Source organism: Thalassoglobus sp. (genome assembly GCF_048270125.1).
Taxonomy (GTDB): domain Bacteria; phylum Planctomycetota; class Planctomycetia; order Planctomycetales; family Planctomycetaceae; genus Thalassoglobus.
On the sequence record NZ_JBLWTN010000004.1, the window covers coordinates 230,687 to 288,357 of the forward strand.

Genomic DNA, 57,671 nt, shown 5'->3' on the forward strand with positions numbered 1-57,671 from the left:
GGGATCGTGCCTGAAATTGTGATGGATGTTCCGCAATTGAAGGAGCGGGACAAATTCGCACTGAAATTCACCGGGATGATTGTCGCACCAAAGTCTGGAAAATATACCTTCGCAATTGCCTCGGATGATGGTTCGCGTGTTTATGTCGCAAACAAGTTAGTGATCAATCACGATGGTCTGCACGGCATGAGCGAAAAGCGAGGAGCCATCGACCTGCCTGCGGGAATTCATCCGTTGACTGTGACGTACTTCGACAACGGTGGCGGAGATGGATTGCGGGTTCGCTGGTCGGGGCCAGGTTTCAAGTTGCAGAAAATCGCACCGGAGAGCCTGCTCATTCAGGGAAGCGAGACCCTTCACGATGTAGCGATCCGTGCTCTCGATTCTATCCCCGGTCACGAAATCGCTAAGGTTAATTCACTTGCGAAACTTGTGAAACAGGGGCGGAATCGACCTTCAGCCATCCGCGCTCTACGCAACATTCCGATTGAGAATTGGCCAGACATTCAAATTCGTCCGATGCTCGACAACCTTGTCGGATACCTCTCGAACATGCCGGCTCAAAGTCGAACTGGCGGACCAGCGATGGATGCCATCGCCCTGGCGAAGTCGCTGAGCAGTCAACTTCCTGACGAAGAAGCCAAAGCGGTATTGAGTCGGCTGGAGAATCTCAATGTCCCCGTCATCGCAATTGGAACCGTGACGCATCGGATGATTTACGACAAAGAGCTAATCGCCGTCCAAGCTGGAAAGCCGGTGGAATTCCGGTTTTCGAATACCGATGCCATGCCGCATAACTTTGCGATCACAAATCCAGGCGCGCTGCAAACCGTCGGGGAACTCGCAGAGGCAACTGGACGTGATGCCGATGCGATGCAGCGAAATTATATCCCTGAAAGTGATGAGATTCTCCTTGCCAGCCGGTTGTTGCAACCGGGAGAAAATCAGGCATTGAGTTTCAATGTCCCGAAAACTCCGGGTGTTTATCCGTACGTCTGTACCTATCCCGGCCACTGGCGACGGATGTATGGGGCACTGTATGTGGTCGAGAATTTGCAGGAGTACAATGCCGATCCTGAAAAGTATCTGGCCAAGCATACTCTTGAGATTAAGGATGAGTTGCTCACGCTCAACACTCGAAGTCATGAATGGAAATACGAAGAACTGATCGACGAAGTGAAGGGACTCTCAAGTGGTCGTTCCTTTGAAGTCGGCAAGCAGCTCTTTAAAGTCGCCAGTTGCGTGGGGTGTCACCAACTCGACAACGAAGGGCGCGTTTTTGGTCCTGACCTCGCGAAACTGGAACCGAAAAAACAAACAACTGATTTCATTCTTCGCTCAATTCTTGAACCTTCGAAAGAGATCGAGCCAAAGTATCAGTCGCATACCTTCCTCCTCGATTCAGGAAAAATCGTTACCGGGATGGTCATGAAGGAAACTGACGACGAGATCCATGTTGTGATCGATCCGCTGGCGAAAGACAAACCGACGATTCTCAAAAAGGATTCGATTGAAGGTCGGAAACAAGCGGAACTCTCTTTGATGCCGCAAGGGTTGGTCAATAAACTCTCACCTGAAGAGATTCTTGATTTGATCGCCTTTGTTGTTTCTAAAGGGGACAAGAATCACAAACTGTTCCACGGCCACCATCATCATTAAAGCAGTTTGCTCTATCATGTGTCCGTGAAGAACATATTCCTCCAGTCAGTGAGCTGTTCTCCACGAGGCGGAACCTGCGGGGACTCACATGGGATTTGTTCTTTGCGAAGAGCGTCCCAGCGTGCCTTCGTCAGCGATCGTCTCACTCTGGATGGTGTTCAGTGTGAGTGTCGTCGTGTGGCTTTATTGTTTTACGGTGTGTCAGTAACAACCAACTGCTCACAGGAATTGTGTAACAGATACTGATTAAAAAGTAGCTGACGACAATTCCGGTCACGCCATAGTGCCGTCCGAAATAGACTGCTGAGACTCCGGTGATACTGGCGGAAATGACATTCTGGAGCAGGAAAGGGTCTTTCTTGAACAGCCGAACATAAGAGTGCATCACCCAGGAGAGTTGCAGAAAGAGTGTTGCCAGTACAAGAAATCCAATTTGCCCCGGTGCAAGGAATCGGTTGGCTGCGTCGGAATTGAAATAGGTCAGCAACCAGACACCGGCGACAAATGCCCCACCTGCGGAAAGAAACAGGCTGACGGAAATGGCACCGATTCGGAGCATCTTCTGTTCGAGTTCAGCAATCTTCCGTTTCGCGACAAGCATCCCGAATTCCGGCATTCGCGTTTGGACCCATGATAAGCTTGCGGCTTGCAGATTAGAGACAATCGACCAAGTCATACCCATGCGCCCTGCGGCAGCCTTTCCGTAAAATTGATCAATGACCGGGATGAAGAAGTAGCTGGAAAAGTACCCGCCAATACTTTGGATCGCGAGTCTCCACTGGAGAGGCCAGGCTTCGTCTTTCCAGGAAAATCGATCGGTCTCGGAGTTTGATTTGAGAGATTTAAACATCGTCCGGTATCGGACATTCACAAGATAAACTTCCCAGCTGAGCCGCACAAAATTGGCCGCCGCGACTGTCCAGATTCCCCACCCGGAGAGGATTGCTGCCCACACCACAAGCGACCCGATCACGGCTTGGAACATTCGCACAAAATTCACCGTCGCCACCTGATTGCATCCTTCAAGAACTGCCAGACGCGGTTGATAAGTGAGCGAGACGGCATTGAGAACGACAGCGGCCACCCAGGGGAACTTCCAGAAGGATGTCGGTTGGTCAGGATTTTGAATCACTATCAACCCACCAAAAATCAGTCCCGGCAGGAACAGAAGGATCATGAGTCGATACCATCGATCACCAAATCGCGAGATCGTCGAGAGTCGTTCGAGTGCTCGTTGTTCTCCGGTCACTTCTCCTGCTTCATTGAATTTCAAATGTGACCATTCGTGGCTGGCCAGCAGCGACAGAATATGATTCAGCCCCAACTCAAAGAAGATTTGGGCGGCCAGTAAACTCTGAAACAGATAGTAGTAGCCTTGGAGATCCTCGCCAAAAAACTTGTAGATGAGATAGATCGTCACAGGCGCCGAAAAAAACTGCCACCCACGAGTGATCAGCATGTACCCAACTGCTCGGTTCACCGCGAGCTTGTCGCGTAGAAAACGCTTGATCGCTGATCCCGGTGCCTGGTCTCCGTCACTCATTGTCTCTTGTCAATTCTTCCAGAAGAACTGCGTACTGATGCATATCGATATGCTGTTCAATCATCGCTCGCCCTGCCCTGCCCAACTGTTCGGCTTTTTCTTTATTCAATAAGAGTGATCGAATGTCCTCTGCCATCATTTCAGTCGTTCCCGAAAGAATTGCTCCTCCGGAACGATGTATTAAATCTGGGAGAAAGTCGAGACTGACAATTGGCGTTGAGGTGGCAGCGGATTGCAGTAAGACATTCGGAAATCCTTCGTGCTCAATCGACCCGGTAAACGCGAAGGCGATTGCGTTTTTGTAAAGTTGAGGCATTTTAGCAAACGGAACCTGATCAAGAATCGTGACATTCTGTGTTTTGATCAGTTCAATTTCTTCTCGCACCTCCTGCACGCCACGATTCAAGACCATCACAAATGGAATGTCGGGACATCTGGCAGCGACCTCAAGTAAAGCTAACGGCCTTTTGTGAAATCGGTCCGGCCTTCCAACCCAGAGAACATAGTTCTCAGTTTCTACCGGTTTGGGTTGCTCCACATTTGATAATTGTTGATCCCAACTCTTCAAGTCGAAAGGGTTCGGGATGACTGTGGCCTTGCGATGAAAATGGTCTAGCAGCAACCGTTGCTGGTGTTCGGTTTGCACAACAATCTGCGACGCGTTTGAGATGGCGTACCGGACAACTTCAGAGCGTTCGCCGTATTCGTTTTGGAAGTCGTCTTCTTTCGCAAACCGCTCATTCAGTTCGGCGTTCGCACGAATCAGGAGAATTGTTTTTGTCTTCTTATGTTTGAGGCTCAAAATTGCCTTGGCAGAAACCAGGTTCGCACCAAAAAGGAGGATTGCATCAAAATCAAACTGCTGGATGAAGGGGTTTTCTCGGAGTTCGTAGGAGCGGTTTGGGAAAAATTGGCGGACCGCTGCCAGCACTGGAATCTTCCAAAATAGCGAAGGGGAAAAATTCCGGATTTTCAACCAGGGGAACTCGGGTTGAAGCTCGGCGACTCCCGCGAGTGATTCTCGCGCAATCTCGATGAGCTGCCAATCCGAAAGGATCTCCACGCCGTCAACTTGTTGACGAGGCTGACGTGTATGATGCCGTGTGAGCAACGAAACGTCCAGGTTTTCCAACGATGCCAGTGCCTTCGCTGTGAGCCAGGCGCTCGTTTCAGAGCCGCCGAACTGACCTTTCAACTTCGGGATCACAACCGGCAACGCTCTGAGTGAAAGAACACCGACTTTCTGTTTTTCGTTCAATTGGAACTACCTTGACCCGGCTTGGCGACCTGATTGATCAAGACACGTAGGCGAGTCGTGTCGCCTGGTTTCTCGTTTTTGATGTCGTCTTCAGTGAATACCGCCATGAAAATTTGTCGGTCGGTTGTTCGATTTCGGTCGTAAATGATGTAAATGCTCCCGTCCTCAGCTTGGACTCCATCGGGATAACTGATCGTGCTTCTTTCGTCGAGAAGAAGTCCGGGCGACCAGGTGAGTCCGTCATCTTTGGAAATTTGGGCGGTGAGTTTGTTTCTCTTTGTGGTGTCGTGATGCTTCACCAGCAAGAGGTGACCTGAAGCAAGTCGACGGAGAAAGAATCTGGCGGACGGATGTGCGATGTGGCTTGGTTTAGCGGTCGTCCATGTTTTTCCTCGATCGGTGGAGGTGCTTTCCAGCAGCGTGCCGGTGTTCGATCGGATCAACATCCACAGCGATCCGTCTTTGCGCTCGACGATCATGTGTTCATCGAAGGCTCGCATCTTCTGCGGGACATGGCTGGCACCGCGGACTTCCCACGACTTTCCGTGATCAGTCGAAACAACAGCGCGAGCGCTGTTGTCGGTTTTTCGCCAGGTTGATGCTGGAAGAATCCATTCTCCGGTGGAAAGAACGGTCGGTTTGCACATCATGACACCGTCGGTGAGCCGCCGAGGCGCCGACCACTTTGGGTTTTCTACGTCTGGGGTACCAGTTGTGATGGCCCAGACTCCAGCGACGGTTCCGTCATGTGCAATGGCTTGCGCCCAGAACAACCAGAGTCGTCCATCGGGATCGAGCCAGATTTCCGGATCATAAGCCCGCACCGGACCGGTTTTGTCTGGATCGATGATGACAGAGTTTTCGCTCCACGTTTTTCCATCATCTCCACTCGTCACAGCTACGACATAATTGTTCTGATCTTCTCCGCCGGTCGGGCTGGCATACCAGACCGCCCAGAGTCGTCCTTTTGGGCTGCGAGCCAAACTCGGGATTCCTTGAAATTTCCGTGTCTCTTTCTGGTACTCAGGGCCAATCTCCTGGGTGAAGACCTTGGGTGGTTTCAGAAAAGGCTTTTCGTCGTCAGCCATCACAGACGGAGAAACGAAAAAGATGAGACTGAAGATGGTTAATGGAAGTCGAAAGTTTCGCATTGAGAAATTTCCAGATGTTTGTCGTGTGAATTTGTTAGAGCTAAAGTGAAACGCATTCTACACGGGCACACGTTAGAGCAAACTGCCTTGGGAAAAATGTTGTTATCCTATCGGAGACCGATTTCCAATTCCACCACTGACGAGAACTCGCAAGGCTGGCGCATTGTTCATTTCTGGGCACGCTTATGGGCACGCTAAGATTCGCGTCGAGTAACGTGGGCGCCTCGCGAGTTGGGGCACAGTTTTTCTAAGGTGGCGAAGGCTCGTTGAGGTGAAAGCAATAATCCTTAATCGCATGCCTCTCTCAGAAATGGTGGCATCGAGATGCGAACTTTGCCTATCGTTCTCCGATGTCGATTTCTAAACTGAATGGAATCTAATCATCCTCACCTGTTCGAGGAATTCGAGAGTCCTCTATTTGATAGTGCAGCAATAATGGCGAACTCTGAAGACGTAGCAAATCCAGAAACAAAGACGAATCCAGAAAAAGCTCCCGAAGTGAGTTCCTGGAATCTTCCGAATGCGATCACCTTCTCTCGGTTGATCCTGGCGTTTGTCGTTTTGGCGATGCTCGATATGACCGAGTGGTGGATCACATGTACGGCAATTTTTGTCTTTGCGGTTTCGACCGATTTTCTTGATGGGTACTTCGCAAGAAAATGGAATCAGGTGACGGTTCTTGGCCGTATCATGGACCCGTTCGTTGATAAGGTCATCATTGGAGGAACGTTAATCTTTCTGATTCCGCATCCGGAAAGTGGCGTCTGTGCGTGGTTGACGTTTATTGTGATTGGACGGGAAATGTTCGTCACCGGGTTGCGATCCGTTTTGGAGGGGCACGGTGTCGATTTTTCAGCGAAGTGGAGCGGGAAAATCAAGATGATTGTGCAATCAATCACAATTCCTCTGGCGATTCTCTCTCTGAGTCCCGAATTCGGCGACTGGTTGGGTGAGAATAAGGTAAGTTTTCTCCAGATACGGGACCTGTTTTTGTACGCGACCGTCGGAATCACGCTCTATTCTGGTGGTGAGTACACTTGGAGAGGACTCACATTGTTGAAGGCGCAAGCTGAATCTCCAAAGCCAGATGGGTTAAATGAATCGAGCACTGAAAACTCCGAAAACTCAAATTGAAGAATCAGGCGAATGATGAGTGACAGTCAAGATGATTTCATCGACACGCCGGTATTCGCTGAAGATCTCAACCCCTTTGATGCTCCTGTTGTCGAAGGAAACGAAGCTGAGGACTCTTCGTCTGGGGCTGAGTTTGCTGCAACTCCGTATCGTGCTCCCGGTCCCGGATTGCCAGAATCGTTCGGCTGGATCTTCCTGTTTTTTACGCTGCAATTTGGAGCGATGATTGTTGTTCTGGTCACAGCGATCCTGTTGACAGCCAATGCAAACGGTGGAGAAATTGGTTTCAATCTAGAGGCTTGGTTAGACAGTCTTTCACCGACAAAGAAGCTCTTTGTCTTTACGTCTCCGGCGTTCTTTGCGCTCTTCTTGTTGATTCCATTTGGTTTGCTGCGCCTGGCTCCGCGACCGATCTCGCGATTGAATCTCAATCTTCCGTCATTCGGGCAAACAATCATGGTCACGAGTGTGGTCATTCCGCTTGCAATTGTCGGAAGCGCGGTGATGGCGGCGCTCAATCCGATTTGGTTGGAATTCTCTGCTCCCTATCCCCTGTTTCGTATGCTTAACGATATGGATGCGAATGCGATTCTGGGCCAGTTTGGTGCAGCGTCGCTTCCTGTAGCTCTGTTTTTCATTGCGGTCGTACCTGGAATCGGAGAAGAGTTTCTGTTTCGTGGAATTATTGGACGGGGACTGGTTGCACGCTGGGGCCTTGTTGCAGGGATCGGATTGACCTCTCTCCTGTTTGCATCGGTCCATATGTATCCTCCTCATGTCCTGGCAATTGTGCCGATGGGGATCGCTCTGCATTGGACGTACTTGATGACAAAGAGTTTCTGGGCTCCCGTGCTTTTTCACTTCCTCAACAATGCACTGGCAACGCTGCAGATTCAGTCTGACCAAGTCGACGAAGAGCCAACACATTGGGCGATTCTCCTGATCGCAGCGGCATATTGTGCCTGGTACATGTACTGGCTCACACAAATGCGGACCGTACACCTGACAGACGCTGGTGAGTATGTCGCACCCGGAAACGAAGTTGAACTTCCGCTTGGGATCGAAGTACAGAGGAAATCGCAAACGTATCTTACTCCGGTTCTTGTGGCGATTGTGATGCTCGGAGCTGAGATTCTATTGCTGTTGTCGCTTTGAGGCATCCTTGGCATGCCGTTCTAAAGAGAAACGGGTTTCGTGTGGATGGGGACGATTCAGCCACCACAGCGATTGTGAATTATCGCGAACACTTTCAGCCTGCAAAACGAACTTCGAGTGCATGACCGGCGAGCATGGTCCAGTGAGCATGGTCCAGTGAGCACAGCCCGGCGAGGATTGACCAGAGTGCATTGCCAGAAAAGGCGGTCAAGAAATGAGAGCACTTTCAATGCTTGTTTTGTTTGCGAAGTCCAATTTCAAGGCATTGTAGACTGCTCGCAACGAGGCTGAACGTGAAGGCCAATCTGAGAATTGACGTCACACTCACATCGCTGGTGACACATCACCGATATTGAGATGTTTGGCATTCTGGTGGTCTTTCCCTTGATCATCTTGCACGATCTCCAAACAATCAGCCCCTACTCGTTGACTGGTGTCTGGATTGTGTCCGAAAGTGTACGTTGTGCTTTATCTGGAGAGACTCTTTACCGCACTTGACTGGAAATCTTCAGGGAAGTGGACGTTTTTATCGATCTTGGTCGGGATGATTGCAGGCTTAGGGGGGATTGCCTTTCAGGTGATAGGCCAATTTGTTCTGCACTACTCTCTCGTGATGTTCGCGGGATATTCTCCTGCGGAAGCAGTTGGCGAACACTTCATCTTTGATCACTCACACACAGGGCAGTTCTCACCTTGGCTCATCGTTGTGGTGATGACCATAGGTGGATTGCTGTCGGGCTGGCTCGTGTACACCTTTGCCCCAGAGGCTGAAGGACACGGAACAGATGCCGCCATTGATGCCTATCACAATAAGCGTGGAAGAATCCGGGGCCGAATTCCGATCGTCAAGACGTTTGCGTCAGCAATCACAATTGGAACAGGTGGATCAGGAGGACGCGAAGGTCCAATCGCTCAAATTGGAGCCTCCTTCGGTGCCTATTTAGGCAAGCTCTTAAAGTTGCCCTCGCGAGATCGCCGGATTCTGTTGGCAGCCGGAATGGGAGCCGGTGTCGGAGCGGTCTTTCGTGCCCCTCTCGCAGGAGCCTTATTCGCTGCGGAGATTCTCTACAGCGAAAGCGACTTCGAAGCTGAAGTCATTATCCCGGCAGCGACTGCTTCAATTATCGGCTATTCCGTCTACGGGTTGTGGCTTCCCACGGAGATGCATCACACGCCGTTGTTCGGAAACGATTTGAACTACGCAGCTGGCTCACCTCTGGAACTCCTTCCTTATGCTGTTCTGGCAGTCGTGGTTGCGGTGATGGGAATTGCATACATCAAAGTTTTCTACGGAGTTCACAGCCTCTTTGCGAAGCTGCCTGTCCCGAAGATCTTTCGACCTGCGATCGGTGCAGGATTGGCAGGGATTATGGGGGTTGGACTCTTCATGCTTTGGGGTGAAGAACGGCAAGCCCTGGCGGTCCTCTCAACAGGATACGGCACGCTTCAGCAAGCATTGACCTCTGCAACGGAAGTGGGGATTCCACTTTTGTTCACGATCGCAGTCGTGAAAATTTTGACAACATCCTTGACGATTTCTTCAGGTGGCTCAGGAGGCGTCTTTGGACCCTCGATGGTGATTGGTGGCTGTACGGGGGGAGCTGTCGGTTTAATTTTTCACCAGATCTGGCCTGATCTGGTTCCTCATCCCGAAGCGTTTGCAATCGTTGGGATGGCAGGTTTCTTTGCCGGGTGTGCTCACGCTCCGTTCTCCACGATCATCATGGTCTCGGAAATGACTGGTGGCTACGGCTTGCTGCTACCGACGATGTGGGTTTCGACTCTGACTTTTGTGATGGGGAGTCCATGGAAGTTGTACTCCAAACAGGTTCCATCGCGACTCGAATCGCCCGCACACCGTGGTGATTTCCTGATCGATATCCTCGAAGGGATACATGTTCGTGATGTCTATCACGAGAGGAAATCACTGGTGTTCATTCCGGAAGCGATGTCGCTCAATGAAATTGTGCATACGATTGCAACAACACGACAACACTATTTCCCGGTTGTGAATGAATCCGGACGGCTTGTCGGTATCTTTTCGAATGACGACGTCCGCTCATATCTCTATGATGAAACCTTGTGGACTTTGGCAAATGCGGGAGATGTGATGAATTCCCGCGTTGTCAGTGTGACGCCTGATGACGACTTAAACACTGCCTTGCGATGTTTCACCGCGATTGCGATTGATGAACTTCCAGTCGTGGATGCGGAGGACGATGGAAAGTTATTGGGCACGATTCGACACAAAGAGGTTATCGCTGCCTACAATCGTCGGTTGATGGAATTCAAAAAAGCAGCCCAGGACGAACAGGAGTGAGTCAAGGGGGGGGAAGCGATTTGACTGCATCATCAATCAATCGCATTTTTCGAATCGGTGTTCGCGTTCGACACGGGCACAGGAAGCACGAAAGTGTTTTAGAACTGGTCTCAAAACTTGTTGTTCCTTCTCTGGTACAGAGAAATGTCGCAATTCCATAGGCTGTGAGACTGCTTCTGGAACTGATCCTAAAAGTTGAAACTGTTCTCTCAAACGTTGAGAAAATCGGCGATTCCAGAGGTTTTCGGACTGGTTTTAGAAATTCCTTGTCAGAGAGTTCCGGAGACGGATTTAGAGTCGTCAACATGCCCTAAGTGGAATGACCATTGTATCGCTGGTTGCCCTTCATCTTTCTGAGCATCGTGTTGATTGCCATCGCTTCTTTGATGGCGATGCTTGTCTCGTATGTTGGGAGCAACATGTATGGTGACTGGAAGCTCGTCTTTCAGCAGTTGCAGTCCCAGTCTCGATGGCTGACACTCAGTGTGGCCTGTGCTGTGGCGATCGTACTGATTGCCAAGTTGCATGAATATGAACGCAAACTGGTTTCACCCACTTTGGGGACAAGTTTGCTCGCGTTGCGGATGTTCTTGATTTTAATCATTTTCCTCACGCTCCTCGAACCGGTGTGGACCTGGTCGTACGACAAAGAAACTCTTGGACGTGTCGTCGTGGCACTGGACGTTTCCGACAGCATGGAGACGAGAGACCAGCATGCCGTGCTGTCTGAGAAACTTCGCTGGGCAAAATCCCTTGGGATGTTCGGCAAGAAGGGATCAAAGGGGGACGTCGATGAATGGATTCGTCGATTAGAAGCCAAAGAGGAACCGGAGTGGGTTTCCGCTGAGGAAGAGCCGAACCCGCAACGGCGAGAGCAACGTTCGCAGACACGTCGAAAAGATATCGAAGCGTCTGTCGAAACAGTTGCAGATTATTCGCGATTGGAACTTGCTGCCAAGGTTTTGGCAGCTTCAAAAGAATCGGTTCTCGATCAACTCTCTGAGCATGCCCAAACTGAGTTGGCGATCTTTGCGACCGATGAAACTCGGGTTGAGCGCCAGATTTTTGATGACATTCTGGCTGGAAGTGAGATCAAGCTTCAACGGGGAACGTCAGATTTATCTCAGGCAGTGAATACCGCGATCCAGTCCGATTCCGAAGTTCCGTTGGCGGGTGTGGTGTTGATCTCCGATGGGCGAGACACTTCGAAACTCGATCAAAAGAAATTCCTGCAACGACTCTCCGGGATTGGAGTCCCAGTTCATACCGTGTTAGTCGGTTCGGAGTATCGACCTCGCGATCTGGCAATCTCACATCTAGATGTCCCCGAGACCGTTTTTGAGGACGATTCTTCCATCGTGAAATCGATTGTGCATGCGTTTGGGTTTGAGGATCAGGAAGTCACCGTTTTTCTGGAGGACATTGATTCGCCTGATCGAGAACCGCTTAAAAAAATATTCACTGTGGAGAAAACGGAAACTGAAGTCGCCTTTAACCTGGATAATCTCGACTTGGGACGGCATCGGTTTCGGGTCCGGACAGAGATCAAAGACCGGGAACTTCGAGACGATAACAACAGCAGAGAGTTCTCCATCAATGTGGTCGATGGGACGGCACGAGTGCTGATTTTGGAAGGTGAAGGGCGTTGGGAGTTTCGATATCTTCGAGCAGCCTTGAGTCGTGACAAGCGAGTCACCTTAGACGAGGTACTTTTCGAACAGCCGTTTCTTGGCATTCTTGATGCGCCATTCTTTGATTCGCAACTTTCTCAACTGCCACCCGTTGAGGGGGATGCCACCCAATTCGCCAATTACGACTGCATCATTATCGGAGACGTCTCCCCGCGACATCTCACGCTGGCACATTGGCGGAATCTGGAGCGGTATGTTCGGGATGAGGGAGGAACACTCGTTATGACTGCGGGAAAACGTGATTTCCCACTTTCATATCGCGGCACAATTGTGAATTCTCTTCTGCCGGTCGAGAACTTGCGAACGATCGACTTACAGGGAGAAAATCAAATGCTCCCTCCTGCTCAACGTGGCTTCCATTTTTCGATTACTCCCGATGGGGAACAGATGGCCATGTTTCAGTTAGGGGACGACTGGAATCAGTCGCGGCAAATCTGGAGTCAGCTTCCGGGGCATACCTGGGGGATTCTTGGTCAGGCGAAAGGGGCAGCGACTGTTTATGCCGCTGCGTTGAATCCTGGAGAACGTCCGAGCCTGGAATTAGAGCGTGAAAATGCTTTGGTCGTTCAACACTATGTCGGGACGGGACAAGTTCTTTGGCTCGGAGTTGATAGTACCTGGCGATGGCGTTTTCGAGTGGGCGATTTGTATCACCATCGTTTTTGGGGGCAGTTGATTCGCTGGGCTGTCGGATTTAAAGCGACCGCCGCGACGGAACATGTCCGCTTAGGTCTTACGCGAAGTGTCATTAACGAAGGCGAAGTGACAAAGATTCAGGCGCGTTGGAATGATCGCTTTCTCGCACAGCATCCGAATCTCAAATCGGTTGCAGTCATACGTTCAACCGATGGGACCGACTTCCGGAAGCGTGTTGATCTCAAGGCTGTGGAGCATCAACCATTTATGCACGAAGCAGACGTAAGTGATCTTGCTCCGGGGGAATACCTTGTGACTTTGGAAACACCAGGTATTGAATGGGCGAAGAAATCTCCAGAAACAGTGTTGATCGTTCGAGAGGAGCTTTCTGAAGAACTGACAGACGTGAGTGCGTTTCGAGAACTTCTCATGGAGATTTCGGAAGCTTCGGGAGGCCGCTTCTTTTATCTGGATGAAGTTGCTGAACTCCCGGAACTCTTCGTAGGGACTCAGGACGTCACATTGTTACGGGAAGAAATTCCGTTATGGAGCCATTGGATTGTGCTTGCGATATTCTGTTGTATCGCCATGACGGAATGGGTTGCCAGAAAGGTTAATGGACTTCCGTAGCAACACCAATAATCAATCCCCCTGCCACGTATGAGTGGGGAGCATTCTTTTCATTCCAGCGAATTTCGATCAGCAAGTGCTCTGTGCCACGCCCAAAGAGATCAAATTCCGCGATGACGAAGTCGGTCTCAATTTTCTCGTCGTAACAGAAGCCGACACCGTGTGGTGAGATATCTTTGGTGACACCGACAATGGGTTGATCACGTGTACATTTTGCGAATCCGTCTTCAAGCTGGACGGTCGAAATGTAGATCGGCTCTTCAAATTTCACACGAAGTTCGCCGCGACGTTCTAAGCTGCGACACAGTGAAATTGGTCGACCGCTGAATGTCGAATACGCAATGCCCCGTGCTTCCTTGATTCTCTCAACTGTTGAGGGAATTAAAGAGGTCTGTGTATTGATCTCGTAAGACTTCAGAGAGTCGACGTTTTTGACCATTCTTGCGTCCAGCAGGTGAAAGGAACATCCATGGTGAAATTTAGAACACGTCAGGACTTCTGACCGACTTTTCAACTGAGATTAAGGATTTTATCGGCGGAATGTGCCGATTGAATTGGCTGGAACAGCTGTTGGCCGACGAATTCGAGGGATATTTGTAATCTCGCCTTGCAACATGATCCAAAGGAGAAAGTTCCATAGGCCTTGGAACCGATGAAATCGTAACAACATGACTCATCGAGCAAACTCGTAGGTCTGTTTGTCCGATTCTGTCGCGCGGTCGAGATATTTTTGAATGTCAGACAACTTCCACCGCGGGCGCGATCACATTCTGGATTGGTGTTTGAAATGGCTGCTTTACGAACAACTCATCTCTTTGCGACTGGTCTTCTCGTGCTCGTGGCCCTCAGTGGCTGTCAGTGTTGCGAAGTCTCTGAAATTTATGGAGATCGAATTGACTGCATCGCCGACAAACAACTGACTCTCGACCGCTGGTATCGACCCGGTCTGGATTTGACTCGAATTTGCCAGGATTGCAATACTCAGAGTCCATACCATCAGCACCCTGTCATCTATCCGGAAAGTCGGATCTCAACCCGACCTGCGGTTGAACCGACAATCCCTGATGTTCCACCCTCAGAAGTTCCGCCCCTACCCGAACTGGCTCCTGCTCCACCAGCTGATGATGCATTTCCTTCAGTTGAGGAAGGTTCAGTCATTCCACCTGAGCCCGCCGGGGCAAGAAAACTACCACCGCTCAATGAAACTTCGATGAAGCCGATTGAAACGGTTCCAGCTGCAAAACCAGCAGCATCACCAGCCGCGACTGAGACTCCAAAAGTTGTTTCTCAACCGAATTCCAGTCAACAGGCCAAGACCAGCCAAGAGGTATCGCTTCCACCAGTTTCTGCATTCATCGGGGCTATCAGCACGAAGCAATCCGAGATTTCACAAGTCTCAAAGTCTGAGGCCGCCGTTGCTGAGAAACCGGTAACGGAAACCCTCCCGCAGCAGATGAAAGAGACTCTTCCAAAACCAATCGGACCAGTCTCCGCACCCGCAGGGATCACGCCATCTCAAAAATTCTATCAGCATCAAAATCGTTAACAGCCGGTATATTCCTACCGACAGACAGCTGTGTTATTCCTCGAATGCGAGATCACATCACTCGGTATTCCTGATACCCTCGTTCCAGAAAATGCTGAGGGCTGCAGATTCGGAATTCTTCGACGGAACGAAATGTCCGACTGCGATGTCGACATTTCCATCGGAGTCGAAGTCGCCGATTTCCATGCATGAATAGACCGGGTCACCCGATTCGATTGTGTAACGTTGAAATCGGCCCGGTTCCACCTGCTCAAGCCAGATCACGGAATCGAAAGATTGGTTCCGCCCGCTTTGAAGAACCTTGTGCGGCAGCAGAGAGACAGCGACGATGTCGAGGTCTCCGTCACCGTCAAGATCGTCAGCTAACGCACGATGGGCACCCGGAAATAAAGCCAGACGATGTTCCTGAAATTTCAAATTCCCACTGTTTTCCAGCCAACTCACACCGTGATACGGTTTCGCAAGGGCGGAGTCGAAGGTGTCTCCGTTTGTGTAGAGGATATCCATATCGCCATCCTGGTCGAGATCCACCAGTTCGATACCGCTCGAACCGTATGAAGGGTCAGGTGCTGAATACAGGACGACTTTTTCGAATCCGTCTTCTCTGTTTAGGAAGGCAACAATTTCTTCAAACTCCTGGCTGATGAGCGCGACAAAATCGAGACGCCCATCGTTGTCCAGATCCACAGTCGGGATATGAATCGTTCCGGGCCGGTCGTCAAGCAATGTTTGGTGAAATTGAAAAGTTCCGGAATCGTTATCAATCTCTTGATTGGTCAGCAGATGAATGCCACCTGTGACGTGCCATCCAAACTCAGCCACGATCACATCTTCTTTTCCATCGTTGTTGAAGTCCCCAGAGCGAACATCTGCTACCCTTCCGACTCCCTCTAAAATCGTGACTGGTTGCAAGTCTTTCGAACGGAAGTCAGGAATCCAGAGAACCTTCCCCAAGTGATGGTCCTCCGGAAGAAAGCTCCCGAGATCAGCAATGATCAAATCGTCCTGCTGGTTACCGTTCAGATCACATCGTCGAACAGCCACGGGACTGATGGCAGACTCAGAGTTGGGGGCGATCTGACGGCCATCGAGAGCAAGTCGGCTGAAGAGCCCATGCTTCATGTCGCTGAACTGGAACGTTTGGTCTTGAACTTTGGACCATTCCAGAAATGAAGTGCCCGGTGCATCCCCTTTTGTTGAGTCCGATTGGAAAGGTCTCAGAGTCTCTTTCCGAAAAGAGAATGAACTCGGAATTGAGACCTCCAGGGTCTTTTCTTCGAACAGTGTCTCAGGGGCGAGTGCTCGATAATAAGCGGTCACTTCCGCTTGTGGCGGCGGAGTGAGGTCCGTTCGAGTCGATGTGTAATAGAAATCGTAACCACGTTTGACCTCTTCGTACCAAGCCGACTTCGGAAAGCTGGAGGGCTGGGGTGTTTTGTGACAGGCACCGCAAAAGTGTTCGATTTGTTGTTTCAATTCTTTGTCGTCGAGAACTGATCGATTCGAGCTTTGAGTTGCCGAATCACTCGGTGTCATCAACGCTTCAGAACGACACCCGGAACTGATTGTCAAAGAAGAAAGGCAAAGCAGAATGATTTGCTTCGACAGCATTGAACTGCACCGCTTCCAAAATTTCGATACGTATGGTCAAAGTCTGAATCGACTACTCAATAGCAGATTGTGAGACGTGATTCAAATTCAGACCAGCCGTGATCCCGAGCAATTAGTGCAGATTGCTCTACCGCTTGCCCGTGTCGAACGCTTTTCGCCTGTGAAGTTTCCGATCACCGCGAGGCGGGCAAACTATGTAGTTCTGGAAATGCTCTTCACAGGGAGAACAGGCATTGAAACTGCCCTAAAATGGGTTGCCAATTCCGCCACCGATAGGAGGCATGAATGAACTGCCACCTCCGAACATGCTGGAAAGATCTTCAATGATTGATCCCGGAATCGAAACTTTTGAATTCACCGTCTTTCCAGATCCGCTCAGAGAAACAGACTTCATGACTTCCTGCATTTTCATCCCCATCGAACGCTGCTGCCGGGTGAGAACAAAGTTGCCACTTTCAAGCTCTTTCTGCTGCTTCTCTAAATTCTCTTTTGATTTTGCCAGTGCGTCTTGTGCAGTGGTGAGAGCCGTTTGAGCTGTCTCTGGTTGCAGGAAATTGAGAGCAACATCCAAGTCTAAGTCGTTGGAGAATTTGATAGTCCCAGAGACCGATTCGAGTTCGGATGGGTCAAATGCGCCCCGTGTCATCATCCCCGCCGGCGATTGTGAGAGAGTCGCTCCGGGAGAGATCGAACCGAAAATGACATCTCCTCGAGCGGGGAGAAATGAGAACTTCTCGGCTGCTGTACATTCTCCGTTGCGGTCAATTGCGGCGTGCAGCATCTCCTTGGGACCTGCCACGATTGTTGTGCTGTTAAGTAGAAATCCTGCGGTTGTGTCGTTAGGAATTTCAAAAATTGTTTTGCCCGCATATGACGAAGAGGTCACTCCTTCCCCGAGATTGTTGGGGTCAATCGGTTTTGTTGCATAGATCACCATCATCTGTTTTTGGCGATTGGCAGAAATTCCGACCACAATTTTTTCGATGTCCTCGATCTCGAACTCACCACGTTCTTTGAGTTGTGCTTTGATCTGCTGGCCCGCTTCGCTGGTTCTAAGCGGTTTCATTACCCCAGACTTCCAGACATCGGCGACGCGAATCTCGACGTATGTTTGTGTGTCATTCGGTAACCAGGCCATACGATTTGCTGAACCGCCCAAGCCCTGAAGAAGAGGCAGCAAAAAGTAAACCCCGAGACTCAAGACAGTGAGAAACAGCACTCCTCCGCCGACGATGGCTGCGATTGCCCCTGCTGAAATGCCCGATTTTCCTTTCTTTCGACCCTTCTTTTTCTTTTTGCTCCCTTTGTTTGAAGTCCCCCCTTTTTTCTTCCGTGGAGCCGGTTCGAAATTGTCATCAAATCCATCATCGAATTCGTCACCGGAATCGCCATAGTCGTCACCCCAATCGTCATCGACCGGGGCTGCCTGGGGAGACTTCGCAAGTTTTATGACAAAAGGCTCGCTGCATTTCGGGCAACGAACCTTCTTGCCGACCATCGACTTGTCCTTCAATTTCAACTTTGAAGAACAATGCGAACATGCAACAACGAACGGTGCAGCCATGGTTGTGAGTCTCGCTTGATGGGGGAACTCGACCTCGAACGACTGAGCGTTCCATGAATTTTGAAACGCAGAGATGTTCTCAGTTCAGTCTATTCCTGTTCCTGCATGATTCCCATGCGGATCAACTTGGAGCGACATTCATCACGTTCACGTGATCTTGTGAGCTCTTTCCAGGTTGAGTCTTGAGATTCCAGGAACACAGTCTCGTCGAACGGTGGACAAATTTCGTTTTCAGCCGCGTATTGGTGCATTCGCTGAATGACTTCGACATCCAGTCTCGTCAGGAACATCGCGTTTCGGCGGTAGTCTTGAAAAGCTTCCCAGGCAATTGGAAAGAGTGGCTTGACGATATTTTCGCCGATGGCAGTTGCATATTGGCGAATTTCCAACTGTGCGTGCGAGTCCATGCGCAGTGCCAGAAAGTGCAACAGGTTGTGCAGATCGATTTTCCAATAGGCTTCAGTATATGTGCAAAGCGGGAGATCTTTTCGAGCCTGCTCCCGTGCAACGCCAGCATCAATTCGTTCCTGATACATGCGACGGGTCGCTTCCTGAAACTCCGCTTCAGCTGCGGTCAGGCTTTCGCCGCGGGCCGTATCGAGGAATCCTTCGCTCCCCTGACGATTCATGGTCGCTTGCGTTCGCCATTCTTCAGGAGGTGTGGTTTGTGCAGAATCAATCGCGACCGAGTAGCGTGTGCTGTACTCGTTTACGTTTGCAGTTCGGTGACGGATCCATTGTCTCCAGCAATCCATCGGAACGCGGACAAGGATTTTCAATTCCGCCATCTCAAACGGAGTTGTATGGCGATGCCGCAGCAGGTAGCGAATTAATGTCCTGTCATCAGAGACCTTTTTCGTGCCTGCTCCGTAGCTGACTCGAGCGGCCTGAACGATCGAACCATCGTCGCCCATACAGTCGACCAGACAGACGAAACCATCATTCAAAACCGGGAATTTCTCCCAGCGTAACCGTTCAATTTCACTCGCGTTTGAAGACATGGACTTCCTGAGAACTCTTAGATGTAAATTCGAATTGAGATTGCTGGCTCAGCTCTTCCTGAACATAAGCCTTAAGACCAATCAAATATGGAATCGGCCCATTATGAGCGGCTGAGACTCTGAGTTCAATCGATGCCGTCAGGGAATCAGGATGTTTCGAAATCTTGCCTCAGAATGCCTTGAACTCTATCCGCAGGCTGGTCATTCTGTCTCCAGAGAAACGATTTCATATGTGCATCCGGTCGGTGGTGATGAGGAATACAGCGGGATTGTCCCTGCCCCAGAAAGAGTCTTTCGGTCGCAATTTGAAGGTTTTGGGGGAGAGCGAACACTTCGAGGACCGCCAATGAGCAGCTGCGGCCCGATTTTTGCGACCCAATTTTATTGAGAAAGAACAAGTTTCGTGCCAACAACTGAATGGACCCCGACGACAGTCAGTGAACTCAGTCGGATTGTGTCAGAGAATTTTCAGGAACAAAAATCCTCCTTCATGCCAGTCGGGGGACGCACTTCTCTGCATTCTGCCGGGCAGGTCTCGGGCGAGACGGTTCTTCTGGAAACTGGGGAACTAAATCAAATTATCGAATACCCCTCTCGCGATATGACGATCACCGTGGAGGCGGGAATCCGATTCGAGACGTTGCAGGAAGAGCTCGCCAAGGAGAAACAGCGGCTTCCTATCGATATCCCGCAGGCAAGTCGCGCCTCTCTAGGAGGAGCGATTGCTTCGAATACGAGCGGACCTTCGCGATTCGGTTACGGAACATTTCGAGACTATGTCATCGGAATTTCTGCGGTGGATGGACAAGGACGGTTATTCTCTGCGGGCGGGAAGGTCGTCAAAAATGTCGCTGGCTATGATCTCGGCAAATTATTGATCGGCTCGATGGGAACGCTGGCAACGATTACTGAAGTCACTTTGAAGCTTCGACCGATTTTTGAGACGCGAGTGATTGTCATCGCCTCCTTCGAACCGGAGTTTGATCTGGATGCTGTCCTCGTCGCGATGAATAAGTCAGCCACGCGCCCCTGTGTTCTCGACCTGCTTAACACGAAGGCTGCCTGGCAGTTGGACGGCGAAGCGAACCTGAAGTTGCCGGATGGGAAAACCTTACTGTGGATAGAGTACGAAGGAACCGCAGCTGAGACAAACTGGCAAACCACCACGGTTATCGAAGAACTCAAGCAGTATCGACCAGTGGATGTCGTCACAATTCAAGACGATTCACATGAGCAATTTCACGATGCGTTGCGCGAGTTCCAAACGGCCTCCGATGATCCGGTGACCTTCCGAGCCAGCTTGCCGAAATCTCTGTGCGCTGAATTTCTCAAACTGGCGACCGATGCAAATGTCGCTGCGCAGGCACATGCCGGGAACGGTGTCGTCTACGGACATCTTCCGGATCGATGCACAACTCCGCAGATCGCAAATGAAATCCTGCTTCCACTTCGAAACTTCGCCGAATCGCATCAAGGTGCTTTAACGGTGCTGAGTTCTGACGGTGAATGGGCAGACAAAATCGATTTATACGGCCGCAAAAATTCCGCATGGGAGCTAATGTCCCGGGTCAAAGAGACTCTTGATCCAGGAAAACTCATGAGCCCAAATCGATTTATCACTTAGAGAAATTTTGAAAGAGATATGGGGTCTGTCTCGAAGAAATGAGTGATTCGTCACTTGAAAAGAACCTTCTCAGAGACAGAAAACACGAAAGTGTTCTCGTGCAAATCCAAAATTGTTCTTCGCGTTCTGGCGTGTGGTAAATACCAATTTTACTGGTGTAATGTGTTCAACACAGGGACACGGAAGTGAACTGCTCTGTGAGTTCATTCAACTCCACTCAAGTCATGCGTTACCGGGACATCAAATCTTGTGCTGATCCTTCAAAAATAATTGAATTCAAACAACACACAAACACAAACAGGAACATCCCCAATGTCTGAACACCCTCGTACAATGCGCTGGAATGGCGACTCTCATGGCTGGTTGACGATGATCGACCAAACTTTACTGCCAGTGGAATTCAAAGAGATTGATTGCCGGACCGTTGAAGAGATTTGGGAAGCAATCAAAATGCTCCGTGTTCGTGGCGCCCCTGCTATTGGTTGTTCAGCTGCGTATGGAGTTGTCATTGGTCTGCAAACATTGGCAAAGGACGCTGATCGCAAAGATTTTGATGCGCGCTTGGAGGAAGTGGCGACCTACCTTGCTGGCAGTCGTCCAACTGCGGTCAATTTATTTTGGGCGCTTGATCGCATGAAGCGGGTCGCTGCTGAGAACCAAGAGCTTGAACCAAAAGAGATGCACGCTCGTCTCCTCTCCGAAGCGGTTGCAATCGAGGATGAAGATCGTGAAATGTGCGCAGCCATTGGTCGACACGGTGCGAAGCTGATTGAATCAGGAACTGGAATCCTGACGCACTGCAATGCCGGTGGCTTAGCAACCGCAGGAGATGGAACGGCTCTCGCAGTGATGTTCGCTGCAGCGGCGCAAGGAAAAGAGATTCAAGTCTATGCCGATGAAACACGGCCACTCCTTCAGGGAGCCCGGCTCACGACATGGGAACTGCAGCAGCGAGGCGTTCCCGTCACGCTCATTTGTGATTCCATGGCAGGTCAGGTCATGAAAGAAAAACGGGTGCAGGCAGTTATTACTGGAGCTGACCGCATCGCAGCCAATGGAGATGCATGCAACAAAATCGGGACGTATTCTGTCGCAGTTCTCGCGAAGGCTCATGGCATTCCATTTTACGTCGCCGCTCCTTCGAGCACCTTTGATCTCTCGCTGGAAAATGGTGAGCTAATTCCTATTGAGGAAAGGCTCGCTGAAGAAATTACAGCTGGGATGGGAAAGCAGACCGCTCCAGTAGACACGAATGTCTACAATCCTGCATTTGACGTCGCCCCTGCCGAGCTAATCGACGCGATTATCACTGAAAAGGGGATCATTCGCCCAGTCACGAAAGAGAACGTCAGAGCGATGCTGGAAAGCTAGAGGATCTTTCGAATTGGTTTGCAGGTTCTGCCTCGTGGCGAACAGTATTTTTACTAGCGAAATGCGTTCTTCATGGGCACACGGTAGAGTAAACTGCGATAGCTCCCGGGGGTGAGTCACCGTGGGGTGAATGGGAAACTGAAGAACTCAATGAAACATGCTCTCCGTCTGTCATTGAGACATAAAAAAAGCACCAAACCGAGGTTTGGTGCTTTTTTGTTGAATGCAGGTGAAGATCGATAAAGTGAAGACCGTTAGACGCTGACGACTTCTTCATCTTCGGGGACTTTTTCGCCACCGGTATCTTCCAGAAGTTCGTCCGCGTCTCCACTGTAAAGCGACTCAACAAATCCTCGCAGGTGCTCGGCACGTGTTTGGTGTTGGAGCTTTCGAAGAGCCTTCGATTCGATCTGGCGAATACGTTCTCTGGTCACTTTGAAGATGCGTCCGGTCTCTTCCAGCGTGTAGCTGTAACCATCACCAAGTCCGTAACGGAGTTTAATGATTTCCCGTTCACGGTATGTGAGGCTCTTCAACACGTGGTTGATTTTGTCACGCAGCATTTGGTGCATTGCGGAATCAGCAGGAGTGTTCTCGCTGGAGTCCTGCAGGAAGTCACCGTAGCTTGAGTCTTCGCTTTCGCCGACTGGAGTATCGAGGCTGATCGGATGCTTCCAGGTTTTCATGATCCGTTCGGTCTCTTCGACCGAAAGGTCAACTGCTTCAGCGAGCTCTTCAGTGGTTGGTTCGCGACCGGTTTCCTGTCGAATTTGTTCGCTTTTGGCTTTCAGAGTTGAAATGCTCTGGAACATATGAACCGGAATACGAATCGTTCGAGCGTGATCAGCAACAGCGCGGGTGATCGCTTGTCGAATCCACCATGTGGCGTATGTCGAAAACTTATAACCACGTCGATATTCGTATTTCTCAACACCACGCATGAGACCTGCGTTTCCTTCCTGAATCAGGTCCAGGAAGCTCAGGCCACGATTACGGTATTTCTTGGCAATCGAGACGACAAGTCTCAGGTTTCCACCGGAGAGTTGCTGTTTGGCGTGTGTCCAGGCATCAAAACGCTGACGGATTTTAATCAAGCGAGCTTTATACTCGGCAGGTGTTTCGCAGGTCATATCGACCAGTTCTGCGAGTTCCTGCTTCATCATCTCGACTTCACGAGCCGCTGAAGGTCGTCGACGCAGCAATTTGATATCACGGACGAGTTCGTTCATTCGATCACCGATTTGCTGCATCCGTTTGTAAACGGGTTGCAGGCGGTGAGTTCGCACAGACAATTCTTCAGCGAGAGAACACATCTTACGGCGACGCAGAACCATTCGAGAACGAGCGGCTTTCTTCTGGTCGTCTGTCGCTTTTTCAGACATCGTCAATTCGAAGTCTTTTCGGTTCTCAGCGAGCAAGTGTTTGAGAGTCGGCAAGTTGACGGGCATCCGGCCGAGGATCTGTTCTTTCTTTGTGTTCTCTGTATCCGAAGTCCGCAGAGTACGCTCGAACGGCAAATCGCCTGTATGCACTTGGTCAAGAATATCGACCGCTGTTGTCAGGGAGAAATCGGACTCCATGAGTGTGCGGCGATATCGTTTACGAGTAATTTCGATTTGCTTCGCGAGGAAGATCTCGTCTTCACGTGTCAAAAGAGGAATGTTCCCCATCTGGCTCAGGTACATCCGAATCGGATCGCGAGAAGACATTGGAGTTTCAGGCTCAATGAGTCCGCGAGCGACAGCAAGTTCGGTCACCTCAGGCTCACTGGTCTGCTGCTCCATCCGCGTCTTTTCTGCAACGGTGTCCGGTGCAGAAGGGTCGTTCATCAGTGGCAAATCTTTTTCTTCAAGAGCCTGAATGATGCGGTCCATCATGACAGGATCGCCACCTTCATCTGGCAAATACTTATCCACAGCCTGGTACGTTAAGTAACCAAGCTTGGTGGAACGATCGATCAATCCTTTGAGGCCTGAATCCAGTCGATGCACGGCTCACTCCCAATATGAATCAAATTCGTGTGTTTGAAAATATAAGTCCCGTTACATTAAAATCACGGGCAACTCTAAATAAATATCCGTAAAGACAGATCCCACGTCTCTATCACTAATCGAAGGTCATTCTGCAGTCGGAATCATCCCGCCGATCATTATGACCCTCGTAACCTGAATTGTATTTTGAGAGAGCGTTGATGGAGATCATGCTTGTTTTCGTTTTCTGGCAATCTCTGTGATTGTACTCTGTGTCGTGTCAACAACTGGTCGTTTGTCCGACGGTTGTGACGTACTGACGAATCTGCTTAAGTCGATCAGTCGACTTAATTGAGAATGTGGACCAGCGAAACAAAGCCCAGCCCGGTGGCACACCAATCTTTAGACCGTATACGCACCATTTGATGATTCTTTTCACGAGTTTGAACTTTATGGCCTAGTACGTTCCATGAAGAGCCCCTCTTCATGGGGATCGCGATTCTGATAAGTCGCACCAAACTGTTCAAATGAGAATGACTCAATGTGAAAGAATTGTGTGAGCAACCTGAGAAACTATTACTGCCTCGAATTGAGGAACGACCCCCATCGTTCTGTTCACTCTGATGTTTATCAAGCTGACCTTGACCAGGGTGGTTGCGGCAGGCTTCTTCGGCAGGTCGTAATCTGCTTTGTTGGCAGATTTGGGGTGAGTGCATCCTTACTCTCTCCCGGCTAGTGAACAATTGACACGTCTTAACACTGACACGCCTTATTTTACTAACACGCCTTACTTTAACGCTGTCACGCTGGAAGAGCGTGACAAGTCTGGGCAGTTGAGAAGGTGACAAAGAATCTGGAACTCGGATTTCTAGAACTTGAAGTTGTTGTAACATCTTGTCAACAAACAATTTCTGAATCCTCAAGCGGCCTCGTTCAGTTGTCATTTTCTCTCTCAACTGAACAGCCATCGTAACAAAAGCTTCCACCTCGTCCACGCAAATTTTTTTTAATCGGCCGATTTCTTCAAAAAACATAAAGTTCGCTATCTAAACAATTATTAGACGCGAAATCTCGTTGCGTCAACGAGGTTTCCGTCAATTTACAGCTGTTGAGTTAATCGCGGATTCATTTGCGTAGAGTTCAGCAACCGAGAGATTGGATGACAAACTGCAACATCGAACGTTGATGCAGTTGCAAACATGCATTTCACTCGGTAATTCCTGACATCGTCGGGAATTGTGGTGAGGAGACGTTATAAACCGGGCGCAACCGCAAGACACTTCAACACGTCTTGATCCCGGAGATACAAGCGACCGTTAGAAAGCGCTGGAAGCGCACGAACGGTGCCACGCAACGGACGTGCCTTTGACAGAACTTTCGTTCCAGTCGGACTCATCTCGGTGAGCAGAAGTTCGCCGTTCGTCTTGCAAATGAGAATTTTCCCGTCGGCTCCCAGAAGTGTGCCGTACCCGAAACTCTGTTTGGTCCAAAGGACTTTTCCGGTTGCGGCTTCCAGGCACTTCAAATCTGCCGGAGGAATGTCGTCGCGACCATCGATGACATAAAGATGTTCCGCTGCATGAATCGGCGTGCAGTATTGAGTAGCGAGTTCCTTCGGGCCATCCCAGATGGTTTTAAAATTCAACAGGTTAAATTTTGCATAGACCGAGCCAAGTCCGTAGCTCGAAGTCACTAGCAGATGCTCCCCGATGACAAGCGGCGTTGCTCCGTTGACTGTCGGTCCGCGCTGCCCGAAAGGAAACTGGAACCGGACGGTTCCCGATTTGGCATCCATGAGCAGGCATCGGTAACGCGTCACGACGAGAACATGCTTCATCCCGTTGACCAGGCATGTTGTCGGAGCGGCATAGCTGGCGGGCTCGTCGGTTTTCTGCCATCGAACTGCTCCGTCCTCCAGAGCGAAGGCAACCATTCCGGCCTTCTTCTTCGATCCGCCAACATTCACAATCACCAGATCGTCCACGACGATCGGACTGCTTCCGGCTCCGAAGTACCCTTCCCTTGCTCCGAACTCCTCATGCGTCTTGACTTGCCAGCGACGCGTGCCTGTTTCGAGGTCTGTGCAGGTTAACACTCCTTGAGCACCATAGGTGATGACGTTTCCTTCAGAGATCGTCGGAACGCAAAGTGGACCTTCTCCGCCACCGACTTGTGGATAGAATGTGGTCGGATAGCCGGATTTCCAAAGAGTGTCCCCCGTTTTCACATCAAGGGCTTCAACGACCTCCTCGTTTCGGACACGATGGAAAAGAATCGCCCTGTTCTCGACTGCAGCGATCCCAGCGTACCCGCTGCCGACTTCCTTCTCCCACAGAAGCTTTGGTCCCTCTTGCTCCCATTTTGAAAGCAGTTTTTCATCGTCAGCCGCGATTCCATTTCGTTTCGGCCCCAAAATTTGAGGCCAATCACCTGCATACGAGGTTGCACAAAGCAATATCATGCAAGCAAGACTCCCTGATAATGACCTCAGCATTCTGTCTCTCCGTAGTAATTTGATTCATTGATTTACACATCTTGTGCAGAGCTGAAGCAAGGTTCAAGCAAGGAGACTTGGATTCTGTGAAACATTTTCTCTCTCAGCGAAAATCATTCAATGGAAGCGAGAGTGTGAAAATGATCGAAATAGTTTGAGCGATTCGGCACTCAGAGACGTACTTCTCTTATGATGAATTCCTGCCTGTTGTGGATTCTCATGCTTCTCAACACGTTTTAATAAATCACAATTTCATGACCAATGATTCTCCCAAGGCTGGCTTTTTTCGATCAAAACGCGTTTTCGCCCTCTGCTCTCTTTCGTTACTTTCAGTCGTTGTGCTGCTCGTCCTCTTCTTGCTCAGGGGGGGGACATTGGGAGCTAAGCTCGCTGAAATTCGGGAGAAAGGACTGCCGACGAGCCCCAGTGAACTCAACGACTATTACGCCGTTCCTGCAGGAGTCGCAGACCGGACTGATGCCTGGCAAAAAGTCTTTGACCTTCTGGAAAATGCTGACTTAGAAAACCGTGGGCAAGCGTTGCCATACATCGGGAATGGACCGTCTCCGATCCCACCACCGGGAGAAGAATGGGACCAACTCGCCGCCTCGCGAAAGTTTCTTGCGGAATTCGAGAAGGAAATTGCAGCGATTCACGAAGCTGGTGCCGAAACTGGACAGATTCGGCTTCCAATCGATTTCACAGTTGGGGACCCGTTTCAGTTTGAGATGAGCAAGCAGCCTCGAATTATTGCCAGGTTGCTCTCACTTGATGCGCACGTCAGTACGCATGATGGACATTCTGAACGGACACTCAACGATATTCATTCCATCTTTGCCATCTCCGATGCCCTTCAAGGAGAGGTGATCCTGATCAGTCATTTATTAAGAAATGCTTTTCACGCGATGGGCATTTCTGTGATGGAAGAAGTGCTCAGCCACAACGCTTGGGACGATGAGGATTTGGCAGCACTGCAAGAAAGCATTCGGCGAGCAAATTTTCGCGACGAACTGATCTTTGCGTTACACGGCGAGCGGGCTATCAGCCTTAAACTGATCGATATGATCTCTTTTGGTCCATTTCGCTCGTCAAGTAAAATTGAATTGATTCGTTTGACGGATAGAACCGTCTCGGGGGTGGAAGAATCCTGGATCGCGGGAATCGATCGCCAAAAAGAGATCGCAGCGGAGAACACCGCTAATCGGGGAAAAGCTATGAGCGGGCTCAAATATCAAGCAGTTTTTGCACTGGCACCTGCTTATGAACAGACGGTTCTCTCTGGGGCTAGAGCGACAGCGAGACAGCGGTGTGCCATCGTCGCCTTGGCTGCGAAACGGCATCAGCTCAGACATGGGAGCTTTCCCGGATCACTTCAAGAGATTGACAAAGACTTGATTGGTCCCAGCCAGCAGGTGGAAGAACTTCTCACCGATCCGTTTGACGGGAAGCCTTTACGGTGGATCAGCGAGGATACTCGTCTGCTCGTATACAGTCTTGGAACTGATCTCGAAGATGATGGCGGAAACACAATAGACACCGACGAAGCATCAGCGCCTGACGTTGGCTTCTGGATCGACAAGTGAGCATCGAATTTGATTCGCCGGGACTATCGCAGTTTGCTCTACCGTGTGCCCGTGAAGAACACATTTCTCTAGTAAAGATACTGTTCGCTTCACATTGCATCTTCACACTTTGCAGCCACAAAGTGCAAATGTGCAATCGGAATCGTCCAGACGACAAGCTGAGAGTTTTCTTGACTCACCGTTACCGGGACGCTTTCTTTGGCAGTGCAACTGCATAAAGCATCGTCACTCCACCGACTCCAATGCACGTGAATGCCATCCACTCGGGGGGATTGAAGATTCGCACTCCTCCGTCAGAGAGAGTGGTTGTCAGTTTAATAATCGCGGAATCGGTTGCAGAGAATTTTTTCGTGAGCGCGACCTGGTCAACAACAAATAGACCGGCCCCGCAAAGAGACAAGTACAAACCCATTGTTAAAAACGCGGCGCGGATCATCGTTACTTCCTGAGAGTTCGAGCAAGACAACTCTTGCTCAAAGAATCTGGAAATGGCTGAAATTTCTTCAGCGACCGAGCCGAATCAAGAAAACAATGATGCACTGCCGCAACCAACCCTCGAAAGCGGTACAGTCAGAATGGGTCATACAATCGGAGCATGAGCCAAGCTCTGCCTGGCAACCTGGTTGAAGATCGTGCTGTTCCTGAACGTGCGAGCGACAGTTCCCCGCTCGAAATAACACACCTGAAAGCTATTTTGTGTCTGCTGGTTTCTTCGTGATATAAACGAAGTACGCGCCGTACTCAGTTCCATCAGCAGTCGTGAACAGAGTTGTTAAACGGGTTTTGCCTGCTTTTAATTTCAGGTTGAAGACAACTTCCTTCTCTCCCGGTTTGACGATTTTTGTTGTTTTGGATTCACCTTGTTTGATTATCTCGCCGATTTGGATCGATGCTCGAACAGGTTCGATCTGCTTTCCCGGAGTTGTTCGATATGCTTTCACACCGGGGACATCTGCTCCGGGGGGGAGTGGTGAGTTGATGGGGTGATCGATTTCTTCTGGCCAGCGACGTAATCGAAACTCGTACTCTCCATCTTCAACAACGTTGACGTTCCAAAAACCGGTGTTCTGCTTTCCGTTCATCGCGTTGCGAACCTGGCTTTGGTTCCACGGAGTCATTTCTGTCGTGATCCAATCATGTGAAGTCAATCGGGTAGGATTGTCCTTGGGGTGCCCCAGAGCGATCGCGGTCGCATTGCTGAAAGTTGGCAACAGCTCTTCCCACCACGCCTCGTAAAAGTTGGTCAATCGCTCGACGACTTGCGGATGCCCCGAGGCGACGTCTGATTCCTGTCCCGGATCTTTCTTGATGTCGTACAGTTGCTTCCCGTTAATGAGGCGCCACTTTGAAGTCATGACGGAACTCTGTCGCCACTTGATCGGATCTTTGACTCGTTGCGAGTCGGTGACGAGAATTCGATCTGGCCAATCGGTGGAATTATCTTGAAGTAACGGCACGATGCTGCGACCGTCAAATTTTACATTTTGAGGGGCAGCGATTTCGCAAAGCTCAATCAACGTGGGGAGCACATCGACATGAGCGGTGATCGGTTCCACATCCCGACCGCCGGCCAGGTTTCCATTCGGCCAGTGAACAAAGAACGGAACGCGGTGACCGCCATCGTACATACTCCCCTTTCCTGCACGCATGTCGGCATTAAACAGTCTCCAACCGGATGACGATCCATTATCGGTGGTGAAAATGAAGATCGTGTTTTCGGTCAGCCCTTCTTGATCAAGGAAATTCCGGAGCTGCCCGACATTGTGATCGATGTTGGCGATCATGCCGAAGAAGTTTTGCAGGCCGACGTTATTGAGTGACGCATACGGTTCGCTGAACTCCTCGGGTGAGTGCATCGGGCCGTGTGGAGCGTTCGTTGAAATGTAAGCCAGAAATGGTTTCTTCGCCTTTTTTTGTTGTTGAATGAAACGTTTGGCGTAATCGAAGAAAACATCTGTGCAGAACCCTTTCACAGGCTCAGGGGTTCCGTTGTGCCAGTAGCTGCCGTCAAAATAGGCGTTGTCCCAGTAGTCTGGAGTTTGTCCGATGCCACCTCCGCCATGTCGCAGGACTTCGGTATAGCCTCGATCTTCCGGGCGATATGGGTAGTTGTCGCCAAGGTGCCATTTGCCGAACATTCCTGTTGCGTAGCCTGCATCCTTGAAGACCTGCCCCATGGTGACTTCGTTTTCACGAATCATTGAGCGTCCCATGATCGTGTGCCAGACACCGGTCCGATTTGTCCAGTGTCCGGTCAACAAGGCTGCCCGCGTTGGCGAGCAGGTTGGTGAAACGTGATAGTCTTTGAGTCGCACAGACTCTGCGTAGAGTTCGTCAATCTTCGGCGTTTTCAAGACCGGGTTTCCGTGACAGGAAAGATCGCCGTACCCTTGGTCATCAGTGATCACAATCACCACGTTGGGTTGATCCGCCGCCTGAAGCGGAGTCAGCAAATGCAGTACAACGAAAAGGAACGAAGTTGTCAGGGCAATTGAAGATCGAAACATTCGTAGAGATCCTTTGGCAACAGCGGCCGCGCGACTATTTGGAACCGCAGAGTGTGAAGTTGGGTTTATCCGTCGTGTTAAGACAGTTTATTCTCACCGCTGTTTTCCGACTGGTGGATCGTCACAGGCCAACCAGGAAATTGATTGGAAGGTTTCCCATCAGTCACATCGATCAGGAAGCGGAAGGATTCGATGTGAAACGTTTTCTTGGCCGTGTCGATCGTCACCAGCCCAAATCCACTTCCTTTTTGCTCGGCGCGATCATACCGATTTTTCTCGGTCGCGACTTCTGGATTGCCGACGGCGTACACATAGACCTTGTTGCCAAGACCGTCGATGAATTCGCCCGTATCCGCAAGTCCATGCTTGGGGCGATTTTCGTGAGGCATTCCAATTTCATCGGGACGCCACCAGCGAGGATATCCCACACCAATCGCCGGGGGGCAGAATGACCAGTTGCTGTCTCGCTGTTTGTGGACACCATATTGGCACAGCGTCGTCAAATGCTGATCTCCATTGATGTGCAGAGCGTTCGATTTTCGAATGATATCAATCGCTCGGTTTCGAGCCGTTTGCGGCCATCCCCCTGAGTCGAGATCGGCTTTGAGATATCCATCGTAGTTCCCATGATGGGTTGCCACTCCAGCAAAGACTGTCTGGCTGAGCACAACTTTCATTGAGTGCCCGCGCCAGTCTTCGCACCATGCTTTTAAGAATTCTTCCTGCCGTTCTCCGAGTAGAACAAGTCCCGGTTTATCGAGGACGGATGTATCGAAGTCTTTATCGGGAACATGATCCGCGCGTCCGCTTGCCGTGTCGACATGCTCGGGACCCGATTTCCATTGGCGATCTGCAATCACTGCGAAGCTGACGTCGCCGTAGACGACATCACCAAAGTAAACACTGATGTCTTGCTTCGAAGGAGCGGGATCGTAAAAGTCCGGGTGATGGCTGACACATGTTGTATGGACCACGTTCACCATTTTCGCTGGCTCGCGATAGCCCCCTTTGGAAGAGGCTCCCTGGTCGATACCTTTCATCTTTGTTCCACCCTCGCCCCAAATGTTTCCTTGGAAAACATCGTGGTCGTCGGGGATGCAGAGCGTTGGACGGTCTTTCATTGCTTCGCGGAATGACCAGCCGAATTGATAGAACTTGCGAAGGTAATTCAAGATCGCTGGGTCTGCTGGCTCACGAATAATGCCGTATCCACCATGTGACTCGTAAATCTGGTCACCGGAAAAGTACAGCATGTCCGGATCGAGTTTCACAACATTGTTCGCGACCGGTTCATACGGAAAGGCATAGTCGTTTTGGCAGGTCAGTGCGCCAAAGCGAAGAGGTCGCCCAGTTGGATTCGCTTTAATGAGACCTGACCATTCGGATGAAACCGCTGCTTCACCCTTTCTCTTTTCTTTGTAGAGTACGCGGTATGGCGTCTCCTGTTTTTCATCCCAGTTCGGAATCCGAAAGGTCGCGACCCAGGCGTCAGTGTCGAGTGGAGCCTCTCCCAGTGTAGACCATTCTCCATTCTTGCGGATCTGAAGTTGGACCGTCTGGTTGTCATCTTTTCCGAGTGGTCCGGTCAGGGCACTCAGTTTCAGAACGAAACCTTCATCGCTGCGCGAATCGCTTAAAGAATACATTGTCCACAAGAGCGGGCCGAATTCCCGTTCAGGACGAACCGTGAATGATTCCCCGGAGACCACCCAGTTTCGAAAGCGGTATCTTGTCTTTCCGATGTCTCGATTCGGGTTGCGGCGGTTGGCAACATTATAGTTGTTCACCAGTGCGATGTTGCCCGGGAATGCCGTACCGGGCATTTGCGTCGATACGGTTTCAATTTGCTCACCCGTATCTGAAAGTAAATTGAGTGTGACGCGGTACCCTTTCACATTTGGAGTCCCTTGAACCTGCAGCGAGAACTTTTCCTGTTGGAAGTCTTCCGGGAGATCTTTCACCGCTCCGCCGATTTGGAGCTTTCCTTTTGAGATGCCGATATTGACCCCGCCGGAGGCAAAGCAGTTACTCCGATATTCATTGATGTCGCTCCGAATTCCCATGCGGAAGCCGACCCCTCCATCAAGCCCTTTCTTCTCTGCAAGTTCGACGTCGACCGACATCGCAAACGGTTGGTTGGTCTCAGTGAATTCATGCGTGATCAGGTGGATATTCCGGTTACCGCCGAAGGATTGGCATTCTGCCGCTCCCTCAACAACTTTCCAGTCCTCCATCGGATTCGCCCAGAACTGTCCTCCCAGCCAAACTCGATCCGCCGTGTGCGCCCACTGATCAATGGGGGGCTGAGGTTCATTCGTCACAAGCTTTTGTGCTTGTACGATTCGATCAAGTCCCAAAAGTGTCGATCCAAAACCGATCACTTTCAAAGCAACCCGCCGTGTCAAAGAAGTCATTCGCTGGCTCTCCATTGCTGTCTCAACTGTGGAAGATCATTGAGATAATCTTAATGACTTCAAACCGGAAGATCGACAGGACAGCTCAACGGAAATCTGTGTGAACTCAGCGAAGCGATTTTTCAACCCGCTCAGACAATTCGACAATCGACTGGCGATAGTCCTGAAGAGTCGCTTTTGAATTGGGGCGAGGGATCAAAATCAGATCCAGACCAGCGGGGATTCGGTGTTGTTCCAGGCGAAACGCTTCTTTGAGAAGCCGCCGAATGCGGTGTCGGGCAATTGAGTTTCCATTTTTCTTGGAAACACTCAATCCAATCCGAGACCAGCCAAGTTCATTCCGAGCAGCGAAGATCAATAGCGATTGATTACTTGCTCTCTGTTTCAGGGAGTAGATTCTTTGAAACTCGAGGGAACTGCGAACTCGCCGAAACTTGGGGAACTTCAAGCGTTCAGGATTTTCGTGGTCGCTCACCGAAGTGTCCACTTGATTACGGGGGATTCTGTCTTTCCGAACGGGAGAGGATAGAGCCCACAATCAACTGGTGCAAGAACGGAACGTCAGGAGCTGGGGGCTCAACTAACAGTTCCTCGGGATCATGGGCTTAGCTGGGCTGAACGGGACAATGGTCCCGTTCTACATCTGGGGCAGTCATTGAGCCTCCGGTGACTTCACCGTGAGCTTTCTAGAGCTGGTCCTGAAACTTGAAATTGCTCTCTCAAACGTCGAGAAAAGGGACGATTCCAGAGGTTTTCGGACTGGTTCTAAAATGCCCGCATCTGAGGAAACTGATAGGCCTTGGCGTTGGGATTACTGGAGATTCCGTCTGCGGTTGGGCTCAGTGATTCTCTGGGAATAGGAGGAGCGACCAATTTTTGTTTTCCAGACCGCAGACGGGAATCTCCAGCGTCCCCACGAACACTCTCTTGGTACATGCTGGAGTTATTGATTTGTGAAGAGTGATTCGATTCGGGTTGATGAGCAGTTTTCACTGGTGCCGGTCCGGTTCTTCTCGATGCAGATCGCAGGCCTCGTGGGATCATGGCGAGTGGTTCAGCTTCGTCAGGACTCTGCGAACGAATGACTTCTCCCTGACCAGCTTGTCCTGCATCAGCAAGAGCTTCTCCAGCTGGCAGTTGGAATTCCGGGCTACCTGCGAGGACCCAATCGGTCCACTTCGCTTCGAGGTCATCAATTTTTTTGAAGCCGTAATGTTTCTGAATGGCAGCTGTCCAACCGTGGGTATGAGCATCATCAAGAAAATTCAGATAGACAACGCGACCTTCTTCCCCTTTTTGGCCGACGAGAAAACGAGCCAGTGAAAATCCTTCAGCGTACAGAGTCAAAACGTCCTGCATGTCTTCTGGATATTCACGAATCGTCAACAGCTTCTGCAGCGGGATTCGACGATTTGTTTTGATCACTCTGTCGAGAGTTTCGATCTGACGAGCTTGTTCTGAGCGATGCTCGAAGAGAGTTGCTGCCCCTTCATCTGCCCAGCGAGGCAACGGGCGGCGAAAGTGTGAAGCAAAGATTGTGTGATTCACTTCGTGTGGGATAACGGAATCAAGAATTCGCTCAAGTGTTCCTTGAACTTTCATGTCCCAGCCGTAGACCTGTCCACCATCGAAAGTGAAGGTTGTTGATCCACCAGCACCGATTTGACCAACTTTGACTGAGATGGGACAAGGGCGATACCAGTTTGGCAGTTTTTGTCCGAGCCAGGCAATAGCCAGGTCTTCGCGCCAGACTTCGGCACATTGGCCGACTTTTCTGGCGATCTCGTCAGAAGGTGCTGTGACAATGAAATTCGTTGTCTGGTGCGTCGCACCAACAGCTACATTCGAGAAGAAACAGACTGTCAGACAGACCGCAACGTTTCGCAGTTTCGCATCCATGCGCTAGACCGTGTCGATTTAGTTTGTCGGGAGGGGGATTTTCGCCGGGATGGCGGGGATCAAACTTCAGTGTAGTGTCGATTCGCGAGTTCCATGCGTTTCGATGCTTTTTGTTAATGCAACTGCCGGGCCAATTGCTGTTTCGAGCTGAGTTCCCTGCATGGTTGTCTCACAACTTGCTTCTGAGTAACTGTTTACGGTTATTGTGGCGATTTGGGACGGACCGGACCGGCCTTGAAAAAAGTTCAAAGCCGGATGATGCAAGATGCAGCAATTACATTTATACATCGTTTCAGTGTTTCAGTTGCAGGTCAATCAGTTCTTTTTCTTGGGACGGAACGCCACGATTTTCTCTGGATCGGTTTCCAGGTATGGTCCTCCAATGAGATCGATGCAATAAGGGATCGCAGGCATGACAGCATCGAGGCATTCTTTGATTGCCTTCGGCTGTCCGGGAAGATTGATAATGAGTGAACCGCCACGAATCCCAGCGGTCTGCCGGGAGAGAATTGCGGTCGGCACTGCTTTAAGAGACTCCTGCCGCATCAGCTCGCCGAACCCCGGCATCATCTTTTCGCACACAGCTTCTGTCGCCTCTGGTGTGATGTCACGATGAGCAGGACCTGTTCCTCCGGTGGTGACGATCAAGCAGCAGTTCTCTGTGTCTGCGAGTTTCATCAACGTCTCATCCACTAACGGACGCTCATCAGGAATGATCTCTCGGACTGCCTCCCAATCGGATTTGAGAACAGATGAAAAGTAGTCAACCAATGCGGGACCACCTCGATCTTCATACTCTCCGCGGCTTGCCCGGTCAGAAACAGTGACAATTCCGATACGTGCTTTTGTAGACATTTACACAATTTCAATTTCGATAAGAATTCAAGTTCGGCCGGATGATTCAATAGATCCACGATCCATCTTTTGGTCTATCCAGATGTTTTTCGAAGGAGCCTCTTTGCACGAGATCTCCAAAACAGATGTTTTCGAGCAATCGCTTTCGGGCTCGAATCGAGATCAACAATAATGCTTTGCAGTGTCTGTCGTGCAGCCTCTTTTTGATTGTTTTCAATTTGTAACTTCGCCAACAGGTACATCGCTTCAGGTTGTCGCCATTTCTTTGCGTGCTTTTCAAGATGAGCCAATGCCTGCTCATTCTGATGCAGTCCTGCGAGACTTTTCCCGTAAAGATGAGAGACATCGCCGAATTTGTACGATTCATCAACTTTTAAGATCTTCTCCAGCTTCTCTTTTGCCAACTCGTACTGATCAAGTTGATACTCAAGCGAAGCGGCTCCCCACAAGGCTGCAAGGTTGTCAGGTTCTTTCTCCAAAGCTTTCAGGAAGGCGGCGAGTCCTTTTTCTTTGAGGCCAGCTTTGCGAAGTGCTTCTCCGTACTGGACAAACTGGTGCGCATTCCCAATTTGGAGCGTCGCTGTTTCCAGGATTCTTAGTTCTCGACCTTTCGTCCAGCGGTGCGTGAACGCTGGTAACTTCACCTGACTACTCGGCAGCCAGCGAGCGATGAAGTAGATGAATGGGCCAAATGGCTGGGTTAACAGAATAATCCACAACCACAGAAAACGACCCGGGTCGTTTCGGACACAGTAGTACATCATCCAGATCAGAAACGGGAGATATAAAAGACTCATCCAACCAGTGGTGAGCGCCCAGAGGTAGTCAAGAGGCGTAATTTCAACAGGAAGGGACTCTTGAACCGCCTCGTACTCGAAGCGCTCAGTGGTCCCCGTCGCTTGTGCGAATATCAACCACATCTGTTTGGTGTCTCTGAAAAAAGTCGCTGAGAGTGTCCATCGTCAGGCATATTGTTTCATATTTTTGGCCTCTTTGCATCTGCAAGAGTTTGCACTTCAATTTCAATAGCGATCACAGACGGTTTCGACCTCGTATCAAGACTCACAGAAGTCAGACTCAGCTTCTCGTAACCTTCATTGTTTATTATCCTTCCCTGTTAGCAGCATTCAATTTCGACAAACTGCCAATTTTTTGGAGTCCTTCATGAGTTCTTACGAATCCGCAGAACGCTATTTCAATCACGCTGCAGAGGTGATGGGGCTTTCGGACAATATGGGTAAGCTTTTGAAAACTCCACAACGAGAAGTGAAAGTTCAAATTGCAATTGAAATGGACGACGGGTTAATCGGGACGTTCATTGGGTATCGCATTCAGCACAATAAAGCTCGTGGCCCCATGAAAGGTGGCTTGCGGTTCCATCCAGAAGTGGATGGGGATGAAGTCCTTGCGTTGGCTTCATTGATGACGTGGAAAACTGCTGTCGTCAACATTCCGTACGGGGGAGCAAAAGGGGGCATTTCAGTCGACACTTCGACCCTCTCGCATCGTGAACTCGAAAGTATCACGCGGAAATTTGTTGACGAAATTCATGACATCTTTGGTCCAGATACCGACATTCCTGCCCCGGATATGGGAACGAATGCGCAAATCATGGCCTGGATTATGAATCAATATGAAAAATACCACGGATACAATCCGGCTTGCGTGACGGGAAAGCCTGTCGAGCTTCATGGAGCTGATGGACGCGAAGAAGCAACTGGACGTGGTGTTGCCATCGTGACAAAAGCGGCGATGGCGAAACTGAAAAAGCCGGTCGAAGGGTCGCGAGTCGCGATTCAGGGATTCGGAAACGTAGGGAGTTTTGCCGCCTCAATTCTTCACAAGATGGGAGCAAAGATTGTTGCCGTTTCCGATGCTTATGGTGGCATTCAGAATCAGGATGGACTCGATATCCCGGAACTCCTGAAGCATATGGAGAAGCACAAGAAGGTCGAAGAGTTCGAAGGATCTGAACCGATTGACAATGCAGCTTTGTTTGCCGCAGATGTCGATGTTCTGATCCCGGCTGCGATTGGTGGCGTGTTGACGAAAGAGAATGCAGGCGATGTGCGAGCGAAGCTCATCGTCGAAGCAGCGAACAACCCGACAACCCACGAAGCAGATTACATTCTCGAACGCAAAGGCATTCTGGTGGTCCCAGATATTCTGGCGAATGCTGGCGGTGTGACTGTCAGTTACTTCGAATGGGTACAGAATCGGCAGCATTTCAGCTGGGAACTCGAGGAAGTCCGTAAAAGGCTTGAGAAGATCATGACCACCGCGTTCGATCGCGTTTGGAAGGTGGCTGAAGAAAAGAAAGTCTCACCCAGAATTGCTGCCTATGTGTTAGGGATCGGTCGTGTTGGACGGGCAACCGTCCTCGGCGGGATTTGAATTCAAAACTTCATTGAGAAAACTGACAGAAAATCACTACCTCGATTACGCAGCCACGTAAAATGGAATGAGGGGACCATCGTCCGTCGATGAAGAATCCGGTTGGCACCGTTCGCAATTGACTCAAATTTCAATCATTAGGATGAAGTGATGTCACCTGAAGCTAAAAAACATATCCAGCAATTTCATAAGGAGATCAGATCTAGTCGTATCCTCGACAACCTCACTCTGGATGAAATTGAGAGGATGGGTAATCACGTTCGTTTTGACGACTTTGTTGAGGGAGCCGATATTCTCTCCGAAGGAAACACTTATCAAGGGTTGTGGCTCATTCTTGATGGAACTTGCAAGGTGATCAAGCGGAGCGGCGAGCAGGAAAATGTTCTCGCCACGCTTGAACCTGGGACCGTTTTCGGTGAGATGTCCTTTTTTGAATGTGTGCCACATTCGGCATCGGTTCGGGCGGAGACGAACGTTAAAACACTCTGCTTGACCCGCGAAGAGTTCGAAGCACTGCGGACTTCTTGTGGGACGGTGAACGAGAAAATTGCGATCAATCTTGTGAAGTTGATTTCCGACCGGCTGCGACGAATGGATGGCTGGACGTGTGAGCTGATTGAAACAGACGGAAGTACTCAGCAACATCAGGAATGGCACGATTTCAGAGCGAGGCTTTACTCGGATATCTTTGATTAAAGGATTGCTCGTTTTAAGGGACATGTGAAGAGGAATTTCACGAGCGAAAGAGGCTTTGTGACTGGACCGATCAACCGACGTTAATGTCTGCGATTTTCAAGGAATTTGGCTTCTGAGTGAGGGGCGAGTTGTTTCAGAATGCGTTCGGAAATAAAATACCGGACCTTAAAAATTCATCCTCGTTTAAGAAACGCTAACAAAACTTCTGAAATTACAAGTGATTCTCGTAGGTGATAATCACTTTTCAAGTTTTATTAGAGCTAGTTAATTTCGAACCGAATGTCCTCCTTTCGTTTACCTGTCAACCGTGAACTTTGGTCCGCCTCTCGACTGAGCGGGCTCACCTCTCCGCAAGATTTGGTGCGTGCTAGAGAGATTGTGTTCTTACTGTTTGCAGGTGCCTGTGCCGCTTTGGCTTCCGGTTTAATCGACTTCAGCTTACGAATCCCCGGACACGCAATCTTACGTGTCATCTTCCCCATGACGTTGGGCTTGGCTTTGGTTCCGCGAAAAGGTGCTGGGACTGTGATGGCTGCGGGTGCCTTTTCGACGGGATTGTTTTTGCGTGGAACCGGGATTGTGGCAGGGATGAGTATTGGTGCTTTCACCAGTTTAATTGTGACAGGGCCTCTTCTCGACCTGACATTACGCAGGACAAAGAACAGATCCTGGATTTATCTGAACTGTGCGATTGCCGGCTTATTGAGTAATAGTGTTGCTATGTCGGTAAGAGGTCTCTCCAAGTTTCTGGGCTGGGAACGCTTAGGACGGGTTCCTGTTGGAGAATGGTTTTCGCGAGCCGTACTCACCTATCCCGTATGCGGTCTCCTTGCAGGACTGCTTTGTGCAATCATTTTGTTTTCAATGCGGGCCACAGAACCTGAAAGTGTAAAGGGCGAAGAATGATACTCATCGGAATCGATGACACAGATGTGGAAGGTTCGAAGGGGACCAATCAGCTTGCGAAAGCGATTGTTTCAGAGCTGGCAAGTGAATGGAAGTGCGAACGGATCGTGCGGCACCAGTTGCTTCAAGACAAACGAATACCGTGTACCAGTCGCAATGGTTGTGCTTCGATACTGCTCAATGCACGAGGAGCATCCGGGACCGACGAAGAGCAACTCATTTTGCTCATTCACCAGGTTCGTGAAGTGATGAAGAAGTGGTACATCAAAGGGAGCGATCCAGGTTTGTGTGTCTGTCCGTGCGAAAACGTAAGTAACAGCATTGTTGAGTTCGGCTATCGTTGTCAGTTCGAAGTGGTGACTCAGGCCGATGCTCTCGCAGTCGCGGACGAAGCTCAAGTTCATCTCGAAGGACTTGGGGGCTCAAATGGGGGTTTAATCGGAGCGCTCGCAGCTGTGGGGTTAGGGCATCGTGGAAACGATGGACGTGTCGTTCAAATCGGAGAATGGTCCGAGGACCTTGTCGGCTGCCAGACAATTTCTGCGATTCAGTCGCGCGGAGTGAAAGTCAATAACATCAACACCGACGAGTGGCTGAGTGACGGATTGGTCGAACTCAATAAAAAACTCCGGCCCAACCTTCGGGGTAACGAAATCGTTCTCTTTGTTCAAAAACAAGAGCTGCAACAGAATGAGTCGATATCTCAAGAGCCGACGTATCAAGCGATTCGACTGCCGTAAGTTGCTTGTTGTATTTCTGCGAAAATCATGATTCGTTGTGAATCAAACTTTCTTCTCAATGAACGGACGTAAATCAATGACTGATCTTTCCCAGGAGACATTGAATCAGCTTGCGCAGTACGACACGCCGACAGTGTGCAATGTGATAGAACTCTTCGATGTCCGCCCACGAAATCAGGGGTACATGAATGATTCGATCAAAGCCTGTTTCCCAAAACTGCCGCCGATGGTGGGTTTCGCGCTGACCTCCACATTCCGAAGTATGGCACCCCCCAAGGCAGGTGATGCCTACGGATCTTTAACCGATCAAGTTGACCTCTTCGCCAACTTGCCCGGACCACCTGTGATGGTTTTTCAGGATCTGGATGAGCCAACTGTCTCTGCGACCTTCGGCGAAGTGATGTGTACGATGTACAAATCTTTCGGATCAGCCGGCTTGATTACCTCTGGTGCCGGGCGTGATTTGGATCAGGTGGAAGTGCTGGACTATCCTGTCTTCACGAACGGAACCATTTGCTCCCACGGATATTGCCACATCCCGCAAATCAATGTTCCGGTAACGGTTGGAGGAATTGCCATCAACCCGGTCGACTTACTGCATGGTGACGTGAATGGCGTGACCACCGTTCCACTGGAAATCGCCAGCGAAATTCCAGATGCCTGCAAAGAACTGATGGCAGCTGAGCAAGTGATTCTTGATTACTGCAGAAGCGGAAACATCAACCCGAAAGGCTTGGCTGAAGCCCGCGCGGCTTCACAAGAGTTGATCGGCAAACTGGCTCACCGCTTAAAGCGATGAAGCCAATCAAGCGCGCCACATTCACTTACGGACTGATTATTTCTGTGAGTCGGAACGTCAGTGGGTGAATGAGGCGAACGCATCATAAGATGAAACAAATGGAGTGACGATCATGATCGTTGGTGTGCCGAAAGAAGTGAAGTCAGACGAGTATCGGGTCGCCATGTTGCCGGTCGGTGCTGAAGAGCTGACACGAGCTGGTCACCGTGTCTTAATCGAACAAGGTGCCGGACTAGAGTCAGGAATTTCGGACGAGGAATATGCGATTCATGGAGCTGAGATTCTCAGTGGCCCGGAAGAAATATTCTCTCAGGCGGAGTTGATCGTCAAAGTTAAAGAGCCGCAGGCAGAAGAATGGCCACTCTTGCGTGACGGGCAAATGCTTTTCACATATCTTCACTTTGCAGCGGATGAAGAATTAACGCGAGAAGTTCTTGATACCGGAGTGACTGCGCTGGCGTACGAAACTCTTCGCGGGGTCAAAGGGGACTTGCCGTGCCTAACGCCAATGAGTGAAGTCGCTGGGCGAATGAGTATTCAGGAAGGTGCGAAGTATCTCGAACGTCCGCATCAAGGTCGCGGGGTTCTTTTAGGTGGAGTCCCCGGGGTCGCGCCGGCCCATATTGTGGTTTTGGGCGGCGGAATCGTGGGGAAAAATGCTGCACAAATCGCTGCTGGTTTTCAGGCAGATGTCGTCTTGATGGATATCAACATCGACCGCTTACGGTATCTCGAAGACATCATGCCCGCCAATGTGAACACTTTGTTTTCAGACCGACATAATATCCGCGAGCAACTTCAGCGTGCTGATTTAGTGATTGGTGCTGTCTTGATTCCCGGAGCGAAAGCTCCAAATCTGGTCTCGGCCGAAGATTTGAAAATCATGAAGTCAGGCGCCGTGGTCGTTGATGTTTGCATCGATCAGGGAGGATGCTTCGAAACGAGTCGCCCGACCACACATTCAGAGCCAACATATGTCGTCGACAGTATTGTCCATTATTGTGTGACCAACATGCCCGGAGCCGTTGGAAGGACCAGTACCTATGCGCTATGTAATGTAACATTGCCGTACATTCGAGAAATTGCCAATAGAGGATTGCAAGCTGCCTGCGATCGAGTTCCGGGAATGCTCGAAGCTGTCAACATGCACCGTCGTCAAGTGACGAATCAAGCAGTCGCAGAGACGTTCGGGCTCAGCTATGTCCCATTCAATGAGTGTTAGAGCAGTTTGCTTAAGCTTGTGCCCATGTAGAACACGTTGCACCAGCAAAGTGGCATTTTCCCACGAGGCAGAACCCGAAGGTTCATGTGGAAAGTGTGATAGAACATTGTTCAATGCATTTTGTACCCGTGAACGTTATTTTATGTCTTCATAAACTGCTCGCCACGAGGCAGAATGTGAAGCCCAACATTCGATTTGCGAGAGCGTCATGAAATTATCCCTCATCTCTTGTGTCATGTTTCTTTGTTTTGCGTTCACACTCGAGGCGGTGAGTGCCGACTGGCCCGCTTTTCGTGGTCCGCAGGGAAATGGAATAACGGAAGATTCCGGGTTTGAAACATCCTGGGATTCTGACAAGAACATCACCTGGAGAACTCCCCTGCCCGGCCCGGGAAACGGAAGTCCAGTTGTGATCGGTGATGAGGTGTTCCTGTTGTGTGCAGAAGATCAGGGACAAAAACGATCGACGATTTGCTTGAACCGTGTTGACGGTTCACAAAAATGGATTCAAACGGTTAATTACGACAAGATCGAAGAGACACACAAAACCAATCCATTCTGTCCCTCGACTCCAGCATCGGATGGCGAGCACCTTTATGTCTGGCATCGCTCGGCGGGAATGCACTGCTACAAGCTGGATGGCACACCTGTCTGGTCTCGTGATCTGGGGGAGTTTCATCACATCTGGGGTGGCGGACCTTCTCCGATACTTTACAAAGACTTGGTCATCCAACTTTGTGGTCCCGGCGAACGGACCTTCCTGATTGCCTTCGATAAGAAAACGGGGGAGACTCGCTGGCAATCCGAAATCGAACCGGGGGGCAGCGCGAGTGACAAAGGTCGCTATGTCGGAACATGGGCGACACCATCAATTGTTAATGTTGATGGAAAGGACCAAATCCTTTGTCCGTATCACACACGAGTCGTCAGCTACGACCCGCAATCTGGCAAGGAGATCAACTTCATTGAAGGTCTTCATGCTGAGAAGAGTGATCTCTGCTATACCAGCCTTATGATCAGTGGAGAGACGGCAGTCATTTTGGGAGGCTTCCGCGGTCCCGGTTTCGCCTTCAAGCTGGGTGGGAAAGGGAACACAACTGAGTCGCACCGGATCTGGCATACCGGTGATCTCCAAAACCCTCAGCGAATTGGAACAGGTGTCATTGTTGGCGATTTCGTATACATGGCCAACGCCGATAACTCCGGCTCCCTTGAGTGTTTCTCCCTGAAGACTGGTGAACAAACCTGGAAGTTGCCCCGTTCAGAGAATGGACCGCACTGGGCGTCGATGATTTTTGCCGAAGGGAAACTCTACGCGACTGGGCAAAAAGGGACCACAACGGTCTTCGAGCCGAATCCAGAGAAACTGGAAGTCATCTCCATCAACAAGTTGGGAGAAGATTGCAATGCAACGCCTGCATTTTCCAATGGAGAGATCTTCATCAGAACCGGGGCTGCAATTTACTGCATCAGTGATAAGAAATCAGCAAAAAATTAATCCGTGCATTCGAGGTTGAGAACAAATCGTTTCGAACCTGTGACAGGGGCAAGATTTTTAGTCCCTGTTGTGCACGGAAGTTGCCTGTGAAGTCTCTTGTCTGGCATTGAATGTGTGAGACTCTTCAGACGAGCGTGATGCAAGGATGAATAGCTGGGCGAGCAGGACAACTCCAAGCGGCGAAAAGACAATCACCCAGCCGATGAGCATCACTGATTCAAACCACTGACCATGAATGGTTCTCAGGACCACGATTTTTTCGGGAGTCCGAATCTTGTATTCGTGCAAAACCACTAACACATTCGCGAGACGCTGAGGATTGACATTTTTTTGAGTGAGGTTTTCCTCTTCTTCCACGATGATTACGGGGGAAGAGGCAGTCCAGCTTCTTGCGATCTGCTCGACGTGTTCTTTTCCCAAGACGGTCAGTTCAGGTTGTGAATCAACGAACTCGTCTGTTCGAATTACGAAGTCTGCGCTCGTCGAGGTTAAGTATTCACGGTCTCGGGGGTCGACGATTGCTCCCAAGATCAACAGTCCGATCATCGCGAACATTGTCCATAGCAGAGCGCCACATCCAATCGCTGCCATTTGCGATTTGAACTGAGAGCGTTCCGAGGCTTCTTCAAAATGCACGGGGAGAGTGCGGCGTTTCACAAGCGAGCGTGAAGCGGTTGCTCCGATTTCGCCAAGCTTGATTAACTCTGCCCATGTTCTTTCTATACGCCCTTCTGCAATGTGGGTCAGCTGAGCGCGGGCGTCCAATACGATGAAATCATTTCCGTCGGGTAAAGTTACTTCATAGGGAGCTAAAAGCACGCGCACTTGATCGCTCGACCCTTCAATTTGAATTTGACCCTTCTCACCGATCAAGGCCAAGGTCCACCCGCTGCTAATATCTCGGCGGATTTTCCAATTTGCGTCGAGTCCGTTTTCACCGGAGAGACGGACAGAAATCTCGATTGGCTGTTCTGGATCAGGACCGGTTGATGCGGCAGTCACGTGAGTGGCGTTGGTGTCGAACGTTCGCATCCAGGAACTGTCCTGCAGAAACCACTGCTGCGCCAGCGAAGGCGACACAGATGTTTCGTGTTCGCGATTACAGACTGTTCTTTCGAATTCAATCTTCCACAGTTTCCCTAAACGTGCTTCATCAAATTGATTACGGATGGATTTTGAGATTTCTTGAACACCGGAAACGAAGATGGGGATCACACGGTCAGTGGCATCTTGCCAGAGCGCGGTCAATTCAAAAATGCGGGAGGCATCTTCGTTTGGCGAAATGACAACAATGAGATTCATTCCCGCCTGAACCAGTTGCTTCGCGGCAGTCAGGACGTATTCACTCACGCCGGAGACCAGCACGGTATCGACCGAAGCGGTCTCTAGAATTTCGTCCCAGGAGTAGCAACGATTTGCCGACGGTGACACCGTTTGCATCCGGTTGAGCAACTTCTCGTCATCTGCCCACAAGGAAAGAACCTCGCATTCAGAGAGAAGTTGGACAGCTTCCAGGGCTGGAAGAATCGAGTTGTCGGAGGCCACAGCCGCGAGCTTCATGATGACTGGCTGACAGTTGGGGGAAGGTGAATCGAGTTCGTAGGTTAACCCTGCAGGTCAGTTCATCCAATGAAGGTCAATTAAGTTCTCAGAAATCCTTATGGGACGATTTCTCAGCCGATTTTATTTCCATCAGCGGGAATTCTCTCTACGAATGCAAAACGCCGACGTGTGACCATGCGTCCCATCGGAAGATCGGTTATCTTGCCGCGTGACTGCCGTGAGTGATTTGAAAGCAACAATGAAAGTCCGACTGACCAATCTGCGACTCCCTGCGGAAGCTCCAGAAGCAGAGCTGAAAAAGGCGATTGCGCACAAGCTGCAAATCAAGCGTGATGATCTGCCCGGGTGGAGGATTCTGCGAAAAAGCCTCGATGCCCGTTCGAAATACGACATCAAGTTTGTCTACTCAGTAGTCGTCACGCTTCCAGATGATCCCAAGTTGAAGCAGAAGCTCGCCAAACGGAAAGAGATCGAAGAGTTTGATCCAAAGCATTTCGATGATCCGGTTCCGGGCACACAACCGCTTGAACATCGACCAGTCGTCGTTGGGACTGGCCCCGCCGGACTGCTCGCCGGTTATTATCTGGCCAAGAAAGGGTATCGCCCAATTTTGATTGATCGTGGTTTTCCGGTCAAAGAGCGGGTCCCGCAACTTCGAGCCTTCGATCGACATCAGGCTGAGCATGATAACGAAAACAATTATCTGTTTGGTGAAGGTGGAGCTGGAGCGTTTTCCGATGGGAAATTGACCTGCCGAATGACCGGTCCAGATGTTGACTGGGTTCTGGAATCATTCATCGAATGTGGCAGCCGCGAATCGATCCGATATGAACATCGCCCACATTTAGGCAGTAACAAGCTGCCGATGATTTGTCGAAATTATCGCCGCAAAATTGAAGCTCTCGGTGGGGAATATCGCTTTGAGTGCCGCCTTGAAGGGTTTCAAATTCATGATGGTCAAGTACACGGAATCGAGACCTCCAGCGGGGTCATCACAACAGACCACGTCATTCTCGCCATCGGTCACAGTGCTCGAGACACCTATGAGATGCTCCATTCAATGGGCATGCCGATGCAAGCCAAAGCGTTTCAGCTGGGGCTGCGTATCGAACAACCTCAGGAAAACGTAAATAAATGGAAGTACGGTCAGGATCGCTATCTCGATCTTCTCGGAGCTGCGGACTATACCATCGTCGCCAAAGGCCAGCCTGACTTGTACACATTCTGTATGTGCGCAGGAGGGACCGTCATTCCCAGTATTTCCGAGCCGAACCAGTTTTGCACAAACGGAATGAGTAATTCTCGACACGATACAAAATTCGCGAACAGTGGTTTAATGGTCACTCTCGAGCCGAAGCATTTTGGCAGCGACCATCCGCTCGCAGGTGTTGAATTACAACGAAAGTTTGAAGCGGTCGCTTTCGAAATCGGAAACCGCGAATACCACAGTCCGATTCAACGCGCGAAGCACTTTCTTAGCAAGAGCTCCATTATTGGGGAAACGAGTTATTCCAGTTCGTACCAACGTGGAACGGTCAGCTGCGACCTTCGACAGGTACTCCCCACGCAAGTTCTGCAAGGGCTCGACCAGGGGCTTCCGATCATGGATGAAAAAATGAAGGGAGCATTCCTGAAAGGTGCTATGCTCCTCGGTCCCGAAATGAGAGGGAGCGCCCCTCTCCGCATGGATCGAGATCACGTGACGCGTGAGTCTCCCGGGATTCGCGGACTCTACCCCGTTGGTGAAGGAGCCGGGTACGCTGGCGGGATCATCACAGCAGCAGTCGACGGTTTAAGAAGTGCGCGAGAAATCGTCCGGAACTACGCTCCGACGACTGGATGATTTTTCATTTGTTGAATCGGCCTCTCTTGAGGAAACTCAATTATTTCATTTCTGAAATCGCCAGCTCTCGATCATGGTCGACCATCATCTCGACGAGTTCTTGAAAGCTGACTTGCGGTGTCCAGTCGAGCTCTTTTTTCGCTTTTGTGGCATCACCCAGAAGTAGGTCGACCTCTGACGGGCGGAAGTAATCGGGGTTAATGCGGATCAACACTTGCCCCTCTGGGCCATATCCGGTTTCTTCGACTCCTGTCCCTTTCCATGTAATTGGCAGGCCAGCATAAGTGAATGCGACGTTGCAAAAATCGCGAACTGTATGTGTCGCTCCGGTTGCAATCACATAATCGGCTGGATCGTCGGTCTGAAGCATACGCCACATTGCGTCGACATAGTCGCCGGCAAATCCCCAGTCCCGTTTCGCATCGAGGTTTCCGAGGGATAAGGTTTCTTGAGTTCCTGCTAGAATCCGCCCCAATGCCCGAGTAATTTTTCGGGTCACAAACTTCTCGCCTCGTCGTGGAGACTCATGATTGAAAAGGATGCCGTTCACCGCGAACATCCCGTACGATTCTCGATAATTCTGAGTAATCTGGAATGCGTACGATTTGGCGACTCCGTACGGGCTGCGGGGGTGAAATGGAGTTGTTTCTGTTTGTGGAGTTTCCTTTGCTAGGCCAAACAGTTCGGAAGAGGAGGCTTGGTAGAACCTCGCATTTGGTGCGAAATTTCGGATCGCTTCCAGAAGCCTGAGTGTTCCTAATCCGGTGACGTCACCTGTGTATTCGGGGAGGTCGAAAGAAGCTTTCACATCCGACTGAGCGGCAAGATTGTAGATTTCACTCGGATGGACCTTGTCGATGATCCGCGAGAGTGAACTCGCATCGCTCAGGTCGCCGTATTCCAGGCGAACCTGGTTTCCGGTTCCAGACTGATCACTCAATAGATGATCAATCCGCTGCGTCGTTGGTGAGGAGACTCTTCGGTGCATCCCCCAAACTTCGTAGTTTTTCTGAAGGAGAAATTCCGCAAGATAAGCTCCATCTTGCCCGGTGATCCCAGTGATCAAGGCTTTTTTCTTGCGAGGTTGGGAAGTCGTTTTCACGTTGGCTGTCTGACTCATGAAATAAAACTGTGGAGCTAGTGGAGCTGATGATTTAGGTGATTGCATCCCGCCGGGATTTTGCCGCGAATCAGGGATTCTATTCAGATTCACCATGACAATCCATCGGAGATGCCAGGGAAATCGATTCATCTCTGGATTCAACTTGCATCAATAGGATTGGATTGAGACAATGGAGGCTCCCACCAACAAAGCCTCACGTGCACCCACCGATGATGAATTTGAAGAAGCCCATCCCGGCATGTTTGACCGTCTCTGCATGTTTCTTGTTGTCTACTGCGGCATTTGGCGCAGGGGCGCCACTTTATGAAACAGATGTCCGCCCAATTCTGAAGGCACAGTGCTTTCATTGCCATGGCGAAGAAGAGGAAATCGAAGGCCAGCTTGATTTGAGGCTTCGCAGATTAATCCTCAACGGTGGAGATTCTGGACCTGCGATTGTTCCCGGGGATGCAAAAGGGAGCTTGCTGCTGGAGAGAATCGAGTCAGGCGAGATGCCACCCGGCAAAGTGAATCTCTCTGCAAAAGAAATTGAAACAATTCGTTCCTGGATTGCCTCGGGAGCGAAAACTGCACGTGATGAACCGGAAGAATTCGCAGCTGATGATTTTACCTACGAAGAGCGAAACTTCTGGTCGTTTCAACCGATTGGAAAGCCAGATCCTCCGGCAGTCAAAGAGACTTCGCGTGTCCGAAATCCGATCGACGCCTTTATCCTCGCCAAGCTCGAAGAGGTCGGACTGACCTTTGCTCCGGATGCAGAGCGTCGAACTCTGATTCGTCGATTGTCGTTCGATTTAATCGGCCTTCCTCCGACTCCGGAAGAGGTGGACATTTTCCTGGCTGACGAACGGCCAGATGCGTATGAAAGGTTAGTCGACCGATTGCTGGCATCTCCTCATTATGGGGAACGCTGGGGACGACATTGGCTCGACGTTGCAGGATATGCTGACTCTGAGGGATTCAGCGAAGCGGACACCGAGCGTGAATCAGCCTGGAGATATCGTGACTATGTCATCCGGTCGATGAACAATGATAAACCGTTCGATCAATTTATCCGCGAGCAACTCGCTGGCGATGAAATGATTGCTGGGCCATACAAGAATATGTCGGCGGAAAACGTAGAGAAACTGACCGCTACTGGATTCTTGCGAATGGCTCCAGATGGAACCGGGGCCGGCGGTGTTGATCAAAATCTGGCTCGTAATCAGGTGATGGCAGAAACGCTGAAGATTGTTTCGAGCTCTCTGATGGGGATGACTGTCGGATGCGCGGAATGTCACAGTCATCGTTACGACCCCATTCGCCATACAGACTATTACTCGATGCGTGCGATCTTTGAACCGGCCCTCGACTGGAAGAAATGGCGAGCACCGAAAAGTCGCAGAATCTCTCTTTATACCGACGAAGATAAACGTCTCGCGGCAGAGATCGAAGCGAAAGCAAAACTTGTTGACGACGAACGGGTTGCACTGACAGCCAAGTTCATCGACCAGACATTAGAGGCGCAACTCTTGAAGTTGGAAGAGAGTGTCCGCGAACCGTTACGCGTTGCTTATAAAACTGCAGCCTCAAAACGGACACCAGAGCAGAAGGAACTTCTCGACAAGTTTCCAAAAATCCTCAAAATCAGTGCCGGCTCACTTTATTTGTATGACCGCGAGATTCGGGTGGATGCCGCTGAGATCGACAATGAACGGAAAAAGAAAGAAAAAGAATTTGTCGAACAGGCTCAAGAGATCGCCATTTCTTCATTGCCCGAAGAGGAGCGGACTGCAGTGCGAGTGGCTTTGAGTAAGGCAGAGTCGGCTCGAACCCCAGAGCAAAAAACATTGTTGGGAAGTCATGCAAAGCAGATTGTTACTCTCGCGAATCTTAAGGAATTTGCTCCGGAATCTGCAGCAGAAATCGAACGTCTGAAAAAGGCTGCCGACGATTTGCGGGCGACACAAAAAGCAGATCGCATCAAAGAGTTTCAGGACAAAGCGGCTGAAATAAGAAACACGAAACCGAAGGAAGGATTCGTCAGAGCGTTAACGGAAGTTGCGGGGCAACTGCCCGAGACTCATCTCTTCTTCCGTGGCGATTTTGAACAACCCAAAGAAAAGCTCGCTCCAGCTGGCCTTTCGATTCTGGACGACTACGGACTCGTCTCGATCCCAGTCAATGATTCGAGCCTGTCGACATCGGGACGTCGGCTTGCTTTCGCGAAACGGTTAACAGATGGAAAACATCCACTGACTGCTCGGGTCTTGGTCAATCGATTCTGGCTGAACCATTTTGGTCGTGGAATTGTTGAAACACCTGGCGACTTCGGATTCCTCGGGGCGAGGCCGACTCATCCAGAGTTACTCGACTGGATGGCAAGTGAGTTTATGGCGGGCGGATGGAAGTTGAAGTCATTCCATAAAATGCTCGTCACCTCGACTGCTTATCGTCAGTCTTCCAAACGAACTGAAACTGCTGACGAAATTGATCCAGACAACAAATTGTACAGCCACATGTCGATTCGTCGCCTCGAGGCCGAAACATTGCGGGACACCATTCTCGCCGTCAGTGGAAAGCTGAATCGTAAAATGTTTGGCGAACCTGTTCCTGTAATGGAGGACGCAGTCGGCCAAATCATCCTTGGAAAAGAAAATCTTGACGGTGAACGAAAGCCGCTGGCTGCCATTGATTTGCAAGGTGAAGAATATCGTCGCAGTCTGTACATCCAGGTCCGTCGCAGCCGACCACTCGGAGTCCTCGCTGCATTCGACATGCCTGAAATGGAGCCGAATTGCACCGTTCGCAGTTCTTCGACCGTCACTCCACAAGCATTGATGTTGATGAATAGTGATTTCTCCACTCAGTTTGCTGGAGAATTTGCGAGCCGAGTCGAGGAAAGTTTTCCAAACGACTTCAAAAAACAATGTGCTCAAGCGTGGGAACTAGCCTACTGTACTCCGCCATCTGAGCAACAAATTCAGCGCGGAGTCGAGTATCTCACCCAGCAAAAAGAGTTCTATCAACAGAATCCTCCCGCCGGGATTAAGGCGACCCCAGATCATCTCGCACTCACAAGTTTTTGTCAGGCATTAATGAGTTCAAATGCCTTCTTGTATGTTGATTGAGAAGAAATCTCACTACATTTGCCTCAAGTGATATTGCAATGATTAGAAACGAAAACAGTCAATTGGCGTCCTCACGTCGCCACTTCCTGGCCTCTTCAGCGATGGGACTCCAATCCATTGCTCTCGCCTGGTTGTTGCATCAGGACGAAGTGAGCGCGGCACCGGTGCAGCCAGAATTGTCCCCGACGACTTTCGATCTCACGCCGAAGCAGCCCCCTAATCCTCCGCAAGCCCGGGCGATGATCTCTCTCTTTATGCAGGGAGGACCAAGTCATCTGGATCTGTTTGATCCAAAGCCGGAATTGGAGAAATACGACGGCAAAGACTTTCCGGGAAAAATTAAATACGACAACGCTGCTCAAGCCAGCCCGATTGTCCTTTCGAGTCCCTGGAAGTTTAAGAAGTACGGAGAATCCGGAACGGATCTTTCCGAGCTTCTGCCAAGTCTTGCAGAAGTTGTTGATGACATCACTGTTGTCCGTTCGATGCAAACCGGGGTGAACAACCACGGTCAATCAATTCATGCAATGAACACCGGGCGGATTCAACGAGGGCGGCCGTCTCTTGGATCGTGGCTCACATATGGGCTTGGAAGTGTCTCGCAGGAACTCCCTGCATTCGTGGCAATGACCGATCCCAAAGGAATTCCAGTTGAAGGCGTTCATAACTGGTCCAACGGATGGCTGCCTGCACTTTTTCAGGGGACAGTCGTCCGTCCGCGTGAACCAAGAATTTTGAATCTTGACGCACGCAAGGAGTTGTCAGGTCTTGCGCAGAAGAACTACCTCTCGTTTCTGAATGAACTCAATCAAGAACACTTGCAACAGCATCCGGGTGAACTCGATTTGCAGGCACGAATCGCCAGTTACGAACTCGCTGCGAAAATGCAAACAGCAGCTAAAGAAGCGCTCGATGTTACGAAAGAGACGAAAGAGACCCACAAATTGTATGGTTTAGATGACCCAGTCACCGAGGAGTTCGGGACTCGCTGTCTGATCGCTCGTCGGTTAGTGGAACGTGGTGTTCGCTTCGTTCAACTTTATACAAAGAATCAATACTGGGATCATCACGGAAGTATCCGCTCTGCCCTGCCCGCTTCCTGCAAGAAAACAGACAAGCCATCTGCAGCACTTGTTCAAGATCTCAAACAACGGGGATTGCTCGATTCCACCGTAGTTCACTGGGGCGGAGAAATGGGACGTCTTCCTGTGATTCAAAACAATTCCGGTGCTGCGAAAGTTGGGCGAGACCATAACACTTACGGTTTCAGTATGTGGCTGGCCGGTGGTGGATTCAAAGCTGGCGGGACATACGGTGCGACCGATGAATTTGGTCACAAAGCTGTTGAGAATGCGGTCAATCACTTTGACTATCATGCCACGTTGTTGCATCTGTTTGGACTCGAACCCAATAAGTTGGCTTATCTCAGAAATGGACAAGAGCAAACTTTGCTAGACGGGCAACCAGGAAAGATCGTCCATGGAATTTTGAAAGGTGATTAAACAAGTCTCCTCTTCAACGCGAGGTTTTCTGTTCTTCTCGATTTTAATCTGACAACAGTTCAGAGACGATATTCATGAATTTTTAACACATCTCACAATGCTCATCATTGGCTGAGTTTTTACCGAATCTCAAGAGAATCTCACTTGAGGCGATTGTGCATCCTTGAGATCTCGGTGAAAATCAATACCCCATTCACGACGAATAATTCTTATTCGTTCTCTTTTTCAGTCTGGGCCGCCAATTCAAAAGGAGCCATTAATGAGGTCGTTTCGTTTCTGTAGTTTTGCAATCTTTGCTGCATCATTCATCCTCGCCTCGCACGCTAATTCGGCTGATGCACAGTCGAAAAAACCAAACGTACTTGTCATCTGGGGTGATGACATTGGGACTTGGAACATCAGCCACAACAACCGTGGGATGATGGGCTATCAAACTCCGAACATTGACCGCATCGCTCGTGAAGGTCTCTCTTTCACAGATTATTACGGGCAGCAAAGTTGTACAGCAGGCCGCGCCGCGTTTCTTGGCGGGAATGTTCCCGTCCGTACCGGGATGACAAAGGTCGGACTCCCCGGAGCAAAAGAAGGCTGGCAGAAAACCGATGTCACCATTGCCACGGTGATGAAAAGCCAGGGCTATGCAACTGGTCAGTTTGGAAAAAATCATCAGGGGGATCGAGACGAACATTTACCGACCATGCATGGGTTCGATGAATTCCTGGGAAATCTTTATCACTTAAACGCTGAAGAAGAACCTGAAAACGAAGATTACCCAAGTGATTTTGTCCTTCCGAACGGCAAAACATTTCTGGAGCAGTTTGGTCCTCGTGGTGTGATTCATTCCTGGGCCAACGCTGACGGGACTCAGAAGGTCGAGGATACTGGACCTCTGACAAAGAAACGCATGGAAACCATCGACGACGAAACGGTCGCCGCCGCGAAAGACTTCATCAAACGTCAAAACGATGCGGGAAAACCATTCTTCTGTTGGTGGAATGGAACGCGGATGCATTTTCGGACACACGTGAAAGAAGAGCATCGTGGAATTTCTGGCCAAGACGAATATAGCGACGGAATGGTCGAACACGACATGCACGTCGGCGAACTTCTCAAACTCATCGATGATCTTGGCATCGCAGATGACACGATCGTCTATTACTCAACGGATAACGGGCCACACTTCAACACTTGGCCGGATGCGGGGACAACTCCGTTCCGAAGCGAGAAAAATTCCAACTGGGAAGGTGCATATCGTGTCCCGGCGTTCATTCGTTGGCCGGGGCATTTCCCTAAAGGGAAAACCCTCAACGGAATTGTTGCTCACGAAGATTGGCTACCGACATTTGCCGCCGCTGGAGGAGCCCCGGACATCAAAGAGAAACTGAAGAAAGGTGTCAAACTGAACAATCGCGAATATCGCAATTTCATCGACGGGTACAACATGCTCGACTACCTGAGCGGGAAGGTTGAGAAATCACCTCGCAGTGAATTTATGTACGTCAACGATGATGGGCAGATCGTTGCGATTCGGTACGACGACTGGAAAGCGGTCTTCCTGGAAAACCGGGGAGTTGCTTTTGGGGTCTGGCGCGAACCTTTCGTAGAATTGCGTACTCCACTGCTGTTCAACTTGCGACGTGATCCATTCGAGAAGGCTCAACATAACTCCAACACTTACGACGATTGGTTTCTCTCACGAGTCTTTGTGCTGCTGCCCATGCAGCGAATTGCCGGACAGTTTTTGATGTCTATGCAAGAGTACCCGCCAAGCCAAACTCCCGGATCCTTCAATCTTGAAAAGGTCCAGAAGCAAATTGAGTCAGCTACGACTGGCAAATAGTTTTCTGTTCTGTTTGTGCAACGATAAGCAATGCTGTTTCAACATGAGGCAGCAGTGCTTTTTTCGTTGAGTCAATTCGATAGGACTTTCGAGTTGGTCTGCGATTCCCACTAAGTATGTGGAGCAAGCCTTGTGTTGGTCTTTACGTTCTGCCTCGTGGCGAGCAGTCTGTAAAGTCATGAAGGCAGCCTTCGCTGGCACGACGAGCATTAAAAATGCTCTCAGTTCGAAGGCGTCAATTTAATGGAAAATTACCTGTTGTCTTTTCACTCAGTGAGTAGGTTTTGCCATGTTCTCTTTCCAACGAAATTTCCTGTTAGCAATCATCCCAGTCTTTCTTTGCTCAAGCATACAGGCTGATGACCCTCTTCCTTCCTGGAATGAGACGAGTCCAAAGCAGCGATTGATTCAGTATGTCAAGGACTCCACTACGGAGGGTGAAAGCTTCATTCCAATTGAAGAAAGAATTGCCGTCTTCGACAATGATGGAACTCTCTGGCCTGAGAACCCACTTCCGTTTCAACTCATTTTCGCGATCGACGAAATTCGCCGACTCGCTCCATCTCATCCAGAGTGGAAAGAAGATAAGTTGGTCCAGGCAGTCTTAAAAGGGGATGTGAAAACTCTCAAGGAGAGTGGACGGGCTGGCCTCAGCAAGTTGCTGGCAATGACACATACTGGGATCACCACGGACGAATTCGAGACTCGCGTTCGGAACTGGTTGAAAACGGCGAAGCATCCAAGATTTGATCGACCATATAATGAACTCGGTTATCAACCGATGCTGGAACTGTTGGCATATTTGCGTGCGAACGGTTTTCAAACTTGGATCGTCTCTGGCGGTGGTGTTGATTTTATGCGAGTTTGGACTGAAGAAGCGTACGGGATTCCGCGAAATCAAATTGTGGGATCAGTTGGGAAGACGCACTTCGAGATGCGGGATGGGAGCCCAGTGCTGATCAAAGATCCGGAAATCGATTTCGTTGATGATAAATCTGGGAAACCAGTCGCCATTCATCGACATATCGGACGCAGACCAAGGGGAGCGTTCGGAAACTCGGATGGTGACTATGAAATGCTGGAGTGGACCACGATCGGTCATGTTCCCTCGATAGGCTTAATTGTTCACCACACAGATGCTGATCGTGAGTATGCCTACGACAAAGATCCAAAGAGTTCCGGGAAGCTGATCAAGGGACTTGAAGATGCCTCTAAAAGGAATTGGATTGTCGTTGACATGAAAAAAGACTGGAAGCGAGTTTTCTCTGCGGAGTGATCTCTCAGTTCCTACTTCGAACCTGCATGAATAGCGTTGATTTCCTGTTGGATGTGCGTGAAGACCATCGGAAGGAAAACGACGCCGGAGTAATGATTCGCAGGCATTTTGACATGGTGAGATTTCTCCAGCCCAACGGTAGCCGCGAGCAAGTCGGCATTCTTTGGAGGGACCACCGTGTCAAACATGCCAGAATATAACCAGACACGACTTGGGTTCAGTCGGTGTGCAACCCGTGTTGGCTCAACCGACATTGTCACCGCTTTAAGCTTCTCGCCGGTAAGCCCTTGTCGAGCAAGACGCTCGCGGGCCTTGGCTGCATCTTTCTTTCCGTTTTGGACGATGTCGTAAAGGTCGCCGCCAGCGAGCATCAGAAAGACACCGTCATATTTGCCATCCAGGCTGGCTGCTGTGGTCGAAACAAATCCTCCGAGGCTGGTCCCCTGCAGAGTAATTGTTCTTGAATCGACTTCGGGCAAAACTGCGACTGCATCTCGCGCTCTACGGACATCGGCGACAGCTTGCCGCATCGCTGTCACCTGGTCGACTTCATGTCGTTGCCTGGAATTCGATCGACGTAATCCATAGTACGGCATTTGAATCATAAAGGTGTGAAAACCCAAATGCCTCAAGCTGCCCGCAAATAGCCTCCCGACTTCCATGCTGCTCCCTGACTCATGGACAACAACAACCGCCGGAGCTTTCTGAACGGTCCCTCCTTCGTCTTTCACCATCGACCATTCCATTGAGACGATGTCGTTCTGGTCATCTCCCGAAGGAACAGCAGAAGAGAATTGCACGAGTCGGTCGCCATGTTTCGTTTGCGGTGCACGAACAGTCACTGAAAATTCTTGAGGCTTCCATTTCAACCCGTTCAAGCAATCATTGGCGTCCGCCGAAGCGTCGAGCAATACATTCAATGAATCTGAGGCATTGAATTGTTTCACTTCGGTGTCGAGCTTGTGAACTTCAAAGCCAGAACGGTCCTCGGCACATAGAACTCCACAAACCAATATCTGACAAACAGACAAAAAGCATTTCATACGCTCGGTCCAATCCTGGAAATCATTTCAGTTGTAAAATGAGCACATCGCTTTCTAGAGCAGTTTGCTCTACCGTGTGCCCGTGAAGAACGCATTTCTTTAGAACCAGTCCGAAAACTTCTGGAATAGCCGCTTTCCTCAATGTTTGAGAGTGCAATTTCAAGTTTCAGGATCAGTTCTAGTAAAAATACTGTTCGCCACGAGGCAGAACCTGCAAACCAATTCGAAAGATGCTCTCAATGCCGGTGCTTGAGACGCGTCATCGCTCAGATTCATTGACGACAATGATACGTATCTCTCAAAGCCACTCCAAGCTTGAACGGTTGCGCCCTACTTGAATACGAATTCGTTGCTAAATGGCTCACGCAGATGGTGAGACCGTTTTTCGTCGATGTTAGACCAAATGCGAAATCATCAAACGCGATGATCAGCGACCGTACTCAACTTGTCATGGTTAAAGGAAATCGCTGTAGAGTAGTTTGCTCTACCGTTTGCCCGTG

At 50.1% G+C, this 57,671-nt stretch carries 41 protein-coding genes (1 of these 41 cut by a window edge); 22 read left to right on the forward strand and 19 right to left on the reverse strand.

Annotation, left to right across the window (positions count from 1 at the left end; all coding sequences use genetic code 11):
* Positions 1 to 1,659, forward strand: the 3' portion of a protein-coding gene (locus ACN0YR_RS07110; RefSeq protein WP_417848500.1) for a PVC-type heme-binding CxxCH protein. It extends 3,270 nt beyond the left edge of the window; only the last 1,659 of its 4,929 coding nucleotides appear in the window; the start codon falls outside the window, past its left edge; it ends in the stop codon at positions 1,657 to 1,659.
* Positions 1,660 to 1,801: 142 nt separating this feature from the next.
* Here the strand turns inward: ACN0YR_RS07110 and ACN0YR_RS07115 are convergent, their stop codons facing one another.
* Genes ACN0YR_RS07115 through ACN0YR_RS07125 form a run of 3 tightly spaced genes read right to left on the reverse strand, consistent with a single transcriptional unit; the run spans position 1,802 to position 5,611 of the window.
* On the reverse strand, positions 1,802 to 3,202 hold the full coding sequence (locus tag ACN0YR_RS07115; RefSeq protein WP_417848501.1) for a lipopolysaccharide biosynthesis protein: 1,401 nt from the start codon (positions 3,200 to 3,202) through the stop codon (positions 1,802 to 1,804).
* Positions 3,195 to 4,460, reverse strand: coding sequence for a glycosyltransferase family 4 protein (locus ACN0YR_RS07120; RefSeq protein WP_417848502.1), 1,266 nt, complete (start codon positions 4,458 to 4,460; stop codon positions 3,195 to 3,197). Before ACN0YR_RS07120 ends, ACN0YR_RS07115 begins: the two co-directional genes overlap by 8 nt.
* A complete protein-coding gene (locus tag ACN0YR_RS07125) occupies positions 4,457 to 5,611 on the reverse strand; it encodes a sialidase family protein (RefSeq protein WP_417848503.1) in 1,155 nt (384 codons plus the stop codon). Before ACN0YR_RS07125 ends, ACN0YR_RS07120 begins: the two co-directional genes overlap by 4 nt.
* A 435-nt stretch (positions 5,612 to 6,046) precedes the next feature.
* Between ACN0YR_RS07125 and pgsA the strand changes: the two genes are divergently transcribed.
* The 4 genes from pgsA to ACN0YR_RS07145 all read left to right on the forward strand — a co-directional run bounded on the left by pgsA (position 6,047) and on the right by ACN0YR_RS07145 (position 13,177).
* Positions 6,047 to 6,745 (forward strand): CDP-diacylglycerol--glycerol-3-phosphate 3-phosphatidyltransferase, encoded by a 699-nt coding sequence (gene pgsA, locus ACN0YR_RS07130; RefSeq protein ID WP_417848504.1) that lies wholly within the window; start codon positions 6,047 to 6,049, stop codon positions 6,743 to 6,745.
* A gap of 12 nt (positions 6,746 to 6,757) precedes the next feature.
* Complete coding sequence (locus ACN0YR_RS07135) at positions 6,758 to 7,900, forward strand: CPBP family intramembrane glutamic endopeptidase (protein WP_417848505.1); 1,143 nt, start codon at positions 6,758 to 6,760, stop codon at positions 7,898 to 7,900.
* A 544-nt stretch (positions 7,901 to 8,444) separates the two neighbouring features.
* Positions 8,445 to 10,220, forward strand: coding sequence for a chloride channel protein (locus tag ACN0YR_RS07140; RefSeq protein WP_417848637.1), 1,776 nt, complete (start codon positions 8,445 to 8,447; stop codon positions 10,218 to 10,220).
* A 326-nt stretch (positions 10,221 to 10,546) separates the two neighbouring features.
* Positions 10,547 to 13,177 carry a hypothetical protein gene (locus ACN0YR_RS07145; protein ID WP_417848506.1) on the forward strand — a complete coding sequence of 877 codons (2,631 nt, stop codon included), beginning with the start codon at positions 10,547 to 10,549 and terminating at the stop codon, positions 13,175 to 13,177.
* On the opposite strand, the gene ACN0YR_RS07150 is transcribed toward ACN0YR_RS07145, so the two are convergent.
* Positions 13,161 to 13,616: a hypothetical protein gene (locus tag ACN0YR_RS07150; protein ID WP_417848507.1), complete on the reverse strand. Its 456-nt coding sequence runs from the start codon at positions 13,614 to 13,616 to the stop codon at positions 13,161 to 13,163. The two genes, ACN0YR_RS07145 and ACN0YR_RS07150, sit on opposite strands and share 17 nt — an antisense overlap.
* Positions 13,617 to 13,964: 348 nt before the next feature.
* Between ACN0YR_RS07150 and ACN0YR_RS07155 the strand changes: the two genes are divergently transcribed.
* The gene (locus ACN0YR_RS07155) at positions 13,965 to 14,723 is read left to right on the forward strand and encodes a hypothetical protein (RefSeq protein ID WP_417848508.1); all 759 of its coding nucleotides are present in this window, start codon (positions 13,965 to 13,967) and stop codon (positions 14,721 to 14,723) included.
* 57 nt (positions 14,724 to 14,780) lie between these two features.
* On the opposite strand, the gene ACN0YR_RS07160 is transcribed toward ACN0YR_RS07155, so the two are convergent.
* From ACN0YR_RS07160 to thyX, 3 genes are all read right to left on the reverse strand, one after another.
* On the reverse strand, positions 14,781 to 16,334 hold the full coding sequence (locus ACN0YR_RS07160) for an FG-GAP repeat domain-containing protein (protein ID WP_417848509.1): 1,554 nt from the start codon (positions 16,332 to 16,334) through the stop codon (positions 14,781 to 14,783).
* A gap of 244 nt (positions 16,335 to 16,578) precedes the next feature.
* Positions 16,579 to 17,832 carry a hypothetical protein gene (locus tag ACN0YR_RS07165; protein ID WP_417848510.1) on the reverse strand — a complete coding sequence of 418 codons (1,254 nt, stop codon included), beginning with the start codon at positions 17,830 to 17,832 and terminating at the stop codon, positions 16,579 to 16,581.
* A gap of 155 nt (positions 17,833 to 17,987) precedes the next feature.
* Positions 17,988 to 18,899 (reverse strand): FAD-dependent thymidylate synthase, encoded by a 912-nt coding sequence (gene thyX, locus ACN0YR_RS07170; RefSeq protein WP_417848511.1) that lies wholly within the window; start codon positions 18,897 to 18,899, stop codon positions 17,988 to 17,990.
* Positions 18,900 to 19,050: 151 nt separating this feature from the next.
* On the opposite strand from thyX, the gene ACN0YR_RS07175 reads away from it, so the two are divergent.
* From ACN0YR_RS07175 to mtnA, 3 genes are all read left to right on the forward strand, one after another.
* Positions 19,051 to 19,287, forward strand: a complete 237-nt coding sequence (locus tag ACN0YR_RS07175; protein ID WP_417848512.1) for a hypothetical protein — start codon at positions 19,051 to 19,053, stop codon at positions 19,285 to 19,287.
* A gap of 15 nt (positions 19,288 to 19,302) precedes the next feature.
* Positions 19,303 to 20,523 carry an FAD-binding oxidoreductase gene (locus tag ACN0YR_RS07180; protein WP_417848513.1) on the forward strand — a complete coding sequence of 407 codons (1,221 nt, stop codon included), beginning with the start codon at positions 19,303 to 19,305 and terminating at the stop codon, positions 20,521 to 20,523.
* 312 nt (positions 20,524 to 20,835) lie between these two features.
* On the forward strand, positions 20,836 to 21,894 hold the full coding sequence (gene mtnA / locus ACN0YR_RS07185) for an S-methyl-5-thioribose-1-phosphate isomerase (protein ID WP_417848514.1): 1,059 nt from the start codon (positions 20,836 to 20,838) through the stop codon (positions 21,892 to 21,894).
* A gap of 254 nt (positions 21,895 to 22,148) precedes the next feature.
* Here the strand turns inward: mtnA and ACN0YR_RS07190 are convergent, their stop codons facing one another.
* Both ACN0YR_RS07190 and ACN0YR_RS07195 read right to left on the reverse strand, forming a co-directional pair.
* Positions 22,149 to 23,885: a sigma-70 family RNA polymerase sigma factor gene (locus ACN0YR_RS07190; RefSeq protein ID WP_417848515.1), complete on the reverse strand. Its 1,737-nt coding sequence runs from the start codon at positions 23,883 to 23,885 to the stop codon at positions 22,149 to 22,151.
* Positions 23,886 to 25,116: 1,231 nt separating this feature from the next.
* The gene (locus tag ACN0YR_RS07195; protein ID WP_417848516.1) at positions 25,117 to 26,325 is read right to left on the reverse strand and encodes a PQQ-binding-like beta-propeller repeat protein; all 1,209 of its coding nucleotides are present in this window, start codon (positions 26,323 to 26,325) and stop codon (positions 25,117 to 25,119) included.
* A gap of 287 nt (positions 26,326 to 26,612) precedes the next feature.
* On the opposite strand from ACN0YR_RS07195, the gene ACN0YR_RS07200 reads away from it, so the two are divergent.
* Positions 26,613 to 27,941 (forward strand): hypothetical protein, encoded by a 1,329-nt coding sequence (locus tag ACN0YR_RS07200; protein ID WP_417848517.1) that lies wholly within the window; start codon positions 26,613 to 26,615, stop codon positions 27,939 to 27,941.
* 181 nt (positions 27,942 to 28,122) lie between these two features.
* Here the strand turns inward: ACN0YR_RS07200 and ACN0YR_RS07205 are convergent, their stop codons facing one another.
* The 7 genes from ACN0YR_RS07205 to ACN0YR_RS07235 all read right to left on the reverse strand — a co-directional run bounded on the left by ACN0YR_RS07205 (position 28,123) and on the right by ACN0YR_RS07235 (position 36,536).
* On the reverse strand, positions 28,123 to 28,377 hold the full coding sequence (locus ACN0YR_RS07205) for a hypothetical protein (protein ID WP_417848518.1): 255 nt from the start codon (positions 28,375 to 28,377) through the stop codon (positions 28,123 to 28,125).
* Positions 28,378 to 28,630: 253 nt separating this feature from the next.
* Complete coding sequence (locus ACN0YR_RS07210; RefSeq protein WP_417848519.1) at positions 28,631 to 30,448, reverse strand: arylsulfatase; 1,818 nt, start codon at positions 30,446 to 30,448, stop codon at positions 28,631 to 28,633.
* Positions 30,449 to 30,525: 77 nt separating this feature from the next.
* Entirely contained in the window at positions 30,526 to 32,862 is a 2,337-nt protein-coding gene (locus ACN0YR_RS07215; RefSeq protein WP_417848520.1) for an alkaline phosphatase D family protein, read from the reverse strand.
* A 106-nt stretch (positions 32,863 to 32,968) separates the two neighbouring features.
* On the reverse strand, positions 32,969 to 33,337 hold the full coding sequence (gene rnpA, locus ACN0YR_RS07220) for a ribonuclease P protein component (protein ID WP_417848521.1): 369 nt from the start codon (positions 33,335 to 33,337) through the stop codon (positions 32,969 to 32,971).
* A gap of 290 nt (positions 33,338 to 33,627) precedes the next feature.
* The gene (locus tag ACN0YR_RS07225) at positions 33,628 to 34,761 is read right to left on the reverse strand and encodes a hypothetical protein (RefSeq protein WP_417848522.1); all 1,134 of its coding nucleotides are present in this window, start codon (positions 34,759 to 34,761) and stop codon (positions 33,628 to 33,630) included.
* A gap of 315 nt (positions 34,762 to 35,076) precedes the next feature.
* Complete coding sequence (gene mog, locus ACN0YR_RS07230) at positions 35,077 to 35,616, reverse strand: molybdopterin adenylyltransferase (RefSeq protein WP_417848524.1); 540 nt, start codon at positions 35,614 to 35,616, stop codon at positions 35,077 to 35,079.
* Between the two features lie 74 nt (positions 35,617 to 35,690).
* On the reverse strand, positions 35,691 to 36,536 hold the full coding sequence (locus tag ACN0YR_RS07235; RefSeq protein ID WP_417848525.1) for a tetratricopeptide repeat protein: 846 nt from the start codon (positions 36,534 to 36,536) through the stop codon (positions 35,691 to 35,693).
* A 244-nt stretch (positions 36,537 to 36,780) separates the two neighbouring features.
* Between ACN0YR_RS07235 and ACN0YR_RS07240 the strand changes: the two genes are divergently transcribed.
* The 7 genes from ACN0YR_RS07240 to ACN0YR_RS07270 all read left to right on the forward strand — a co-directional run bounded on the left by ACN0YR_RS07240 (position 36,781) and on the right by ACN0YR_RS07270 (position 43,871).
* Positions 36,781 to 38,010: a Glu/Leu/Phe/Val family dehydrogenase gene (locus ACN0YR_RS07240; protein WP_417848526.1), complete on the forward strand. Its 1,230-nt coding sequence runs from the start codon at positions 36,781 to 36,783 to the stop codon at positions 38,008 to 38,010.
* A gap of 150 nt (positions 38,011 to 38,160) precedes the next feature.
* On the forward strand, positions 38,161 to 38,706 hold the full coding sequence (locus tag ACN0YR_RS07245; RefSeq protein ID WP_417848527.1) for a Crp/Fnr family transcriptional regulator: 546 nt from the start codon (positions 38,161 to 38,163) through the stop codon (positions 38,704 to 38,706).
* A 279-nt stretch (positions 38,707 to 38,985) separates the two neighbouring features.
* On the forward strand, positions 38,986 to 39,612 hold the full coding sequence (locus tag ACN0YR_RS07250) for a hypothetical protein (RefSeq protein ID WP_417848528.1): 627 nt from the start codon (positions 38,986 to 38,988) through the stop codon (positions 39,610 to 39,612).
* Positions 39,609 to 40,352, forward strand: coding sequence for an ABC transporter substrate-binding protein (locus ACN0YR_RS07255; RefSeq protein WP_417848529.1), 744 nt, complete (start codon positions 39,609 to 39,611; stop codon positions 40,350 to 40,352). The genes ACN0YR_RS07250 and ACN0YR_RS07255 overlap by 4 nt, the downstream gene beginning before the upstream one ends.
* A 76-nt stretch (positions 40,353 to 40,428) precedes the next feature.
* Entirely contained in the window at positions 40,429 to 41,151 is a 723-nt protein-coding gene (locus tag ACN0YR_RS07260; protein ID WP_417848530.1) for an RraA family protein, read from the forward strand.
* 112 nt (positions 41,152 to 41,263) lie between these two features.
* Complete coding sequence (ald, locus tag ACN0YR_RS07265; RefSeq protein WP_417848531.1) at positions 41,264 to 42,373, forward strand: alanine dehydrogenase; 1,110 nt, start codon at positions 41,264 to 41,266, stop codon at positions 42,371 to 42,373.
* Positions 42,374 to 42,581: 208 nt separating this feature from the next.
* The gene (locus ACN0YR_RS07270) at positions 42,582 to 43,871 is read left to right on the forward strand and encodes a PQQ-binding-like beta-propeller repeat protein (protein ID WP_417848532.1); all 1,290 of its coding nucleotides are present in this window, start codon (positions 42,582 to 42,584) and stop codon (positions 43,869 to 43,871) included.
* A gap of 57 nt (positions 43,872 to 43,928) precedes the next feature.
* Here the strand turns inward: ACN0YR_RS07270 and ACN0YR_RS07275 are convergent, their stop codons facing one another.
* Positions 43,929 to 45,431, reverse strand: coding sequence for a hypothetical protein (locus tag ACN0YR_RS07275; protein ID WP_417848533.1), 1,503 nt, complete (start codon positions 45,429 to 45,431; stop codon positions 43,929 to 43,931).
* A 241-nt stretch (positions 45,432 to 45,672) separates the two neighbouring features.
* Here ACN0YR_RS07275 and ACN0YR_RS07280 point away from each other — a divergent pair, with 241 nt between their 5' ends.
* Positions 45,673 to 47,277, forward strand: coding sequence for an NAD(P)/FAD-dependent oxidoreductase (locus ACN0YR_RS07280; RefSeq protein ID WP_417848535.1), 1,605 nt, complete (start codon positions 45,673 to 45,675; stop codon positions 47,275 to 47,277).
* A gap of 40 nt (positions 47,278 to 47,317) precedes the next feature.
* On the opposite strand, the gene gmd is transcribed toward ACN0YR_RS07280, so the two are convergent.
* Positions 47,318 to 48,397, reverse strand: a complete 1,080-nt coding sequence (gene gmd / locus ACN0YR_RS07285) for a GDP-mannose 4,6-dehydratase (protein WP_417848638.1) — start codon at positions 48,395 to 48,397, stop codon at positions 47,318 to 47,320.
* 212 nt (positions 48,398 to 48,609) lie between these two features.
* Here gmd and ACN0YR_RS07290 point away from each other — a divergent pair, with 212 nt between their 5' ends.
* The 4 genes from ACN0YR_RS07290 to ACN0YR_RS07305 all read left to right on the forward strand — a co-directional run bounded on the left by ACN0YR_RS07290 (position 48,610) and on the right by ACN0YR_RS07305 (position 56,128).
* Positions 48,610 to 51,510: a DUF1549 domain-containing protein gene (locus ACN0YR_RS07290; RefSeq protein WP_417848536.1), complete on the forward strand. Its 2,901-nt coding sequence runs from the start codon at positions 48,610 to 48,612 to the stop codon at positions 51,508 to 51,510.
* Between the two features lie 38 nt (positions 51,511 to 51,548).
* Complete coding sequence (locus tag ACN0YR_RS07295; RefSeq protein ID WP_417848537.1) at positions 51,549 to 53,012, forward strand: DUF1501 domain-containing protein; 1,464 nt, start codon at positions 51,549 to 51,551, stop codon at positions 53,010 to 53,012.
* Between the two features lie 259 nt (positions 53,013 to 53,271).
* A complete protein-coding gene (locus ACN0YR_RS07300; protein WP_417848538.1) occupies positions 53,272 to 54,852 on the forward strand; it encodes an arylsulfatase in 1,581 nt (526 codons plus the stop codon).
* A gap of 289 nt (positions 54,853 to 55,141) precedes the next feature.
* Complete coding sequence (locus ACN0YR_RS07305; protein ID WP_417848539.1) at positions 55,142 to 56,128, forward strand: HAD family hydrolase; 987 nt, start codon at positions 55,142 to 55,144, stop codon at positions 56,126 to 56,128.
* Positions 56,129 to 56,139: 11 nt separating this feature from the next.
* Here ACN0YR_RS07305 and ACN0YR_RS07310 read toward each other — a convergent pair whose 3' ends face one another.
* Entirely contained in the window at positions 56,140 to 56,970 is an 831-nt protein-coding gene (locus ACN0YR_RS07310) for a hypothetical protein (protein WP_417848540.1), read from the reverse strand.
* Between the last annotated feature and the right edge of the window lie 701 nt (positions 56,971 to 57,671).

Coding starts and splice junctions, on each gene's coding strand:
- ACN0YR_RS07305 (WP_417848539.1), top strand. CDS start 55,142: ATGTTCTCTTTCCAACGAAATTTCCTGTTAGCAATCATCCCAGTCTTT.
- ACN0YR_RS07215 (WP_417848520.1), bottom strand. CDS start 32,862: ATGACTTCTTTGACACGGCGGGTTGCTTTGAAAGTGATCGGTTTTGGA.
- ACN0YR_RS07250 (WP_417848528.1), top strand. CDS start 38,986: ATGTCCTCCTTTCGTTTACCTGTCAACCGTGAACTTTGGTCCGCCTCT.
- ACN0YR_RS07240 (WP_417848526.1), top strand. CDS start 36,781: ATGAGTTCTTACGAATCCGCAGAACGCTATTTCAATCACGCTGCAGAG.
- gmd (WP_417848638.1), bottom strand. CDS start 48,397: ATGAGTCAGACAGCCAACGTGAAAACGACTTCCCAACCTCGCAAGAAA.
- ACN0YR_RS07235 (WP_417848525.1), bottom strand. CDS start 36,536: ATGTGGTTGATATTCGCACAAGCGACGGGGACCACTGAGCGCTTCGAG.
- ACN0YR_RS07210 (WP_417848519.1), bottom strand. CDS start 30,448: ATGTTTCGATCTTCAATTGCCCTGACAACTTCGTTCCTTTTCGTTGTA.
- thyX (WP_417848511.1), bottom strand. CDS start 18,899: ATGTCTTCAAACGCGAGTGAAATTGAACGGTTACGCTGGGAGAAATTC.
- ACN0YR_RS07165 (WP_417848510.1), bottom strand. CDS start 17,832: ATGGTCGGCAAGAAGGTTCGTTGCCCGAAATGCAGCGAGCCTTTTGTC.
- ACN0YR_RS07205 (WP_417848518.1), bottom strand. CDS start 28,377: ATGATCCGCGCCGCGTTTTTAACAATGGGTTTGTACTTGTCTCTTTGC.
- ACN0YR_RS07150 (WP_417848507.1), bottom strand. CDS start 13,616: ATGGTCAAAAACGTCGACTCTCTGAAGTCTTACGAGATCAATACACAG.
- ACN0YR_RS07300 (WP_417848538.1), top strand. CDS start 53,272: ATGAGGTCGTTTCGTTTCTGTAGTTTTGCAATCTTTGCTGCATCATTC.
- mtnA (WP_417848514.1), top strand. CDS start 20,836: ATGTCTGAACACCCTCGTACAATGCGCTGGAATGGCGACTCTCATGGC.
- ACN0YR_RS07155 (WP_417848508.1), top strand. CDS start 13,965: ATGGCTGCTTTACGAACAACTCATCTCTTTGCGACTGGTCTTCTCGTG.
- ACN0YR_RS07255 (WP_417848529.1), top strand. CDS start 39,609: ATGATACTCATCGGAATCGATGACACAGATGTGGAAGGTTCGAAGGGG.
- mog (WP_417848524.1), bottom strand. CDS start 35,616: ATGTCTACAAAAGCACGTATCGGAATTGTCACTGTTTCTGACCGGGCA.
- ACN0YR_RS07140 (WP_417848637.1), top strand. CDS start 8,445: ATGATTGCAGGCTTAGGGGGGATTGCCTTTCAGGTGATAGGCCAATTT.
- ACN0YR_RS07160 (WP_417848509.1), bottom strand. CDS start 16,334: ATGCTGTCGAAGCAAATCATTCTGCTTTGCCTTTCTTCTTTGACAATC.
- ACN0YR_RS07135 (WP_417848505.1), top strand. CDS start 6,758: ATGATGAGTGACAGTCAAGATGATTTCATCGACACGCCGGTATTCGCT.
- ACN0YR_RS07290 (WP_417848536.1), top strand. CDS start 48,610: ATGATGAATTTGAAGAAGCCCATCCCGGCATGTTTGACCGTCTCTGCA.
- ACN0YR_RS07270 (WP_417848532.1), top strand. CDS start 42,582: ATGAAATTATCCCTCATCTCTTGTGTCATGTTTCTTTGTTTTGCGTTC.
- ACN0YR_RS07260 (WP_417848530.1), top strand. CDS start 40,429: ATGACTGATCTTTCCCAGGAGACATTGAATCAGCTTGCGCAGTACGAC.
- ACN0YR_RS07195 (WP_417848516.1), bottom strand. CDS start 26,325: ATGATATTGCTTTGTGCAACCTCGTATGCAGGTGATTGGCCTCAAATT.
- ACN0YR_RS07175 (WP_417848512.1), top strand. CDS start 19,051: ATGTTTCGAAATCTTGCCTCAGAATGCCTTGAACTCTATCCGCAGGCT.
- ACN0YR_RS07275 (WP_417848533.1), bottom strand. CDS start 45,431: ATGAAGCTCGCGGCTGTGGCCTCCGACAACTCGATTCTTCCAGCCCTG.
- ACN0YR_RS07125 (WP_417848503.1), bottom strand. CDS start 5,611: ATGCGAAACTTTCGACTTCCATTAACCATCTTCAGTCTCATCTTTTTC.
- pgsA (WP_417848504.1), top strand. CDS start 6,047: ATGGCGAACTCTGAAGACGTAGCAAATCCAGAAACAAAGACGAATCCA.
- ACN0YR_RS07225 (WP_417848522.1), bottom strand. CDS start 34,761: ATGGATGCGAAACTGCGAAACGTTGCGGTCTGTCTGACAGTCTGTTTC.
- ald (WP_417848531.1), top strand. CDS start 41,264: ATGATCGTTGGTGTGCCGAAAGAAGTGAAGTCAGACGAGTATCGGGTC.
- ACN0YR_RS07295 (WP_417848537.1), top strand. CDS start 51,549: ATGATTAGAAACGAAAACAGTCAATTGGCGTCCTCACGTCGCCACTTC.
- ACN0YR_RS07245 (WP_417848527.1), top strand. CDS start 38,161: ATGTCACCTGAAGCTAAAAAACATATCCAGCAATTTCATAAGGAGATC.
- ACN0YR_RS07280 (WP_417848535.1), top strand. CDS start 45,673: ATGAAAGTCCGACTGACCAATCTGCGACTCCCTGCGGAAGCTCCAGAA.
- ACN0YR_RS07200 (WP_417848517.1), top strand. CDS start 26,613: ATGACCAATGATTCTCCCAAGGCTGGCTTTTTTCGATCAAAACGCGTT.
- ACN0YR_RS07115 (WP_417848501.1), bottom strand. CDS start 3,202: ATGAGTGACGGAGACCAGGCACCGGGATCAGCGATCAAGCGTTTTCTA.